The 55,000-nt window shown below is 38.4% G+C and carries 50 protein-coding genes, 1 tRNA gene, 2 rRNA genes, 1 pseudogene and 2 riboswitches (1 of these 56 running past the window's edge); of the genes and pseudogenes, 39 read left to right on the plus strand and 15 right to left on the minus strand.

Annotated features, from left to right (window positions below; genetic code table 11):
- Positions 1–2,035: ribosomal RNA gene (locus MHH33_RS02950) — 23S ribosomal RNA — on the plus strand; it begins 897 nt to the left of the window's first position.
- Positions 2,036–2,099: 64 nt separating this feature from the next.
- Positions 2,100–2,215 (plus strand): 5S ribosomal RNA (gene rrf / locus MHH33_RS02955).
- Positions 2,216–2,687: 472 nt separating this feature from the next.
- Here the strand turns inward: rrf and MHH33_RS02960 are convergent.
- Positions 2,688–4,145, minus strand: a complete 1,458-nt coding sequence (locus MHH33_RS02960) for an S-layer homology domain-containing protein (RefSeq protein ID WP_342542899.1) — start codon at positions 4,143–4,145, stop codon at positions 2,688–2,690.
- Between the two features lie 215 nt (positions 4,146–4,360).
- Here MHH33_RS02960 and MHH33_RS02965 point away from each other — a divergent pair.
- The 5 genes from MHH33_RS02965 (at position 4,361) to tsaD (ending at position 7,220) form a co-directional block, all read left to right on the plus strand.
- Positions 4,361–4,436: transfer RNA gene (locus MHH33_RS02965), tRNA-Asp, on the plus strand.
- A gap of 160 nt (positions 4,437–4,596) precedes the next feature.
- Positions 4,597–5,049, plus strand: a complete 453-nt coding sequence (tsaE, locus tag MHH33_RS02970; RefSeq protein WP_016429484.1) for a tRNA (adenosine(37)-N6)-threonylcarbamoyltransferase complex ATPase subunit type 1 TsaE — start codon at positions 4,597–4,599, stop codon at positions 5,047–5,049.
- Positions 5,046–5,756, plus strand: a complete 711-nt coding sequence (tsaB, locus tag MHH33_RS02975) for a tRNA (adenosine(37)-N6)-threonylcarbamoyltransferase complex dimerization subunit type 1 TsaB (protein ID WP_016429483.1) — start codon at positions 5,046–5,048, stop codon at positions 5,754–5,756. Before tsaE ends, tsaB begins: the two co-directional genes overlap by 4 nt.
- On the plus strand, positions 5,749–6,204 hold the full coding sequence (gene rimI, locus MHH33_RS02980) for a ribosomal protein S18-alanine N-acetyltransferase (RefSeq protein ID WP_016429482.1): 456 nt from the start codon (positions 5,749–5,751) through the stop codon (positions 6,202–6,204). The genes tsaB and rimI overlap by 8 nt, the downstream gene beginning before the upstream one ends.
- On the plus strand, positions 6,201–7,220 hold the full coding sequence (gene tsaD / locus MHH33_RS02985) for a tRNA (adenosine(37)-N6)-threonylcarbamoyltransferase complex transferase subunit TsaD (RefSeq protein ID WP_016429481.1): 1,020 nt from the start codon (positions 6,201–6,203) through the stop codon (positions 7,218–7,220). The genes rimI and tsaD overlap by 4 nt, the downstream gene beginning before the upstream one ends.
- Before the next feature lie 336 nt (positions 7,221–7,556).
- On the opposite strand, the gene MHH33_RS02990 is transcribed toward tsaD, so the two are convergent.
- Positions 7,557–9,488 (minus strand): ABC-F family ATP-binding cassette domain-containing protein, encoded by a 1,932-nt coding sequence (locus tag MHH33_RS02990; protein ID WP_342542900.1) that lies wholly within the window; start codon positions 9,486–9,488, stop codon positions 7,557–7,559.
- 124 nt (positions 9,489–9,612) lie between these two features.
- Between MHH33_RS02990 and MHH33_RS02995 the strand changes: the two genes are divergently transcribed.
- The 3 genes from MHH33_RS02995 to tatC all read left to right on the plus strand — a co-directional run bounded on the left by MHH33_RS02995 (position 9,613) and on the right by tatC (position 11,328).
- On the plus strand, positions 9,613–10,269 hold the full coding sequence (locus tag MHH33_RS02995; protein WP_342542901.1) for a redox-sensing transcriptional repressor Rex: 657 nt from the start codon (positions 9,613–9,615) through the stop codon (positions 10,267–10,269).
- Between the two features lie 63 nt (positions 10,270–10,332).
- Positions 10,333–10,527: a twin-arginine translocase TatA/TatE family subunit gene (gene tatA / locus MHH33_RS03000; protein ID WP_016429478.1), complete on the plus strand. Its 195-nt coding sequence runs from the start codon at positions 10,333–10,335 to the stop codon at positions 10,525–10,527.
- 21 nt (positions 10,528–10,548) lie between these two features.
- A complete protein-coding gene (gene tatC / locus MHH33_RS03005) occupies positions 10,549–11,328 on the plus strand; it encodes a twin-arginine translocase subunit TatC (RefSeq protein ID WP_036660160.1) in 780 nt (259 codons plus the stop codon).
- A gap of 32 nt (positions 11,329–11,360) precedes the next feature.
- Here tatC and MHH33_RS03010 read toward each other — a convergent pair whose 3' ends face one another.
- The gene (locus MHH33_RS03010; RefSeq protein WP_016429476.1) at positions 11,361–12,092 is read right to left on the minus strand and encodes a type II CAAX endopeptidase family protein; all 732 of its coding nucleotides are present in this window, start codon (positions 12,090–12,092) and stop codon (positions 11,361–11,363) included.
- 195 nt (positions 12,093–12,287) lie between these two features.
- Between MHH33_RS03010 and groES the strand changes: the two genes are divergently transcribed.
- The 6 genes and pseudogenes from groES to MHH33_RS03040 all read left to right on the plus strand — a co-directional run bounded on the left by groES (position 12,288) and on the right by MHH33_RS03040 (position 16,797).
- The gene (gene groES, locus MHH33_RS03015; protein WP_016429475.1) at positions 12,288–12,572 is read left to right on the plus strand and encodes a co-chaperone GroES; all 285 of its coding nucleotides are present in this window, start codon (positions 12,288–12,290) and stop codon (positions 12,570–12,572) included.
- Positions 12,573–12,603: 31 nt separating this feature from the next.
- Positions 12,604–14,232 carry a chaperonin GroEL gene (gene groL / locus MHH33_RS03020; RefSeq protein WP_016429474.1) on the plus strand — a complete coding sequence of 543 codons (1,629 nt, stop codon included), beginning with the start codon at positions 12,604–12,606 and terminating at the stop codon, positions 14,230–14,232.
- A gap of 346 nt (positions 14,233–14,578) precedes the next feature.
- A pseudogene (locus MHH33_RS03025) lies at positions 14,579–15,088 on the plus strand (DUF3189 family protein).
- A gap of 651 nt (positions 15,089–15,739) precedes the next feature.
- Positions 15,740–16,219, plus strand: coding sequence for a DUF2975 domain-containing protein (locus tag MHH33_RS03030; RefSeq protein WP_342542902.1), 480 nt, complete (start codon positions 15,740–15,742; stop codon positions 16,217–16,219).
- A gap of 10 nt (positions 16,220–16,229) precedes the next feature.
- On the plus strand, positions 16,230–16,451 hold the full coding sequence (locus MHH33_RS03035; RefSeq protein ID WP_016429471.1) for a helix-turn-helix transcriptional regulator: 222 nt from the start codon (positions 16,230–16,232) through the stop codon (positions 16,449–16,451).
- A 169-nt stretch (positions 16,452–16,620) separates the two neighbouring features.
- On the plus strand, positions 16,621–16,797 hold the full coding sequence (locus tag MHH33_RS03040) for a hypothetical protein (RefSeq protein ID WP_016429470.1): 177 nt from the start codon (positions 16,621–16,623) through the stop codon (positions 16,795–16,797).
- Positions 16,798–16,960: 163 nt separating this feature from the next.
- Here the strand turns inward: MHH33_RS03040 and MHH33_RS03045 are convergent, their stop codons facing one another.
- The 4 genes from MHH33_RS03045 to MHH33_RS03060 form a co-directional block, all read right to left on the minus strand.
- Positions 16,961–17,131: a hypothetical protein gene (locus MHH33_RS03045; RefSeq protein WP_016429469.1), complete on the minus strand. Its 171-nt coding sequence runs from the start codon at positions 17,129–17,131 to the stop codon at positions 16,961–16,963.
- A gap of 502 nt (positions 17,132–17,633) precedes the next feature.
- Positions 17,634–18,161, minus strand: coding sequence for a permease (locus tag MHH33_RS03050; protein ID WP_016429468.1), 528 nt, complete (start codon positions 18,159–18,161; stop codon positions 17,634–17,636).
- On the minus strand, positions 18,158–18,640 hold the full coding sequence (locus MHH33_RS03055; protein WP_016429467.1) for a hypothetical protein: 483 nt from the start codon (positions 18,638–18,640) through the stop codon (positions 18,158–18,160). The genes MHH33_RS03050 and MHH33_RS03055 overlap by 4 nt, the downstream gene beginning before the upstream one ends.
- Positions 18,633–18,974, minus strand: coding sequence for a helix-turn-helix transcriptional regulator (locus tag MHH33_RS03060; protein ID WP_016429466.1), 342 nt, complete (start codon positions 18,972–18,974; stop codon positions 18,633–18,635). The genes MHH33_RS03055 and MHH33_RS03060 overlap by 8 nt, the downstream gene beginning before the upstream one ends.
- Positions 18,975–19,397: 423 nt before the next feature.
- Between MHH33_RS03060 and MHH33_RS03065 the strand changes: the two genes are divergently transcribed.
- From MHH33_RS03065 to MHH33_RS03080, 4 genes are all read left to right on the plus strand, one after another.
- On the plus strand, positions 19,398–20,768 hold the full coding sequence (locus tag MHH33_RS03065; protein WP_342542903.1) for a DL-endopeptidase inhibitor IseA family protein: 1,371 nt from the start codon (positions 19,398–19,400) through the stop codon (positions 20,766–20,768).
- A gap of 151 nt (positions 20,769–20,919) precedes the next feature.
- Positions 20,920–21,297: a hypothetical protein gene (locus tag MHH33_RS03070; RefSeq protein WP_342542904.1), complete on the plus strand. Its 378-nt coding sequence runs from the start codon at positions 20,920–20,922 to the stop codon at positions 21,295–21,297.
- A 199-nt stretch (positions 21,298–21,496) separates the two neighbouring features.
- On the plus strand, positions 21,497–22,165 hold the full coding sequence (locus MHH33_RS03075; protein WP_342542905.1) for a VanW family protein: 669 nt from the start codon (positions 21,497–21,499) through the stop codon (positions 22,163–22,165).
- Positions 22,166–22,317: 152 nt separating this feature from the next.
- Entirely contained in the window at positions 22,318–22,524 is a 207-nt protein-coding gene (locus MHH33_RS03080; protein ID WP_342542906.1) for a hypothetical protein, read from the plus strand.
- A 135-nt stretch (positions 22,525–22,659) separates the two neighbouring features.
- Here the strand turns inward: MHH33_RS03080 and gndA are convergent, their stop codons facing one another.
- From gndA to zwf, 3 genes are read right to left on the minus strand one after another with little or no spacing between them, the layout of a single operon-like run.
- Complete coding sequence (gene gndA, locus MHH33_RS03085; protein WP_342542907.1) at positions 22,660–24,075, minus strand: NADP-dependent phosphogluconate dehydrogenase; 1,416 nt, start codon at positions 24,073–24,075, stop codon at positions 22,660–22,662.
- An 18-nt stretch (positions 24,076–24,093) separates the two neighbouring features.
- Positions 24,094–25,437, minus strand: a complete 1,344-nt coding sequence (locus MHH33_RS03090) for a glucose-6-phosphate isomerase (protein WP_342542908.1) — start codon at positions 25,435–25,437, stop codon at positions 24,094–24,096.
- 35 nt (positions 25,438–25,472) lie between these two features.
- Entirely contained in the window at positions 25,473–26,918 is a 1,446-nt protein-coding gene (gene zwf / locus MHH33_RS03095) for a glucose-6-phosphate dehydrogenase (RefSeq protein WP_342543720.1), read from the minus strand.
- Positions 26,919–27,375: 457 nt separating this feature from the next.
- Between zwf and MHH33_RS03100 the strand changes: the two genes are divergently transcribed.
- Positions 27,376–27,993, plus strand: coding sequence for a cyclase family protein (locus tag MHH33_RS03100; protein ID WP_342542909.1), 618 nt, complete (start codon positions 27,376–27,378; stop codon positions 27,991–27,993).
- Between the two features lie 249 nt (positions 27,994–28,242).
- Positions 28,243–28,755 carry a DUF1456 family protein gene (locus MHH33_RS03105; protein ID WP_016429457.1) on the plus strand — a complete coding sequence of 171 codons (513 nt, stop codon included), beginning with the start codon at positions 28,243–28,245 and terminating at the stop codon, positions 28,753–28,755.
- A gap of 287 nt (positions 28,756–29,042) precedes the next feature.
- Here MHH33_RS03105 and MHH33_RS03110 read toward each other — a convergent pair whose 3' ends face one another.
- Positions 29,043–29,273: an aldehyde dehydrogenase family protein gene (locus MHH33_RS03110; protein WP_342542910.1), complete on the minus strand. Its 231-nt coding sequence runs from the start codon at positions 29,271–29,273 to the stop codon at positions 29,043–29,045.
- 143 nt (positions 29,274–29,416) lie between these two features.
- The gene (locus tag MHH33_RS03115) at positions 29,417–29,710 is read right to left on the minus strand and encodes a hypothetical protein (RefSeq protein WP_016429455.1); all 294 of its coding nucleotides are present in this window, start codon (positions 29,708–29,710) and stop codon (positions 29,417–29,419) included.
- Positions 29,711–29,935: 225 nt separating this feature from the next.
- Between MHH33_RS03115 and MHH33_RS03120 the strand changes: the two genes are divergently transcribed.
- The 7 genes from MHH33_RS03120 (at position 29,936) to MHH33_RS03150 (ending at position 37,461) form a co-directional block, all read left to right on the plus strand.
- Complete coding sequence (locus MHH33_RS03120; protein WP_342542911.1) at positions 29,936–30,670, plus strand: EcsC family protein; 735 nt, start codon at positions 29,936–29,938, stop codon at positions 30,668–30,670.
- A complete protein-coding gene (locus tag MHH33_RS03125; RefSeq protein ID WP_342542912.1) occupies positions 30,667–31,464 on the plus strand; it encodes a DUF4097 family beta strand repeat-containing protein in 798 nt (265 codons plus the stop codon). The genes MHH33_RS03120 and MHH33_RS03125 overlap by 4 nt, the downstream gene beginning before the upstream one ends.
- 183 nt (positions 31,465–31,647) lie before the next feature.
- Entirely contained in the window at positions 31,648–32,505 is an 858-nt protein-coding gene (gene efeO, locus MHH33_RS03130; RefSeq protein ID WP_342542913.1) for an iron uptake system protein EfeO, read from the plus strand.
- Positions 32,506–32,510: 5 nt separating this feature from the next.
- A complete protein-coding gene (gene efeB / locus MHH33_RS03135; protein WP_342542914.1) occupies positions 32,511–33,785 on the plus strand; it encodes an iron uptake transporter deferrochelatase/peroxidase subunit in 1,275 nt (424 codons plus the stop codon).
- The gene (locus MHH33_RS03140) at positions 33,760–35,514 is read left to right on the plus strand and encodes an FTR1 family protein (RefSeq protein ID WP_342542915.1); all 1,755 of its coding nucleotides are present in this window, start codon (positions 33,760–33,762) and stop codon (positions 35,512–35,514) included. The genes efeB and MHH33_RS03140 overlap by 26 nt, the downstream gene beginning before the upstream one ends.
- Before the next feature lie 106 nt (positions 35,515–35,620).
- Complete coding sequence (locus tag MHH33_RS03145; protein ID WP_016429449.1) at positions 35,621–35,887, plus strand: DUF1292 domain-containing protein; 267 nt, start codon at positions 35,621–35,623, stop codon at positions 35,885–35,887.
- Between the two features lie 218 nt (positions 35,888–36,105).
- A complete protein-coding gene (locus MHH33_RS03150) occupies positions 36,106–37,461 on the plus strand; it encodes an arsenic transporter (RefSeq protein ID WP_342542916.1) in 1,356 nt (451 codons plus the stop codon).
- A 218-nt stretch (positions 37,462–37,679) separates the two neighbouring features.
- Here the strand turns inward: MHH33_RS03150 and MHH33_RS03155 are convergent, their stop codons facing one another.
- Both MHH33_RS03155 and MHH33_RS03160 read right to left on the minus strand, forming a co-directional pair.
- The gene (locus tag MHH33_RS03155) at positions 37,680–39,167 is read right to left on the minus strand and encodes a hypothetical protein (RefSeq protein ID WP_342542917.1); all 1,488 of its coding nucleotides are present in this window, start codon (positions 39,165–39,167) and stop codon (positions 37,680–37,682) included.
- 56 nt (positions 39,168–39,223) lie between these two features.
- Entirely contained in the window at positions 39,224–41,230 is a 2,007-nt protein-coding gene (locus MHH33_RS03160; RefSeq protein WP_342542918.1) for an HAD-IA family hydrolase, read from the minus strand.
- A 408-nt stretch (positions 41,231–41,638) separates the two neighbouring features.
- Here MHH33_RS03160 and MHH33_RS03165 point away from each other — a divergent pair, with 408 nt between their 5' ends.
- Positions 41,639–42,133, plus strand: coding sequence for an AarF/UbiB family protein (locus tag MHH33_RS03165; RefSeq protein WP_342543721.1), 495 nt, complete (start codon positions 41,639–41,641; stop codon positions 42,131–42,133).
- 197 nt (positions 42,134–42,330) lie between these two features.
- A complete protein-coding gene (locus MHH33_RS03170; RefSeq protein WP_016429444.1) occupies positions 42,331–43,089 on the plus strand; it encodes an exodeoxyribonuclease III in 759 nt (252 codons plus the stop codon).
- A 65-nt stretch (positions 43,090–43,154) separates the two neighbouring features.
- Here MHH33_RS03170 and MHH33_RS03175 read toward each other — a convergent pair whose 3' ends face one another.
- Positions 43,155–43,520, minus strand: a complete 366-nt coding sequence (locus MHH33_RS03175) for a hypothetical protein (protein WP_342542919.1) — start codon at positions 43,518–43,520, stop codon at positions 43,155–43,157.
- Positions 43,521–43,705: 185 nt separating this feature from the next.
- Between MHH33_RS03175 and MHH33_RS03180 the strand changes: the two genes are divergently transcribed.
- The 8 genes from MHH33_RS03180 (at position 43,706) to MHH33_RS03215 (ending at position 54,846) form a co-directional block, all read left to right on the plus strand.
- Positions 43,706–43,909 (plus strand): hypothetical protein, encoded by a 204-nt coding sequence (locus MHH33_RS03180; protein WP_342542920.1) that lies wholly within the window; start codon positions 43,706–43,708, stop codon positions 43,907–43,909.
- A gap of 113 nt (positions 43,910–44,022) precedes the next feature.
- On the plus strand, positions 44,023–45,492 hold the full coding sequence (locus tag MHH33_RS03185) for a nicotinate phosphoribosyltransferase (protein ID WP_342543722.1): 1,470 nt from the start codon (positions 44,023–44,025) through the stop codon (positions 45,490–45,492).
- Positions 45,493–45,504: 12 nt separating this feature from the next.
- Positions 45,505–46,332 carry an ammonia-dependent NAD(+) synthetase gene (nadE, locus tag MHH33_RS03190; RefSeq protein WP_342542921.1) on the plus strand — a complete coding sequence of 276 codons (828 nt, stop codon included), beginning with the start codon at positions 45,505–45,507 and terminating at the stop codon, positions 46,330–46,332.
- A gap of 149 nt (positions 46,333–46,481) precedes the next feature.
- Entirely contained in the window at positions 46,482–47,432 is a 951-nt protein-coding gene (locus MHH33_RS03195) for a MoxR family ATPase (RefSeq protein WP_342542922.1), read from the plus strand.
- Complete coding sequence (locus MHH33_RS03200) at positions 47,429–48,643, plus strand: DUF58 domain-containing protein (protein WP_016429438.1); 1,215 nt, start codon at positions 47,429–47,431, stop codon at positions 48,641–48,643. Before MHH33_RS03195 ends, MHH33_RS03200 begins: the two co-directional genes overlap by 4 nt.
- Positions 48,640–50,835 (plus strand): transglutaminase domain-containing protein, encoded by a 2,196-nt coding sequence (locus tag MHH33_RS03205; protein ID WP_342542923.1) that lies wholly within the window; start codon positions 48,640–48,642, stop codon positions 50,833–50,835. Before MHH33_RS03200 ends, MHH33_RS03205 begins: the two co-directional genes overlap by 4 nt.
- Before the next feature lie 34 nt (positions 50,836–50,869).
- Positions 50,870–50,971, plus strand: a riboswitch (purine riboswitch).
- 279 nt (positions 50,972–51,250) lie between these two features.
- Complete coding sequence (gene guaA, locus MHH33_RS03210; RefSeq protein ID WP_036660253.1) at positions 51,251–52,789, plus strand: glutamine-hydrolyzing GMP synthase; 1,539 nt, start codon at positions 51,251–51,253, stop codon at positions 52,787–52,789.
- 366 nt (positions 52,790–53,155) lie between these two features.
- Positions 53,156–53,257: riboswitch (purine riboswitch) on the plus strand.
- 248 nt (positions 53,258–53,505) lie between these two features.
- Positions 53,506–54,846: an NCS2 family permease gene (locus MHH33_RS03215; RefSeq protein WP_016429435.1), complete on the plus strand. Its 1,341-nt coding sequence runs from the start codon at positions 53,506–53,508 to the stop codon at positions 54,844–54,846.
- Positions 54,847–55,000 lie beyond the last annotated feature (154 nt).

The raw sequence follows: 55,000 nt of genomic DNA on the forward strand, positions 1-55,000 counted from the left end.
CCTGGAGGTAGAGCACTGTTTGGACTAGGGGCCCATCCCGGGTTACCGAATTCAGACAAACTCCGAATGCCAGAGATTTATAATTGGGAGTCAGACTGCGAGTGATAAGATCCGTAGTCAAGAGGGAAACAGCCCAGACCACCAGCTAAGGTCCCCAAGTAATTGTTAAGTGGAAAAGGATGTGGCGTTGCTTAGACAACCAGGATGTTGGCTTAGAAGCAGCCATCATTTAAAGAGTGCGTAATAGCTCACTGGTCGAGTGACGCTGCGCCGAAAATGTATCGGGGCTAAACAATTCACCGAAGCTGTGGATGGATTCCGTATGGAATCCGTGGTAGGAGAGCGTTCTAAGGGCGTTGAAGCTAGACCGGAAGGACTGGTGGAGCGCTTAGAAGTGAGAATGCCGGTATGAGTAGCGAAAGACGGGTGAGAATCCCGTCCACCGAATGACTAAGGTTTCCTGAGGAAGGCTCGTCCGCTCAGGGTTAGTCGGGACCTAAGCCGAGGCCGATAGGCGTAGGCGATGGACAACAGGTTGATATTCCTGTACCACCACTCCACCGTTTGAGTAATGGGGGGACGCAGAAGGATAGGGTAAGCGTACTGTTGGTTATGTACGTTCAAGCAGTAAGGCGTGGAATGAGGCAAATCCCGTTCCTATAACGTTGAGCTGTGATGACAAGGACCATTAGGTCTGAGTTCCTGATTTCACACTGCCAAGAAAAGCCTCTAACGAGGTGGAAGGTGCCCGTACCGCAAACCGACACAGGTAGTCGAGGAGAGAATCCTAAGGTGAGCGAGAGAACTCTCGTTAAGGAACTCGGCAAAATGACCCCGTAACTTCGGGAGAAGGGGTGCTCTATTAGGGTGTTAAAGCCCGAGAGAGCCGCAGTGAATAGGCCCAGGCGACTGTTTAGCAAAAACACAGGTCTCTGCAAAACCGTAAGGTGACGTATAGGGGCTGACGCCTGCCCGGTGCTGGAAGGTTAAGAGGAGTGCTTAGCGCAAGCGAAGGTGCGAATTGAAGCCCCAGTAAACGGCGGCCGTAACTATAACGGTCCTAAGGTAGCGAAATTCCTTGTCGGGTAAGTTCCGACCCGCACGAAAGGCGTAACGATCTGGGCACTGTCTCAACGAGAGACTCGGTGAAATTATAGTACCTGTGAAGATGCAGGTTACCCGCGACAGGACGGAAAGACCCCGTGGAGCTTTACTGTAGCCTGATATTGAATTTTGGTACAACTTGTACAGGATAGGTAGGAGCCTGAGATTCCGGAGCGCCAGCTTCGGAGGAGGCGTCGGTGGGATACTACCCTGGTTGTATTGAACTTCTAACCCTTGCCCCTTAGCGGGGCAGGAGACAGTGTCAGGCGGGCAGTTTGACTGGGGCGGTCGCCTCCTAAAGTGTAACGGAGGCGCCCAAAGGTTCCCTCAGAATGGTTGGAAATCATTCGTAGAGTGTAAAGGCAGAAGGGAGCTTGACTGCGAGACCTACAAGTCGAGCAGGGTCGAAAGACGGGCTTAGTGATCCGGTGGTTCCGCATGGAAGGGCCATCGCTCAACGGATAAAAGCTACCCCGGGGATAACAGGCTTATCTCCCCCAAGAGTCCACATCGACGGGGAGGTTTGGCACCTCGATGTCGGCTCATCGCATCCTGGGGCTGTAGTCGGTCCCAAGGGTTGGGCTGTTCGCCCATTAAAGCGGTACGCGAGCTGGGTTCAGAACGTCGTGAGACAGTTCGGTCCCTATCCGTCGTGGGCGTAGGAAATTTGAGAGGAGCTGTCCTTAGTACGAGAGGACCGGGATGGACACACCGCTGGTGTACCAGTTGTTCTGCCAAGAGCATCGCTGGGTAGCTATGTGTGGCCGGGATAAGTGCTGAAAGCATCTAAGCATGAAGCCCCCCTCAAGATGAGATTTCCCATTACGCAAGTAAGTAAGATCCCTCAAAGACGATGAGGTAGATAGGTTCGAGGTGGAAGCGCGGTGACGTGTGCAGCTGACGAATACTAATCGATCGAGGACTTAACCAAAATGAATTTGAATGGTTTTCAATGACCCGTTTATCCAGTTTTGAGTGAACAAACACTCAAATAGTCTAGTGATAATGGCAAAGAGGTCACACCCGTTCCCATACCGAACACGGAAGTTAAGCTCTTTAGCGCCGATGGTAGTTGGGGGTTTCCCCCTGTGAGAGTAGGACGTCGCTAGGCAAAATAAGAAACCGGTACCTTCCAAGGTATCGGTTTTTTTGTGATCTTTTTTAATGTTTGAACAGGAGCGCAGCGAAAACAAGACCATTAAGAGTTTTATGGCCAGCCATGACCCTAACCCTAACCCCTAAATGGGAGCCATTCCACTGACGTTGCATGGCTCTTTTCTGTTGGAGAGGGATTCTTTAGAGCAAGTCGATAAAAAGACGTCGATGGGTTCAGCAAGTAAACTTGCGAGTGAGACGGCTTTGAGCGATAAAGCGGTTCATATGAGCGATTAGTACCGTTATCTAAGCGATAAATATAGGAAAGCAACTTTCAAGAATAAAAACTTGTATCAAAGACCAACATAACTCTTCTTATGAGATTGTCAATCTATCATTTCGTTCACGATGACGTCTTTTTTCTCTCAGGAGAGGAAAATGAATATTACAAAAAAGCCTTGCAGATTGATCATCAGCAAGGCAAATAATTATTTAATGTATTTTGATGCAATATAGCCATAGTAAGTCTTGCCATTTTGCTCGACTTTGACTGGATACCAAGCAAAAGTATTGGTCGAATCCTTATTTTCGTCATAAACAAGACCTCCAAGGATGGTGATTTTGTCTTTAGACGTGATTTTCGTTATTTCTCTAGAGGAAGTTCCAGGAGATGGACGTAGTCGGCCATCATTAATGTACCGCACAGTATCTCCAGCTTCAAACATTTCTTTTGATAAAGTTTTGTCAGCTACAGAAACCTCATAATGCATTTTTTTGAATACGATATTCGCTGTTGAATTTTTATCGTATTGGAAATCAAGTGATGTCATGTTCATGGGAACAAGATTGATATTGGATAAATCATAAGCTTCACTCAATAAACGGTAAACACCTTCTTGATAAGCTGTAGTGTTTGTTAGACCGCTATCTTGGTAGAGTGGGCTGTTTTTAGGTTTAATCCCATTGTACGCCATTACTGCAAAGTACCAGTTTTGCAATTCTTCTCGCTTCATATCACCAATTGACGGCAAGTTTGTATTTTTGAAATTCTTATTCAACATATCTACTCCAGCAAATATGTTATAAGCAAGATCAGATTTTAATAGATCTACATCGTATCCAGCGGTTGTAGTGATTTGCATCAACCCAATCCCGCCATCAGCAGTAATGATTGGATTACCATTCGAATCGAATTGTTTCCATTGTCCACTTTCTTTTGTAGCTACTGACTTAACAATTTCCGGTGGAATACCTGCTTTGAGCGCTTCTCGCGTCAATAAACAGTTAACTGTCTGTCTGTCCTGTTTTTTGCTCTTTGGTTCATACCCGCAAGTATTGATAGATAGTCTGAACCTATCGCTCAAAGCACGTGCAAGCAATCCGGAAAATTCACTTCTTATAATTGAGCTATCAGGAAGAAATTTTCCATTAGAGTATCCTTTTGTGACACCGAAAGAATAAATCTTGCGGACTGATGAATAAGAAGATTTATCGATTGGCACATCAGAGAATGAAATCGCTTCTTCTTCAGTCAATTTAAAAGCTCTAGCAATAAAAATAGCCATTTGACCTCGTGTTACAGGTTCGTCCGGATGAAATTTCCCATCCGTATATCCTTTAATAATATTAAGTTTTAATGATGAATCAATTGCACCTGAAGCAACATTTTTTTTCGTTACATCTGGAAAATCAGTATCACGTGGAGTCGTATCCAAATCCAATGCTCTAGCAATCATCAAGGCAGCTGCTGCACGTGTAACCGTATCTTTAGGTCCAAAATTGCCATCTTTATAACCACTGATGATTTCCTCATTAAATAAATACATCATCTCTTCAAAAAATGGGTCACCAGGTTTCACATCCGTAAACCCTTCAGCATTCGCTTGTCCAACATTTCCTGTTAATATCAGAACAAACGAAAATAGTAAAATATAAATCTTCTTCACTCATATCCTCTCCTCTTATCAATAGAATAACAAAATTGGAATATAATTGGTACTCCTGTTCCTAATTGTTACTGATTTCATGCTCTTTGTTGCGTTTTCATTCTTTCGAACTCACGTATAAGTAAGCACGAAAAAAAACTTTAAAAGTTTTTTCGAAAAACTATTGTAATATTTTCATACATTGGTATAATAAATCTTGTCGTTAAATATTGTGTGGTCCCGTGGTGTAGCGGTTAACATGCCTGCCTGTCACGCAGGAGATCGCGGGTTCGATTCCCGTCGGGACCGCCATTTATATTAAATTAACAATCCGCAAAGAAAGGAAACTTTCTATGTGGATTTTTTTGTATAATTAAAAAGCCCATCGCTTTACGCTGCTCTTGTTCAAATAAAGTGAAGTATTGCGGAGGATTCGGTACACTAGAGAAAACATCAGTGAGGTATTAAATATATGACTTATATAAAACGAGTCACATCCCTTGAAGAAACGGAACAATTTGGCCAACGATTAGGGTCTCTTGTTCAAGCACAAGATGTGATTACACTAGAAGGCGATCTTGGCGCAGGCAAGACGACTTTTACAAAGAGCTTCGCAAAAGGATTAGGCGTAGAGCGTAATGTGAACAGCCCAACCTTTACGATATTAAAGCAATATGAAGGCCGCTTGCCTTTCAATCATTTGGATGTTTATCGTCTAGCTGATAGTGAAGAAGACTTAGGTTGGGATGAACTGTTTTACGGAGATGCCGTAACGGTGATTGAGTGGGCAAAGTTGATTGAATATGATTTGCCGAAAGAGCGTTTGCAAATCGAAGTTTTCTACGAAGATGAATTTGCTCGACGTTTTGAAATTACGCCTATAGGTGAACGCTATGAGCAATTATGTAAGGAGTTATTTGCATGATATGGTTAGGGATTGATACATCGAATGTGCCATTGACGATAGCGGTAGTCAAAGACAATCAGTTATTGGTTGAATGGACAAGCTCGATAAAAGTAACGCATTCTGTAGGGGCTATGCCTGCTGTAGAAGAAGCATTAAGACAAGCGGATATTAAACCGAATGAACTGGATGCTATTGCCGTAGCAGAAGGCCCAGGATCCTACACAGGAGTTCGCATCGGGGTCACAATAGCAAAAACATTGGCTTGGACGTTGAAAATTCCGGTTGTTGGGGTTTCAAGTCTTCAAACGCTTGCTGGCAACGGTTCACTTTTCAATGGGATCATTTGTCCAATTATGGATGCCAGAAGACAAAATGTGTTTTCAGCCATTTATACGAATGAGTTGGAATCTATTCTGCCAGATGGTCATTATGCGTTGGAAGCAGTGTTGGAAGAGTTGGCGACGACAGAAGAAGATATTTTGTTTGTAGGGAAAGATGTAGCGATTCACTGGGAAGCCATTCAACAAGTTTTAGGTGAACGTGCTATTCGTGCACCATTTCATCAGGACTTGCCAAAAGGTTCTGTGGTAATTGAGCAAGCAATGATGAAACCATTGACTTCAATAGAAGAAACGCATCATTTCGTACCGGATTATAAGCGGATTACAGAAGCTGAAACAAACTGGCGTGCTGAACAGCAAAAGGCTGGTCAAACGAATGAGTGAATCAGTCAGCTATAGAAAAATGACCTTTGACGATATTGACGGGGTCTTGAGAATTGAACATGAAGCCTTCAGTCAACCCTGGACACGCGATGCGTTCGTTCAGGAGATGACAACAAACTTGCATGCGTATTATTTAATCGCTGAAGATGAAGATCAACAAATTGTAGGTTTCTGTGGGATGTGGCTCGTAATGGACGAAAGCCATATCACAAACGTCGCAGTGACCGAGCATGTGAAAGGCCAAGGAATCGGGGAAGGACTTATGCGTGAAGCGATTCGAGTGGCAAAAGAGCATGGTGTAGTGCTGATGACGTTGGAAGTACGTGTTAGTAATACGATCGCTCAAAATCTGTACCGTAAATTAGATTTTCAAAATGGTGGAATCCGAAAAGGTTATTATTCAGATAACCATGAGGATGCACTGGTGATGTGGGTGGAATTCAAATGACGAAAGATCAAATTATATTAGGTATTGAAACAAGCTGTGATGAGACGGCTGCATCAATTGTGCGTAATGGAAGAGAAATCGTATCCAACGTCGTTTCATCTCAAATCGAAAGCCATAAACGCTTCGGGGGAGTAGTCCCAGAAATCGCTTCTCGACACCATGTAGAGCAAGTGACAATCGTGATTGAAGAAGCTTTGAAGCAAGCGAATATGCAGCCAAGTGATTTGGATGCTGTAGCTGTTACCGAAGGACCAGGACTTGTCGGTGCATTGCTAATCGGTATCAATGCCGCAAAAGCATTCGCATTCGCAAATCAATTGCCTCTAGTTGGGGTTCATCATATAGCAGGGCATATTTATGCCAATCAGTTAGTGGAGCCTATGCAATTTCCTTTATTGGCCCTGGTCGTATCAGGCGGGCATACGGAAATAGTATTAATGAAAGAACATGGTTCGTTTGAGCTGATTGGAGAAACGCGTGATGACGCGGCAGGGGAAGCGTATGACAAAGTAGCCAGAGTGTTGAAGCTTCCTTATCCAGGTGGTCCGCATATTGACAGGTTAGCGCATGAAAGCGAAGAAGCTATCGCATTTCCACGTATTTGGTTGGAAGAAGGATCGTATGATTTCAGCTTCAGCGGCTTGAAGTCATCGGTCATCAATTATATGCACAATGCTGAACAGCGTGGTGAAGAGATTAAACCACAAGCAGTTGCTGCAGGTTTCCAAAACAGTGTGGTTGAAGTGCTCACAGCGAAGACAATGCGTGCAGCCAAGCAATTTAACGTTAAGCAAGTAATTGCAGCTGGTGGAGTTTCTGCGAACAAAGGATTGCGAAAATCGCTGGAAGACACTTTTGCAAAAGAAGGAATTCCGTTTACAGTTCCACCTTTGTTTTTATGTACCGATAATGCGGCAATGATTGCTGCTGCTGGCTCCGTTATGTTCGAAAAAGGGATTACAAGTACACTGGCAATGAACGGCAGACCAGGTATGACATTATTCGACTGGAATTAAGAAGAATCGATTCTCTAATAAAAGAGAATCGATTCTTTTTTAGCAAAAATGAATTGTGATGTCAATAGAGAACATCTGTACTTATGCACATTTTGTGGACAACTTGTGTATAAGTGACTGGAATTCAATATATAGTGGTACGATTTACATTGAAGTATGTGTATAAAAACTTTTTCCCCTGTGGATAGTGTGCATAAGTCTGTTGATAGATTGATATATCAACCTTTTGCATGTGAATAAATTTGTGGAAAGAAAAATGTCGAAATTTGTACTTGACCCATATATATGGGTCTTTAATAGTAAGAAAATACCGCATGTTTTGACTTGCGGTAACAGTTAATATGATTCTAACTCTTCTTCTAATTCAACCCATTCTGTCATGAATGTTTCTTGTTCTTCTTTATAAGCATCCAGCTCTGTTTGAAGGGTCATTAATTGCGTATGATCTTGGAAAATGGCTGGGTCACATAATTTTTCTTCCACAGCATTAATTTGTTCCTCAATTGTTTGTAATTGAGTTTCAAGGTCTTCCAAGCGTCTTGTGATTTGTCGTTCCCGTTTCTTTGCCTCTTTATCGATGGTAGAAGTGGATTGCTTCGCCGTTGCAGCTTCTATTGCTTTAGGACCTGCTTGCTCAGCTCGAATTTCTTCTAACTCTTTTTTCTTTTCGACATAGTAATCGTAATCACCTAAATATTCAAAGGCACCATCACTTGATAACTCAATCACTTTCGTGGCAATCCGGTTAATAAAGTAGCGGTCATGTGATACGAATAGGATCGTACCGGGATAGTCGATTAAGGCATTCTCCAGTACTTCTTTGCTATCAAGATCCAAATGGTTAGTTGGCTCATCGAGAATCAAGGTGTTGGCTTTCAACATCATCAGTTTCGCCAAAGCAACACGCGCTTTTTCCCCGCCTGATAATGAAGAAATCGATTTAGTCACATCATCACCACTGAACAGGAATCGTCCTAACACATTCCGGACATCTTTCTCATTCATTAATGGCCATTCGTCCCACAATTCTCTCAGTACGGAGCGAGTTCCCGTCAATTTTGCCTGTTCCTGGTCATAGTAACCGAATTGAACATTGGTCCCGTAATGTATGGATCCAACTATCGGTGGGATATCCTTAACCACCGTTTTCAGTAAAGTGGATTTCCCGACACCGTTCGGTCCGACCAGGGCGATGCGGTCTTCACGGAATACACGGAGATTGACGTCCTGAGAGACAGGTTTCCCAGAATAACCGACTGTTACATCCTGCACTTTCAAGACGTCATTGCCACTTTGACGGTCAATAGAAAATCCGAAATTCGCAGATTTTTCATCCCCGTCCGGCGAATCCATCCAATCCGTTTTCTCCAATACTTTGCGACGCGACTGTGCCATCTTAGTCGTGGAAGCCCGTGCAAGGTTACGTTGAACAAAATCTTCAAGTTTAGCTTTTTCCTCTTGTTGCTTATCAAATGTTTTCATATCACGTTCGTACGTCTTGGCCTTTTCATCCAAGTAAGCACTATAATTACCTACAAAACGTTTCACTTTGTGACGAGAAACTTCATATACAAAGTTCACGACTTGATCAAGGAAGTAACGGTCATGCGAAACGATAAGTATCGCACCAGGATATCCTTGAAGATAACGCTCCAGCCAGCTGAGCGTATCGATGTCCAGATGATTCGTCGGCTCATCAAGAATCAGTAAATCTGGCTTCGTTAATAATAATTTAGCCAATGCCAGTCGAGTTTTTTGACCACCCGATAGCGATTGAATTGGTTTTGTGTATTCTTCAGGGAAGAATTGCATTCCGTGGAGGACGGAGCGGGTATCCGCTTCATACTGATAGCCACCGGAGTCTTTGAATGCCACTTGTTTATTGTCATAGTCAGACATGATACGCGCATAAGACTCAGCGTTTTCATATACTTCGGGATTCGCCATTTGCTGTTCCAGGGAACGCAATTCTCTTTCAGCAGCCCGGTGATGCTCAAAAATGGTCATCATTTCGTCCCAAATAGATAAGTCGGAGTCAATGCCTGCATGCTGTTCCATATAACCGACTTTTGTGCCTTTAGGAATGATGATTTCTCCAGAGTCATACGACATTTCACCTGCAATAATTTTCAGGAGTGTCGACTTTCCGGCACCGTTTCGTCCGACTAAAGCCACACGGTCACGATGGTTGATTTCAAGTTTGACACCGCTTAATATTTCATCGACGACAAACGATTTATATAATTGATTCACTTGTAAGACAATCATGAATTCCACCTCAGTTCTCACTTAGTTTAATGGATGCCAGGAACTCATGCAACGACTGAACTTTACTTCTCTCATCTACTCATGTAAGATGAAAGCGATTTCGCTTGAATGCAGGAGGAACGGCATGAAACAAGAACCGCTTAAAATTCCACAAGCTACAACTAAAAGATTACCTCTCTATTACCGATTCATCCAAAACTTCTCGAACGCAGGGAAGAAAAGGGTATCTTCACAGGAACTGAGTGAAGCGATGAAAATAGATTCAGCAACTATTCGCCGGGACTTTTCACATTTTGGTGCGTTAGGCAAAAAAGGCTACGGCTATGATGTGCCAAATCTGTTGGCATTTTTCCGTCAAACACTCGATCAGGATGAAGAAACGAATGTCGCATTAATAGGTGTAGGTAGTTTAGGGACGGCATTTCTGAAATACAACTTCCATAAAAATCATAACACCCGAATCGTATTGGCATTTGATACAAGTGCAACGGAAGATGGGATGATGCTTAGTGACATCCCGATCTTCGAGCCTAGCAAGCTAGAAGAAAAAATACAGGAATACGGAATCGAACTCGTGATTTTAACCGTACCTTCACGAGCAGCGCAGGAAGTAACGGACCGATTAACGAAAACATCCGTAAAAGGGATTTTGAACTTCACACCGATTCGTCTGACTGTCCCTGATACGATACGTGTTCATACAATTGATTTGTCCGTAGAGCTGCAAACACTGATTTACTTCATTAAACAGGATGAAGAAACGTTCACACATAATTCATAGAAGCAATTAGCAAACTAAGCAAAAATGCGTTAAAATAAATATAGACACGAGGAGGTGCCTATCATGCCTACAGGTCCATTGAGTATTTTATTGATTGTGGTAGTGGCTTTACTTGTATTTGGTCCGAAAAAGCTTCCTGAACTGGGACGAGCATTCGGCAGTTCGCTTCGCGAATTCAAAAATGCAACAAGAGGTCTAGTCGATGACGACGAAGATGACGATCATAAAAAGAAGAAAAAGATAGAAGAAGATAAGTAAGTACGTTAGGGTGTTTTTCTGATGGAAGAAAGAGACATGACTACAGTTGAGCATATTATTGAATTAAGAAAACGACTGATGATAATCGTCGTTTTCTTTGTTATAGCAGTGATCATCAGCTATTTTCTGGCTGGCCCACTGATAGAATTTTTGCAGGTAAGTGAAGAAGCACGCAACATAACATTGAATGCATTTAAAATTACGGATCCATTTAAAATATTAATTTCCGTAATGATGGTTTTGGCAATAGTCATGACATCCCCACTCATTTTATATCAAATTTGGGCATTCATTTCTCCAGGACTCTATCAAAAAGAGCGAACGGCAACTCTTAGCTACATTCCGTTTATCTTTTTGTTATTTATAGCAGGGGTTTCATTTTCCTACTATGTCGTATTCCCATTTGTCATCCATTTCATGGCTGACTTATCAGCTGATCTGAACATTGTGCAGACAATCGGGATCAATGAATACTTCGAATTCCTGTTTCAATTGACCATTCCATTCGGTTTTGTTTTCCAAATGCCGGTTATCTTGCTGTTCCTGACCCGATTAGGGATTTTGACACCGATGATGCTGACCAAGTATCGCAAGTATATTTACCTTGTGCTTGTGGTGGTTGCGGATATTTTAACGCCACCAGATATTATGTCGCACGTTTTGGTTACACTTCCGCTCATCTTGCTGTTTGAATTCAGCATTGTCATAGCCAAAATAGGCTATCGCAAATATATAAAGGCAGAAGCTCTTCAAAAAATCGAAGAAGCGAAACGCCAAAATGAAAGCCTTCCACCTCTATAATGGTGGAAGGCTTTTTGCTTTTAGTGCTTTTATTATTGTGAATTGGATAGTGATTCTAAATACTTTTGATAGCGTTCAATGTTCTCCATATTTAATTGAATCAATACAACAAACCCATTCAACAGCATATGGGAGATGATCGAAGTCAAAATTCGTCTAGTTTTATAGTATAAAAATGCGAATATAAATCCTGACACGGCATAGAGTAAAAGGTGTGTGAAATCAAAATGGATAATCGCAAATACGATGGCACTCACTGCACCTGCAATGAAGAAATTTGTTTTTTGGACAAGGTTACCGAAAATGACCCGTCTGAAAATCAGTTCTTCAAGAATAGGGGCAAACAAGGCAATCGCAAAAATCGCCATTGGCACTGCTTCGGCAATTTGTATTAGTGAAGCGGTATTTTCGGATCCCTGCTCGATGCCAAAGGATTGTTCAATAAGCGATGCAATGGCTTGTCCGAAGAGAACCATAAAGAAACCGGCAATTCCCCAAAGAATCGAAGCGGGGACAGAACTCTTTTTACCCTTTAAGTGATTTAAAAAAGCACCATCTTTACGGATGATTAGTAAAACAATAAGTGTGGCCACTGCCATGCTCAGGAACACCCACCAGCCACTTGCTAATAACTTGGCTTGCTCGATTTCCATGCCTTCCTGACCTTTCAAATAGCTGAAAATGAGGGGAGCAAATAAGGCGCCAGACAGTTGCATTACGATGTAAGTCAATATGAGATAAAACGCTGTTTTGTTATTTTTCACAGATAGTTTCCTTTCATCAAAAGAAGTTCTCTTCCTATTGTATTGTTTTTCGTGAGTCCTCGCAAAGAATACAAAAAATCTGTATGTTCCCACTTGCAAAAATGTGAGTGATTCATTATGATAGGAATTGTGTTAGCACTCAAGAAGAGAGAGTGCTAATAAAATAATTACTACCATTCAAGGAGGTTGTTTCACTTGTTAAAACCATTAGGCGATCGTATTGTAATCGAATTAATCGAAGCTGAGGAAAAAACTGCATTCGGTATCGTACTTCCAGACTCTGCTAAAGAGAAGCCGCAGGAAGGCAAAGTAGTTGCTGTAGGAACTGGTCGTGTACTGGATAACGGCACACGTGTTGAGTTGGATGTAAAAGAAGGCGACAAAATCATCTTCTCTAAATACGCAGGTACTGAAGTGAAATTTGAAGGTAATGAATTCTTGATTTTACGTGAAAATGATATTTTAGCAATTGTAGGCTAATACTTAAACATATTTTAGGAGGGTTTACAAAATGGCAAAAGAAATTAAATTCAGTGAAGACGCACGCAGTTTGATGCTTCGTGGTGTAGATAAATTGGCGGATGCTGTAAAAGTAACGCTTGGACCAAAAGGACGTAACGTCGTTCTTGAGAAAAAATTCGGTTCACCACTTATTACTAACGATGGTGTAACGATTGCAAAAGAGATCGAACTTGAAGATCCATTTGAAAACATGGGCGCTAAGCTTGTAGCTGAGGTAGCTTCTAAAACAAATGAAATCGCGGGTGACGGTACAACTACGGCAACAGTTCTTGCACAAGCGATGATTCGCGAAGGCTTGAAAAACGTAACAGCTGGCGCTAACCCAGTCGGTATCCGTAAAGGTATCGAAAAAGCGGTTGCTGCTGCAGTTACTGAGTTAAAAGAAATCTCTAAAGAAATCGAAGGCAAAGAATCGATTGCTCAAGTAGCATCTATTTCTGCTGCTGACGAAGAAGTTGGTCAATTGATTGCGGAAGCAATGGAACGCGTTGGAAACGATGGCGTTATCACAATTGAAGAATCTAAAGGATTCACAACAGAGCTTGATGTAGTGGAAGGTATGCAGTTTGATCGCGGTTACGCATCTCCATACATGGTTACGGATTCAGAGAAAATGGAAGCTATTTTAGAAAATCCATATATCTTGATCACTGACAAAAAAATTACAAGCATTCAAGAGATTCTTCCAGTATTAGAACAAGTGGTTCAACAAGGTAAACCATTGATCTTGATTGCTGAAGACGTTGAAGGCGAAGCTTTAGCTACATTAGTAGTGAACAAATTACGTGGCACATTCAATGCAGTTGCTGTAAAAGCACCTGGATTCGGCGACCGTCGTAAAGCTATGTTGGAAGACATCGCGGTTCTTACAGGTGGCGAAGTAATCACTGAGGAACTTGGTTTAGACTTGAAGTCTGCTAACATCACTCAATTAGGTCGCGCAGCGAAAGTTGTGGTAACGAAAGAAAACACAACAATCGTTGAAGGTGCTGGCCAACCAGAAAAAATTTCGGGTCGCGTAAGCCAAATCCGTTCACAATTAGAAGATACTACTTCTGAATTCGATAAAGAAAAATTACAAGAACGTTTAGCAAAACTTTCAGGTGGTGTTGCCGTGATTAAAGTCGGTGCAGCAACTGAAACAGAACTAAAAGAGCGTAAACTTCGCATTGAAGATGCACTGAACTCTACACGTGCGGCTGTTGAAGAAGGTATCGTTTCTGGTGGTGGTACTGCACTAGTTAACGTCTACAACAAAGTTGTGGAAGTAACTTCAGATGCAACAGGTGACGTTGCAACTGGTGTGAAAATTGTTCTTCGTGCTCTTGAAGAGCCAGTTCGTCAAATCGCAAACAACGCAGGTCTTGAAGGTTCAATCATTGTGGATCGTTTGAAACGTGAAGAAATCGGTATTGGTTTCAACGCAGCAAACGGCGAATGGGTGAACATGATGGAAGCGGGTATCGTGGATCCAACTAAAGTTACTCGTTCTGCACTTCAAAACGCAGCATCTGTAGCAGCCATGTTCCTAACTACTGAAGCTGTAGTAGCGGAAATCCCAGACAAAAATGCAGGCGGCGGTATGCCTGACATGGGCGGAATGGGCGGCATGATGTAATATAGTCTCGAAAATGTTGATATATCAATGCTTTTAAGACTTGAAAGTTTTTGGTGCCGGAATGGTGCCGTGATTTTAATTTGTAGTTGATTTTGAGAGGCTTTTCATGAGTTCACTGAACTTTTGAGAAGCCTCTTTTTTTTCTATCCTTAGTTATGTGTAGAAATTAAAAGGAACTTCTACCCGGACGTTCCTTTTATTTCGCTCTCAGAATATTAAACGCAGCATAAGCTAGCGTTGCTTTTTATGTAAATTTATTAATTGTTAATCAATAGAATTGAGTTTAGATTTAGATTTAGATTTAATGCCCATAATAATCTAAGAAAACAATTCAAAGGATGATATTGTGATTTATATATAAAATGACTATGGTGGAACTCATACTACAGCTCTGGCAGCTGCATATCATTTAAAAGAAATTATCCAATCAGAACGAGAACTGACAAAAGAAGAAATATTAAGTGTAAACTATTTCAATAAGTTAACTAAAAAGGATTTTGGAAACATCATTTTCCATGGGATAGATGAAAATGGAGACTCAGTGTATACAATAGGTCGAAAATCTTCTAAACTCGTTGTTCCAGCAATGAAAAATTTAATTTCATTGATTCAAAGTAAACATCAATTTCATGAACAAATAATCTTCTCCAATACATCACCCACTGTACCATTAGCGATGTCGATTGGGGGTTTTTTTTCTAGAGGATTAAAAATTGATTTTATTGGTGTGCCATTATTAGTTATTGGTGCAAAACAATGTTGTGATAATATTTTTCGGCTGGTAGAAAATACAAAACAAATAGCCCAAAACAATAAGGATCAAGTGATTATTTTAGAAAATAACGAATATAAGTAATACTTTTTAATTTTATTTATTTCTGTTATAAAAAAATTCTTTAGCATGTAAGAGATTGTTTGTTTACAGTTGGAACATTATGCGCAACATCGTTAACACTAGTTGAGGTGTATTTTTTAAGCTCATTATTAAAAGGAATCTAATACCTCAAGGTTGAATTTATACTTAAGTAATTAAATCGAGATGTTTATATTGAGTGATGAAAGCTTTATGGCATAAGTTAAAAATGGTTATTACAGCTACAAGCGTAACTTTTATATTAGGCTTAAATATAGATAAGTATGTAAACTATATTGCTCTGTTCTTAAGTTCTATTCTTACAGTATTGACTACAAAGGATCAGTTTCAACAATTCACCACTAGACATCTTAAGTTAGGTAGAAGAGCAGCGGATATTGTAATGTAATTTTGCTAACATAGTATATATGATTAGAGGCTTCACATAAATTGTTCAAGTTTATGTGATGCCTCTTTTTTATTTCTTTAGCTCGAATACTGATGTCATTCAAAGGGGAATGCTTTTTCATTGTCTGAAATTAAAGGAATATTTATATAACAGCAAGAATAGAATTGGAAAGGATAATAATTTATTGTGAAACGATAAATATCCTGTTAAAATCAAATTGAAGATAAATAGGAGAGGTGCTTTATATGAAACGAGAAACACTCTTTTTAAAGGTAGTTATTTTTCTTATGGGAATTCCGATTCTTGCTTTATGTATATTTGTGTTGCCTGAGTTCGCTGACCTTTACACAGAATTCGAAAATGGGCTGGCTTATTTGCAATATCCTGTTTTAATCTGTATGTATGCAACGGCGATTCCGTTTTTCTTCGCTCTGTATCAGGCTTTAAGACTTTTAAGCTATATTGACAAGAACGAAGCTTTCTCGGAATTATCTGTAAAGGCTTTAAAGAATATAAAATACTGTGCAATCACAATCAGTATCTTATATGTGGCAGTATTGCCAGCCATATTTCTCGTAGCAGATTCAGACGATGCCCCTGGACTCGTAGTAATCGGAATGGTCATTATTTTTGCTTCAATTGTGATTGCAGTCTTTGCTGCTGTTCTTCAAAAGATATTAATAAATGCCATAAATATAAAATCAGAAAATGATTTAACGGTCTGAGGTGAGTAAAATGGCGATTATAATCAATATTGATGTGATGTTGGCTAAAAGAAAAATGAGCGTAACAGAACTTTCGGAGAGGGTTGGAATCACAATGGCTAACCTTTCTATATTGAAAAATGGAAAGGCAAAAGCAATTCGATTATCAACTTTAGAAGCTATTTGTAAGGCTTTGGACTGTCAGCCTGGGGATATTTTAGAATACAAAAGTGACATAGACACACTAGGATAATAAGATTAGAAAACAATTTAATCAACTAACGAGATGCGTTGATCCAAGAAGGATTAACGCTTTTTTGTTGAACTTATTCAACTAACGGGGCAGTTTACTTCAATAAGCAAGAATGAACTTTATAGTGAACGGTAACGTCATTTTATTAAGTTAAACGAGGGGGGAGATTATGGGCTTTTGGTATTTCTTAATATTATTTGTAGGATTATTTTTAGTAGTTAAGGGGCTACTTGGGAATAAAAAATTTAGCTTGGTATTTGTAGGACTATTATTTATTTCATTCTCATTATTTATGTTTTCTCCAGGAAGTGCTGAAATTATTTCGGAATTATTCAATTTGAACTAAAGTGTACAATAGATTTTAGACTGACCACTTATAGGTATTTTTACTAACGGATGTAACGGATGCTTTACTTCAAGAAGAAGTAAAGCATTTTTCTTATTGAACTAACGGGGAAGGTTAGTTGAAGAAGCGGAGTATGGTTGAACTGCGAACTAATTAAATACTGTTATAAGTCAAATAAAATAAATGCTACCGCCAAACCATACGCCATTGTGTGAATAGATGCCCAAAGAGCATCGTGATGAACCCCTTTAACTTGGTTTTTTGAAGGTTTGGCAATCCGAATTGTATCTATATAAGAAACAATCAATAACGAAACAACTAAGAATTTCAACAAATTCAACCCCCCCTTTCTTATTCGCATTTTATGTCAATAATCCGATTCTTGTTCAGCACAACTCTTACACCAAACGCCTTCTTCCGAATCTAAATAATATCCCGTACTTTCCCGTTGCACATTACACAATTGTCTTTATGACTTTCATTACGATGTCTCCTCCTAATTCTTCTGTATATGTCAACACTTCAATAAGTCTTGTTCAACTAACGGATGCTTTAGTTGAATAAGAAAAAAGAAAAAAGCTAACGTCTGAGAAAAGACATTAGCTTTCAGTATTTACAGGTATGCTCCGCATGTACCGTTTTAACGCAAATAACCCACCATTCCTATAATGCCAAAAACCCTTGATATATAAGGGTTTTTGGCGTTTTTTGTTTAGGTGTTAAGGTTATAGAAAGAAGGATTAACGTATTTTTTGTTGAACTTATTGAACTAAAGGGGCTCCTGTGTGTAGCAAAAGAATCTGGAATTGAGGGATTAAAGACTTATTGATCTAAATCTAAACTTCTTTAGTTATATCATACTTTAACAATTGTCGATGGTCATAAAATTTCTCGAAAATAATACCCATTAAATAGAAAAATAATAAACCAAAACATATGTGAATGAGTGTAAATTTAACTCCAAATGAAGCAAATTCATATATAATAACTGGTAATTTTGCGGTTGTCCAAACTCCTAAAAAAAATACAATGTACCGTATGCCTGCCCCTTTTTTTAATAAAAGTGCCGCAATTGGAAAAGCTACGTAGAGGGGACCAGCTGCAATTACTCCTAATAATAGGGAGAACAAAATGCCATAGATGCCGGATTTTTCTCCCATATATCTAATTAGTGTTTCTTTCTCCACCCATTTGTCAAGCAAGCCTACGAATATTAAGACAGGAGGGAGTAGAATCAGCATATCTAAAATGCTTTTTCCTGTTAATTGAAATGCATTCCATCCCACGGATTGGTTTATAAAAGTAAGGATAATTAGCCCAAATAATAAAATCAAAAAGAAACGATATCTTTTTAATATATTCATACCATCACCAGCCAAATAATATATGAAAATATTAGAGACATTAACAATGCAGATGCGTTGCGAGAATAGGCAAAGCTACGTCCGAATATCTTTTGCTCCATAGGTAAAGTTGTGATTCCTACGGACATTAATGTAGACATTAATACAGCTACTTGAGGGAGTCCTGCACCATTTTGGACTAACGTATGTCCAAGAGGAAATACAACAAAGCTAGGAACTAGTGCAATAGATCCGAGTAATGTCGAATAAATAATACCTATCAATCCAGATTTTTCTCCAATGATTGAAGAAATTAAGGATGGAGTTAAAATAGATAGTGATAGGCCAACAAAAAGCATAATTGATAACATGTCAGGTATAATATTACGAAAGCTTTTCCATGACTTTAATAGAGCATCTTTTGTTTTATTTCGATCTTTTATAAAAGAAATACTGATAAGAATAATAGCTATACCGTAAAGGATAGCACCATTAATCATGATTAGACTCCCTCCATTTTTTGTATTTATTTAAGAAAAATGATAAATTCTTAATTTTTTCTTCGATATCTATTTGAAAATCTTCTAATTTTCTTTTTCCAACTGTAGTAATTTTGTACATTTTCATCGGCTTATCTTGATTAGATGTGTCCAAATAAGACTCAACAGCACCTTCTTTCTCTAATGTTTTTAATGTGCGATATAAGATGGCACTATCTATTGGATTGAGGGGAAGCTCTTCTTCACATTTCTGCAGAAGTCTCCCGCCATAGCTATCACCCTCTGTTAAAAACAGCAAAAGAAATGCACCTGTATGTCTCCCTGTATGTTTCATGAAATTATAACCTCCTAAAATAAATGTGAAATTTTTCCCAGCGAATATTACTGTTAATGACAGTATACTGTCATCAACAGTAATATGTTACCGAAAGTACGTTCTTTTTTAAAAAAAATTTAGAGGTCTTCCACGAGTTTTCTAACTTAATGGTGGCCTCTTTTTTCATGTCTTTCGTAACGTACAAATAGACAATTTTCGTTGCGTCTTCAGCTTTGTGACATGGCCATTTTCCATAAAAAGCTTTCGTTACCGTCGAGATCTGTTCCTATCTCAGTCATTATTTCCAGAGCTAGAACGTTTGAAATGAGATCGGAAAATTAGAAATATCAAAATTTTTTTTATTTAGTGAAACTGTATGCCAGCATTTTTCGTCTAAGAAAATGTTGGTAATAAAAACAAAAAATGGGGGTAAAATTAAAGATGAAAAAAGGGAAAACAATGTTATGTCTCGGATTAACAGCTGCATTGACCATCGTCCCATTGTTTCAAAATAATGTTGCATCAGCCACTGAATACTCAAAAATCATACAGCCAGTTCACAATAAGAAGATTGATTTCACAACAAACCAAGCAGTAAGTCTTGCAGTGGAATGGAGCAAAACTTCGGCGTATGTACAGCGTGGTGGGGATTATAAAAACGGCGAGTACAAAACATTCAAGCAAAATGGAAAGACGTACCGTTATCTGTCCTCTTCAATTGATACGAAAAAAGAGCTGCTCGCCCTGCTTGGGAAATCACTTGAACCAGCTGCAGCAGAACAATTCATCAAAAACCAAGGGATTATTTCATACAATGGAAAACTTGCGCAAGTCGAGGCTGATGGTGGTTCTTTGCTTAACTGGACAAAAGCCAAAGCTCAACTAATCAAATCCGAAAGCAAGTCAAAAGTATTTCGTTTGACGGTTCCTGTTGGGGATTCAAAGACCACGCAAAGCTATATCGTGGAGTATAAATACACCAAAAAAATCGGATGGCGGATTAGCAAGGAACCTATACTTGATATCAACAATGTCATGAACGATGCACTAGCTTTGGACCTGGCAACGAAATATGGTAAAGCGGAAAGTTATATCCAAAAGGGCGGTGCTTACCGTGAAGGCGAATACAAAACATTCAGCCACGACGGTAAAACTTACCGTTATCTATCCAGCGACATAGACACGAAATATGAACTGATAGCTTACTTGAAACAATCCATGACGCCTGCCCTTGCAGAGCAATTCTTCAAAGAGCGTGGAATCATCGAATACAAAGGCAAACTCGCGCAATTGGAAGCGGACGGAGGTTCGATGGCTCAATGGGCAAAATCAAAAGTCGAATTCATAAAAACCGTGAAAGACACGAAGTTCTATCGCGTAACTGTGCCATTTGGCGAATCAGGTGATGTGCTTATGTACATCGTCGAATACCAGTTCGAAGACAAGGCGGGGTGGAGAGTAAGCAAAGCGCCATACTGTGATCTCGACATTCCTGGCAATGTGAATCCTGCTTTCATCTTCTTCAATTATCTGCTGGTTGATGCCAAAGTAGTAAAAGAACAATTCCTGGCCTCTTCCACATTCAATGTGGAAGAATTCAGAAAAGGCATCAAAAAAGTCGAATTCCAAAAAATGACTGAAGTAAACCGCAGCGACAACCAAGTGGAATTCCTGGTTAAATTCACTGCCCAACTTGCCCCAGGCTATAAAGGCCCACTTGTAAACGGTGAAAACTTGATGTATTTCTATATCCAGCCGACGGGTTCTATGCAATTCAAGATTGACCGCATCGGCACGGTCAGCTGGCAATAATTTTTAACCATGTTCCGGAACAGGCATCCCTCGCTACCTGTTCCGGATTATTTTTTTGTGGGGAGCGCAGAATCAACCCGGCGACGGTTAGTATAAAGAAAATTTTGTAACTTTGTTATAAAATTACTGTCTAATTAAAGGGGGGAGAATTATGAAAAAAATACTTATATTATTTGCCATAATTGGTTTTGCATTATTCGGTTGTTCTCAAGAATCAAAGAATGAAATAAGTGGAGTAGCGGCTGAAAGTAATTCTGGTGCAAACTCTGACATTAAGAAGAGACATTTAGAACTAAAAGGTGCAGAAGAAATAGGAATTTTTGAAAGAGCAGTAAACAATTCAAAAAAGGTACCTGGTATTGCTAATATGGCAAATCCAATGTATAGCTTTAGTTTTGATGAAGAGTTTTACTCACTTTGGATAACGGAAGAAGCAGGAACGATTATGAATAGAAAAGACACGACCACTATTTACACACTAACCAGTAGTTCAGCTGAAGAAGTCTATAGGTTTGTCAATAAGGAATGATTTCTTCAACTAACTGGTGCTTTCGTTGAATAACAGAGAATAGAATATTAAAAAATTCATCTTTAAGGACCAGAGGTGGGGGAACATGAGAATATCGGAAATACATCCTATATTTTATCGTCTCAGAATAAGCCAAAAGCGGCTTTTCCGATATGTTCGAAATATAAAGGATAAAAGGAGATTTGCTAAAAATTATGGAATGGATACTTATCCATTTACTTGTAAGAAACACCAATCACTCTTAAGAAGAAAATTAGGAAATAGTGATCCACAGCTCCAAGAAAATAAAATCACTAATCTAAAACTGGCAGCTAGTAAAATTGACGGCATCATAATAAATCCTGGAGAAGTTTTTTCTTTTTGGGAATTAGTCGGAAAAACAACTAAGAGAAAAGGATATATTGAGGGGATGCAACTTTCAATGGGTGAAGTTAAAACAGGTGTCGGAGGTGGAATTTGTCAACTAGCAAATCTTCTTTATTGGATGGTTCTTCATACCCCCTTAGAAGTAACAGAACGACACCATCATAGCTTTGACCCCTTTCCTGACGAGGGAAGAGTTCTTCCTTTTGGAAGTGGTGCAAGTGTGTTTTACAATTACATAGATTTAAGATTTAGAAATCCAACTAATCAATCTTTCCAAATTAGAATTTGGGTAACAAGTAATCATTTAAAAGGGACAATTTCTACTAATAAAGAATGGAGATTTTCTTATCATATTCAGGAGAGAAACCATAGATTTCTAAAAATTAGCGGCAAAAATTTTCGGGAAAATGAAATTTGGAGAAAAGTTGTTGATAAGAGAACAGGGAATCATATAGATGAATCCCTACTTATTAAAAACTTTTCAGAGGTGAAATATCTTTAATGATGCTCTATTATGTTAAACCATAAAAAATGGAAAAAGTGTTGAAATCACACGACTTAGAGGACGTCCACCTGGGCGTTTTCTTTGTTTACCTAAATAAAATCGATATCCTTACGTAGAATAATAGTAAAACGGGAGGGGGGGAGAAAAAGGTGAAGGTGATTCTTAAATTTAAGAATGGTGATCAAATTGCTCTCCCTGTTGCAATCACAGGATATTGGGATATAGTCGTTTGGGATGTAGTCATTCATTTAAAAGAAGTTAATGAAAAAGATTCACCATTCGAAGTTGTTTTGGGGAATGGAGAAATCTACGAAAGTAGTGGTAAAGAGCGGATTTCAGTTGAATTGACATTCTAATAAAATATTTTAAAACTCAGAATGTCTTTACGGGCATTTTTTTGTTTTCGCATAAAACGTACAATCGACATGAAAAAGCATCAGCTGCCGAAACGATTCTGAGTTGTTTCGGCAACAGATGCTTTTTGTTTATCATTATTTAGCTGACCATTCAGTATGGAATACGCCATCTTTGTCTGTACGTTGGTAGGTATGTGCACCAAAGTAATCGCGCTGTGCTTGGATAAGATTGGCTGGCAATGTCTCAGTACGATAGCTATCATAGTAAGCTAATGCACTTGAGAAAGCAGGCGTTGGAATGCCTTGTTGAATTGTTAAGCCTAGTACTTCGCGAAGGGAACTCTGATATTCTCCTACGATTTCTTGGAAGTACGGATCAACTAATAGGTTAGGCAAGTCGCTGTTCTTGTCAAAAGCTTCTTTAATCTTTTGTAAGAACTGTGCACGAATGATACAACCTCCGCGGAAAATCATAGCTACATCCCCATAAGGAATGTTCCAACCATACTCCTCGGATGCTGCACGCATTTGGGCAAATCCTTGTGCATATGAACAAATTTTGCTCATATACAAAGCTTTACGAATCGCTTCAATCAATTCTTTTGAATCCCCTGCATACTTTTTCGACTCAGGGCCTTTAAGAATTTTGCTTGCTGCAACGCGCTCTTCCTTAACAGAAGAAATAAATCGTGCAAATACGGACTCTGTAACGATTGGGAGAGAAACACCCAAATCCAGAGCATTTTGACTTGTCCATTTTCCTGTCCCTTTTTGGCCGGCAACATCTAAAATCTGATCAACGAGTGGATTTCCGCTTTCTTCATCGATCTTAGTGAAAATGTCCGCAGTGATTTCGATAAGATAGCTATCAAGCTCGCCTTTGTTCCACTCGGCAAATATTTCATGCAATTCCTGAGTTGAAAGACCAAGAGCATGTTTCATGATGAAATAAGCTTCAGAGATCAGTTGCATATCTCCATACTCAATTCCGTTATGAACCATCTTCACATAATGTCCTGCCCCATCAGGTCCCATGTAGGTACTGCAAGGAGTACCATCTACTTTAGCAGAAATGGCATTAAGAATTGGTTCAACCTGTTCATAAGCTTCTTTCGATCCGCCTGGCATAATAGAAGGGCCGTTACGAGCTCCTTCTTCTCCACCCGAAACTCCGGCACCAATGAAATGTAGACCTACTTCTTTTAAGTTAGCTGTACGTCTATTCGTATCTTCAAAGAATGAATTTCCGCCGTCCATAATAATATCGCCTTGTTGAAGGTGAGGGATAAGAGACTCAATGACCGTATCCGTTGTATCTCCAGCTTTAACCATCAATAATATTTTGCGTGGTGCTTCTAAAGAAGCGACGAAATCTTCTATGCTGTAAGTACCGTGAATATTTTTATCTTTCGCTTCTTTGTTGGATAATTCTTCTGTTCTATCTGTCCAGTAATCATAGACAGATACCGAAAAGCCTTTACTTTCCATATTGAGCGCAAGATTCAATCCCATCACGCCTAAACCAATAACACCGATTTGTTGTTTCATCATATCCTTACCTCATTCCTTTTAACCTAATATGGATAGGCGGTTCTCTAGTTCTTCTTTTTCTTTTTCGAAACCATCTTTGCCAAGTAACGCAAACATATTATTTTTGTAAGCTTCAACTCCTGGCTGGTCAAATGGATTTACACCGAGTAAAGTTCCACTTATTGCACAAGCTTTTTCGAAGAAATAGACCATTTCCCCAAAGGTGAATTCATTGAGTTCGTCTAGCTCTATTAACAAATTTGGAACACCTCCATCGATGTGAGCGAGGGTAGTTCCGAGTGCTGCCTTTTTGTTCACTTCATCCATTGTTTTTCCAGTTAAGAAATTCAGACCGTCCATATTGTCGACGTCCTCTTGAATGATACGTTCGATTGAAGAATTTTTAACCTGTAGAACTGTTTCTATGAAAAGACGACGCCCTTCTTGAACATACTGGCCCATCGAATGTAAATCCGTTGAGAAGTTAACTGAAGCTGGGAAGAGACCTTTTTCATCTTTCCCTTCACTTTCTCCGAAAAGCTGTTTCCACCATTCCGCTACAAAGTGCAGACGAGGCTCATAGCTTACAAACAATTCTATTGATTTTCCTTTATTATAGAAAATATTTCTTACTGCGGCATATTGGTAACTTTCATTTGTAGCAAGAACGGGATCATTATATTTGTGGTATGCAGCTTTTGCTCCATCCATCACTTGGTCAATATTAAGACCAGCTACTGCGATTGGCAGTAAACCAACAGGAGTCAGAACTGAGTAACGTCCCCCTATGTTGTCCGGAATAACAAATGTTTCGTAACCTTCTTCGACCGCAAGCTTCCGAAGAGCACCCTTGCTCTCATCGGTAGTCACATAAATTCGATTCTTTGCCTCTTCTTTCCCATACTTCTTCTCCATAAACGTGCGGAAAATACGGAATGCTAACGCAGGCTCTGTAGTTGTCCCTGATTTGGAAATAATATTAATAGAAATGTCTTTTCCCTCTAACACTTGTAGTAAATGTTCGATGTAGGTCGAGCTAATATTATGTCCAGCAAAATATATTTGTGTATTCTCTTTGACTTGATTATGAAACGTATGTGCTAAAGCCTCTATGGCTGCCTTAGACCCTAGATAAGAACCACCAATACCAATAACTATGAGCGCGTCTGACTGTTGTTGAATTCGTTTAGCAGCATGCTTCACTCTGGCAAATTCCTCTTTATTGTAGGTAAGTGGCCAGTTAACCCACCCTAAGTAGTCAGAACCTGGTCCTGTTTGTTGGTGAATTTGATTATGCGATTGTTTTACAAATTCACTTAGATTTTCAAGTTCACTGTTTTTCATGAACGATAAAACATTGGTGAAATCAAATGAAACTGTCATATTTCTTCACTCCTTTTGATTTTGACTGTTTTTTTCTACCACCACTTAATTTCATCGGACAGCAATAGTTGGTTTGCCTCATCTGGACCTGTTGAGCCTGCAGGATAAGAATATAAAGGCAACAGATCCTCCTGAAATGCTTCCAATAACGGTTGGATCCACTTCCATGATAATTCAACTTCTTTCCAATGGGAGAAGAAGGTTGCATTACCGAGCATTGCATCAAATAGAAGAAGTTCATATGCTTCCGGCTGACTTTCCGAATTAGTCGAGAAGTTAATCCATGCAGGTTCAAAACGATTACTAGAAGGATCTTTCATGTTCACCCGTAAAGAAATACTTTCGTTTGGACTAATCTCGAGGATTAATAAATTCGGAGTGATTCCTTGTAGCACATCTGAATCTTTCATCTTGTTCTTAAACTCAATGACAATCCGTGTAGACTTCTCATTCATTCTTTTCCCCGTGCGTATATAAAAAGGTATTCCACTCCAAGATGGATTATCAATATATAAGCGAGCCGCGAAATAAGTATCATTCTTTGAGGAACCATCAACACCAGGCTCTTCTTTATAGCCATAAACTGGAGTACCTTGAATCTCTCCAAATTCGTACTGACCGCGGACAACATCCTGGTATGCATTTTCTTTTAGGATTGGTCGAAGAGATTCAATAATTTCCATCTTTTTCACTCGAATTTCTTCTGCCGTTATTTTCTCTGGAAGGTAAATGGCTGTCATCATAACTAACTGAAGAAGATGGTTCTGAACCATATCACGAATGGCTCCTGCCCGATCGTAATAATCAGCCCGAGTTTCAACCCCAACAGTTTCACTTGCTGTAATTTGGACATTCGAAATTTGTTTACGATCTAGTAATGATTTCAGTGCTGGGTTGGCCAAAACTAAGGTTTCAAGATTTTGGACCATTGGTTTTCCTAAATAGTGATCAATTCTGTAGATTTCATCTTCACTGAAAGTCTTGCTCAAGTTATTATTTAATTGTCTGGCCGTCTCTAGATCACTTCCAAATGGTTTTTCCACTATGAGACGCTTCCATCCTTTGTTTTGGCATATTCCACTTGAATTAAGATTTGACGTAATAACATCAACCAGACTTGGGGCAACAGACAAATAGAATAGTCGGTTTTGTGGAATACCTAACTCATTTTCTCTGTTTTCGATGAGCTCGTGCAAATGTTGATAGGAATCTTTGTCTGTCGCATCAAATGAACAGTACCGAAATTTGGTTAAAAAATCTTGCAAACCAGATGGTTGTACAGCTCTTCTAGAATATGCTTGAAGCGCTTTTTTCACTTTGGACTGAAACTCTTCGTTTGAAAAATAGTTTCTGCCTAAAGCAACTATAGAAATGGTATCGGGTAATTTACCATCAAGGTGTAAATTATATAAAGCAGGAAATAATTTTCGTTGTGCTAAGTCTCCTGTTGCTCCAAATAAAACAAAGGTAATGTCTTGCATAAACCATTCTTCTTGGAAATCAAGTAAACGATCTTTCAGGTCAAATCCTTCTTCGAGATTATCGTTCCTCATATTCAATTACCTCCAACTTTTACAATCAGTATTTTGTTTAAACCATTACTGATAATCAGTTCTCAGTATACTAACTTCATCCGAATTATGTAAGTACGCACATTAAAAACAAATAGTGTATAAAAGTATACTTTAGTTTGCTCATAAAGGGAGGAATTAAGATACATAAGCGAAATTGAGTGAACAAAGAAACCTTCGAATTAACATCGTCCTCACTGCGTGGTCTTCCCAGTTCAGTTACGAATAACAACATCATTTAATAGATCCTATAGTTAAGCCATGTTTATAGAGAACAAAGCAGTTTCACTAGACAATTTCACAAATGACATGCGAGGATAGCTTTATAACTAGAAAATATATTGGATAGTGGAAGGGTTGATTAAATATGAAAATGCATGATGTAACAGGTGCAATTTATGAAGGAATGACCGTGTACAAGAACAAACCGGAAAAACAACCAAAATTAAATACAATAACTAATGGATATGTGACTGAAACACGGCTTGATTTCGACGTACATACAGGAACACATATCGATGCCCCACTACACATGGTCACTAATGGTGATACGTTTGAAACGATTCCATTAGACAATCTTGTAGGACAGTGTAAAGTATTCGATTTAACTGAAGTGGAAAATGGAGTTTCAAAAGCGGACTTAGAAGGGTTTGACATTCAAAAGGGCGATTTTGTTTTATTAAAAACGAAAAATTCATTTGAGGAAACATTTAATTTTGATTTTATTTTCCTCGCACAAGATGGTGCAGAATATCTTTCTGAGGTAGGTATTCGAGGGATTGGAATTGATGCACTTGGAATCGAAAGAAGCCAAGAAGGGCATCCAACGCATAAAACGTTATTTGCAAATAACATCATTATAATAGAAGGACTTCGCTTAAAGGAAATTGAGCAAGGGCAATATTTTATGGTGGCAGCACCATTAAAATTAATGGGTACAGACGCTTCACCTGCAAGAGTGTTGCTATTTGAAGGGCTAAGCTAAACTTCTCTGTTTTTAACCATTTTGAAATTTATTATTAAGTCTAGATTCGATGTATGAATGTAGTAAAGATTATAAAAGGCTTTTCACCAGTTTACTGAACTAGTGGATGGCCTTTTCTTCCGTGGTGAAACTATATAAGGGAGTGAAGCATAGGGATATTTGAATTAAAGTTAATTTTTTGTGCTATCATAAGGGTGAAATAGAATGCGTGTAGCCGTATAAACAGGCAATGTGACAGGAGGTTTATTGATGGATAATAATGATATTTTAATCAGACTAAGATATGCTCTGGACATAAAAAATAAAGATATGGTTGAGATATTTAAACTAGGTGGCATGGAATTTACAAAAGAAGAAGTGTTGCTGATTCTCACAAAATCTAAAGACGATTATTATGATGAAATTGATTATGATGATGACGAGAATGAAGAAAATATTAAATGTGATAATGTGATGATGGAGTCATTTTTAAATGGATTTGTTACGTTTAAAAGAGGAAAACAAGAGCCGAAACCAGGGCAACCTGAAAGACCTGCAATAACCAATGAAAGAGTGAATAACCTTCTTCTGAAGAAGTTGAAAATCGCACTTGAATTAACAAGTGAGGATATGCTCGACATATTAGAAAGCGCAGGCGTCACTGTAACAAAAGGCGAGTTAGGCGCTTTATTGAGAAAAGAAGGACACAAGAATTATAAAGAGTGCGGGGATAAATACGCCCGTAATTTCTTAAAAGGACTAGCTATTAAATATAGAGTGTAGGAATGGTAATAACCGAAAACGTTTATTTAGTGGATTCGAGGAAAAATCCACCTGAATATCGATCGTCTTTTTTGTTCTGCTCGGTTTCGACTTTATAAAATAGAATGATGTCTCAATAAATTAAATCAAATTGAAAAAATGGCTCTTGGACAATCCAAGGCCATTTTTTTGTATTTTTTATTCAGGAATATAAGGAAGCTCACCTGATTTAGGAACAGTCAGTACGTGTTCTTCTACATAAGCCTTGAAGGAGCCAGAACCGAACTCCCGGCCCATACCTGACTGTTTCACGCCGGCGGATATCGAAGCCGGGCAACACGAATCGCATGCTCTTCTTCGCCCCAAACGGATGACGTTTGGACATAGCTGCTGTCATTCGCTTCGGCAATGACTTGCTCCTCGGAATCATACGGCAAGACCGGCACGACTGGACCGTACTGCTTCTCTACAACGACTGGATCCTTATAACCTGCTTCTAGAACGAGCATCGGCTGCATAAGTGTTTTATATCCTTTCAATAATCATAGAATCAACACAACTTACAGAAAACAGCAGCTGAAAATGCAATTTCAGCTGTTCTTGAACTACGATATAACGTTATTTATTTCTCATATTCGGATATTCTTCAGACACCGGAAAAACATCAAGCTGCTTTCATTGATTAACCAGGGTATGAAGAAAGGAATTTTTCGTGACTGATGGAAAAGATACTTTGATAATTTTTAATCGCATTAATTCTGTCTACTATACTTGGATCTTCATCTAAATACATTTTCATTTGATGGATTTCTTCTTTATTTTTTTGATAATGATCGTTAATTTTATATTTCGCATTCTCAAATAACGTAATTATTTCTTCATTATTTTTATTAACAGGAATGAACACGTAGTATGTGTATTCTTCTCTAATTCCTAAATATTCGCCCGAAGAATCCTTAAAATATTTATATATCATTTTAAATCTCCTATTTTTTTGACATACATATAGTATGTGTTTTTGGGGTGTATTTATTCATTGGAGGGGAGGGGGGTTCTAAAACTGTTGTTTGATGTTTTTCAGCCGCTACTAAGCCTCAAGACGTAGAAGTAAACACTCCCTAGGTTCATTTTGAACACTTGATGAAAAGGCTAAACTTAATGGAATGATATAAATGATTGTGAGTAGAGAAGGGATGAACAATTGGTGGATTATACGATAAAGGTTGAACAAGAACTGATAATTTGGAAGCGGAAAATGACAAGACAATCCGGTCTCATAAGCCGAGTATCCAAGAATGCACAGACGAGAATCAATGGCCTTCTTCCAGAAAAATTTCATAAAGTGATGACTGAAAGCATAAAAAACATGGTGAAAGCAACGCTCGCAGGATCGAACATTACGACGAAAAAACGGTTATCAACGGAATTAAGTCTTTATGAGCGAGACGAACTATTTAAGCAAAAGCTTTCCACATTTAGAAAAACGGCGACGATTGAAGGAGCGGGAACAGGTGCTGGGGGAATACTTCTGGGAATTGCCGACTTTCCACTGCTGTTATCCATTAAAATGAAGTTTTTGTTTGAAGCTGCATCTGTGTATGGATTTGATACAACTAAACCAGAGGAACGTCTCTTTATCCTGCATATTTTTCTGTTGGCCTTTTCAAGCGAAGAAAAACGAAAAAAAACATTGAGTATTATTGAAAACTGGGAGGAACAGAAATCTTTAGTCGCAGACTTGGACTGGCGAGAATTTCAACAGGAATACCGTGATTACATCGATTTAGTGAAAATGTTTCAAATGCTGCCTGGTATAGGAGCGGTTGTTGGTGCATTTGCAAATTACAATCTGCTCGATCAACTCGGAGAATGCGCAATGAATTCATACAGATTACGTTTAATGCAAGATAAAGAAAAGGGAGCGGACACACGATGATTTTCAAAAATAAACTCGTCATTTCATTAATCCTATTGATTGTGATGGCAGGTGGCATGACGTTCATGTTCAATACAATGAGAGTGATTGCCGGGAGCGACAATAAGACAGTTCAAGAAGATTCATCATTTACAAACATTGAAGTTACAACAAACAATGCGGAAGTGATTATTGTACCGACCAAAAGCTCAGAAGCCACTGTTGAATATACAGGTGCTAATAAAAAGAAGAAATACATTTTTAATGTAGATGTAAAAGGGGATACACTTACCGTTCAACTAAAACAGAAACGTCGATTTTTATCTTTGTTCAATTTTCATACAGGTGACTTGAAACTCACTGTCAATGTGCCGGAAAAACAATATAAAGACCTCCAAGTAAAGAGTGACAATGGACGTATCATGGTAGAAAATTTACAGGTCGAGAAGGTATTGCTTGAGACAGACAATGGCCAGATACAAGTTAAGGAAGTTGAAGCCAAAACAGTTAACGTTGAAAGCGATAATGGCAAAATTATTTTGGACCATGTCCAAGGGGAAATTAATGGCTCTACGGATAACGGGAAAATCTCCTTGATTACAAATAAGATAGAATGGCCGATTGATTTAGAAACAGACAACGGTAGCATTGAGGTTAAAACTGAATCTGAACCGAAAAATACAAGGATTGACGCTAAAACGGATAATGGATTAGTGAACATCTTTGGTGATAAAGACAACTATGTGACGTACGGCAATGGGAAATCTTTGATTAAGTTGAGAACAGATAATGGTCCAATAACTGTAACGAAATAAGAAGGGGTATAGTACGCCCAAGATTGCAGAGAACACGAAGATCCTCAGGGATTTTCGTGTTTTATATGTCAAATATGTATTATGCAACGTTTCCTTCAAGATATCCCATAAACTTCCCTTGACTTCTCATTGATAATGATTATCATTGTTAAAGTAGATAAACAAAAAGAAAGAAGGATTATCATGAAAAAAATTGTGACGTTTTTATCATTCGTGCTACTTAGCACTTCTTTAGTAGGCTGCACAGAAAAAGAAGAAGCTACGAAGCCAGAAGCGGCTTCAGAAACTGCTTCAGAAACTGTAGACTTACAAAATGAAGTTGATACATATAAAGAATTTGCGATTGAGCAAATGGATCAATTTGTCATAGAGACAGAAAAATTTGTTGAGGCAGTAAAAGCAGGAGACATTGAAGAAGCAAAAGCACTTTACCCGCTTGCCCGTATGTACTTTGAGCGCTCGGAACCAATTGCTGAAAGCTTCGGAGATTTAGATCCTCGTATCGATGCTCGCCTGGCAGACCTTGAAGAAGAAGGTAAAGGCAAAGAAGATTGGACTGGTTACCATAAAATCGAATACGGCCTTTGGGTAGAAAACACAACAGAAGGTTACGCAGAAACAGCTGATCAATTATTAGCAGACGCAAAAGAATTGCGTGCACGTGTTGAGACAGTAGAAGTAACACCAGACTTGATGATGACCGGGGCAGTGGATCTTTTAAATGAAGTATCGACTTCTAAAATTACAGGGGAAGAAGAAATTTTCTCTCACACCGATTTATATGATTTCAAAGCAAACATTGAAGGTGCGGAAGAAATTTTCCACATCCTAGAGTCAAAAATCGAAGCAAAAGATGAAAAATTAGCGACGAACTTGCAAGCAAAATTTGATGCAGTAAATGAACTATTGGCAAATTACGAAACAGGCGACAATGGGTTTGTTTCATATGAAGAGTTGACTTCAGAGGATACAAAATTGTTATCAGACGCTGTTAACCAACTAGGCGAACCGCTTAGTCAAATGGGCATAATAATGGAGTGAGTAAAATGACCTCAAACGATGAAAAGTGGTTGGAGAAGAAAATTTCAAGACGTGATATGTTGAAAATTGCAGGGGCAAGTGCAGCTGGAGCGGCTGTCTTTGCTTCTGGAATGGGGAACGTGGCGAAAGCACTCGGCTTTGAAATATTTGAAGACGACTCGACCGCGACAAATAAGATTTCATTTTACGGGAAGCATCAGTCGGGTATTACGACAGATGCACCATCCCACGTTTACTTTGCTTCGTTGAATGTGCTTGTTCAATCACAAAGCGAATTGCAGGAATTGTTTAAGATGTGGACTCCATTAGCAGTACGTTTAATGAACGGGGAGCAGCTCGAGGAGCTTTCTAAAGGTGGATTTACGCCACCTAAAGATACCGGAGAGTCAAAAGGATTGGATGCTTCTAATCTGACATTAACGTTCGGAGTAGGGCCATCATTATTCAATAACCAGAAGCTAGGTCTAGGTTTGAAACGTCCGGCTGAACTGAAAGAATTGCCACATTTCCCTAAAGATCAAATCGATGAAAAATACGCAGGTGGAGACATATGTATTCAGGCTTGTGCCGATGACCCACAAGTGGCTTTCCATGCAGTTCGTAATTTAGTGCGTGCAGCGTCAGGAAGAGTCTCGTTGCAATGGACGCAAACTGGATTCACTTCAACGCCTAAGCGAAAAAACAAAAAAGAAACGCCTCGAAATTTATTTGCATTTAAAGACGGCACGGTTAACCCAAGCCCGAAAAGTGCTTCTGACATGAAGGAAGTCGTTTGGGTTCAGCCGAATGAATCGAAAAGCTGGATGACAAATGGAACCTATTTAGTCGTGCGGAAAATCCAAATGCATTTAGAGACATGGGATCGAACTTCTCTTCAAGGACAAGAGGCAACTTTTGGCAGACATCGCGATAGTGGTGCACCACTCGGGAGCAAGAAGGAATTTGATGAAGTGGATTTAAATGCAAAGGATGAAAAAGGAAATCCTCACATTCCCGCTAATTCACATATGGCGCTTGCTCGTAAAGTGAAGGATCGAATTATGAGAAGAGGTTTCTCCTACTCAAGTGGCTTGATTGATGAAACAGGAGCGTATGACGCGGGCTTGTTATTCATTTCATTCCAAAAAAATCCTAAACAGTTTATTAACATTCAAAGCGCATTGGGACGTGATGATATGCTAAACGAATATATTACCCATCGAGGTAGCGGTGTCTTTGCTTGCTTCCCAGGTATACAAAAAGGGAGCTATATCGGTGAGCAACTTTTTAACATTCTTTAAGATACTTAGTCTAGTAACTATGTTGCTCGTTGTTCCTTCTCAAAACAACGTCTCTGCTGCACAGTCTTTTGGCCATTTATATATCGCTATTACTGATGCCATTATGAGCACAAAAAATGACGATGACGCAAAAGCTACTGAAGCGATTGAGACTTTTCAAACGGATTGGAAGCAACTGAACATTACAGAAGGGGAAGAATCCGCGGATGTAAATGAAGCGCTAGAAAAAGCTTCGAGTGCAACAACCAGCGAGAAACGATTGTCCGCATTGACGGATTTATCAAAAGCCCTGACAGCTTATGAGAAATCTGAAAATCCAGTAGATGAAAAAGCCAATCGTGAGGCCTTTCTGAAGGCAGTAGAGCCTTCTCTTAACGATTTGAAAACAGCAATCGATTCTAGCGATAAAGATGAAATCCAAGAGGCTTATTCCATCTTCCTGAAAAAATGGACGAAAAACGAGCGGGTTGTTCGCGAACAGAATATCGCAGCATACGGACAAATTGAAACACAAATGTCATTCATGCGAATTTCTTTAGCTGGTGACGAGCTCGATGTCACTAAGTTAAAGGAACAAGTTGAATCGTTGAATCAAACGATTCAGGACTTTGTTGCAGGAAAAGTGAAGAATGCGGAAGTCTCGGGAAACTATTCGCTGACGACGCTGACAGGTTTGTTGGATGAGAGTAAAGCATCTATTGAAGAAGGAAACTACAATCAGGCAGCCGAATCGTTGAAAAAATTCATCACAATTTGGCCAGGTGTTGAAGGAGAAATCCGTACGAAAAATGCCAGGTTGTATAGCGAAATTGAATCTGGTATACCTCTTCTTGTGAGTGATTTATTGCGTGACGATGTGGAAGCATCTGCAATTACGGGTAAATTAGATTCCTTTAAGCAGCAAATAGATTTCATTCAACAAGACACGACGTATAGTTTTTGGGACTCAGCCCTAATTTTGCTTCGTGAAGGATTGGAAGCATTATTGATTATTTCGGCACTCATAGCTTTCTTGAAAAAAGCAGGTCAACAAGATATGCAGCGTTATATTTATGTTGGAGCGGGCACTGGAATCAGTGTGAGTGTTATCGCAGCTATATTGATGTCCACGTTGTTTCAGTCGGGAACAATTGGAACAAGCCGTGAAGTAATGGAAGGCTATGTCGGGATAGCGGCTGCAGTTATGATGCTGGGAGTTGGCATTTGGCTGCATAGCAAATCTACCGTCACATCATGGAACCGTTACATTTCAAAACAAATGACACACGCATTGTCGATGCAAAGTGTATGGTCGATGACATTTTTAAGTTTCCTGACGGTATTCAGAGAAGGTGCTGAAACTGTTGTGTTTTATATGGGAATTGCCCCGAAAATGTCGACGTTTGATTTCATATTGGGGATTGTCCTTGCGATTTTGATTTTAGTTGCGACAGCATTCTTTTTTGCGAGAGCCAGCAAAAAGATTCCTCTGCATTTGTTCTTTGGTGTAGCTACTGTATTCATTTACCTATTGGCCTTTAAAATTATCGGTGCAAGTTTACACACGTTGCAATTGACGAATGTCTTACCGACACATATTATTTCTAATTTACCAGTTATAAATTTCATCGGCTTCTATCCATCAGTTGAAACGTTGACTGGTCAGGTAATTTTGCTGATTCTAATCGCAGGCACGATTATATATAAGAAAATGGCATCAACTGTAAGCAATACAAGTTTACAGAGTTAGCCAGAAAACACGAAATCCTATCAAGGGTTTCGTGTGTTTTTTTGGCGAAAATGGGTATACAATTAGAATGAGAAAATATTCAACTTAATTAGGAGGAGAATGAACAATGGAAAAAATTGAAGTTGGCGATATTTTCACCTTAATGGATGAAAACGATCAAGAGCAAGAAATTGAAGTATTAGGAACTTTAACTTTAGATGATGTGGAATATGCTGCAGTTGCTTTTGCCGATGAAATCGATGAAGATTCTGAAGGGGATATTGATGTTTTCTTTTTAAGAGTGGAAGATGATGAGCAATTGTCCCTGATTGAAAGTGATGAAGAATTTGATCGTGTGTCCGCTGCGTTCAAAGATTATGAAGAAGAAGAGTAAAAAGAAAATCGGTTAGACTTGTGATAGAAATAATATAATTTGTGAATTACAAAAGACCTTCCGTATGTTCAAAAACTTACAGAAGGTCTTTTTCTAATTTCTTAGTTAAATCATGAAATTAATGCCCTAATATCCTGTTCCTTCTTAATAGAATTGAATATATATATGAAAACGGACATTCAAGTAAAATACTTTTGAAGAAAGGTTAATGTTAATGTATGAGTTTGGAAATTGTAATGACGGTTTTTGTGTTTCTAATGACCATGTTAGTCATATTCTGGAGACCTAATGGAATGAATGAAGCTTGGCCTGCATCGGTTGGGGCCGCAATTATATTACTACTCGGCATCGTATCACGTGAAGATATCTTGGATATTATTAGTAAAATCGGTGGAGCCTCAATTACCATAATGGCAACGATTGTCATGGCAGTCATATTGGAAAGTTTCGGTTTTTTCCACTGGTCAGCTGCAAGACTTGTCAGTTTATCAAAAGGATCAGGTCCTCGTTTATATTGGAATATTCAATTGTTATGCTTTTTAATGACCCTCTTATTTAATAATGATGGAAGCATCTTAATAACAACCCCTATTTTAATTCTCCTGCTAAAAAATCTTAGGCTTAAACCTCATCAACAAATACCATATCTATTAAGTGGAGCTCTCATTGCAACTGCATCCAGTGCTCCCATTGGTGTAAGTAATATTGTGAACTTGATCGCCTTAAAGATCGTTCATATGAGCCTTTATATGCACACAGCCATGATGTTTGTCCCGGCGACGTTGGGATTATTGTTTATGTCATGTTTGATGTATTTGGTTGTTAGAAATAAATTGCCAAAAAAATTACCTCACTCTGCAAATGAAATAGAGGAAAGTTTTTTTACTAAACAATTTCATCCATTAAAAACAGGTGTTAATGTAGAAACAAAGCGACAACGTACTAAATTTATGCTGAAAATATTACTTTTTGTTTTTGTCATACGTTGTCTGTTATTTGTAGCATCTTATGTTTCTGTTCCGATTGAACTAGTTGCAGTACTCGGCTCGCTTGTATTGCTGATTTGGAGATGGTATCACTTACGAACAAATCCTATTGATATCTTGAAAAAAACCCCCTGGCATATTCTCATCTTCGCTTTTTCTATGTATGTAATTATTTATGGTTTGCACAATATAGGTTTAACTGAGTTGCTCGTTCAAATTTGCGAACCTATTGTAAACCAAGGACTATTTCAAGCGAGCTTTATTATGGGAGGATTAGTTTCTATTCTTTCTAACGTTTTTAATAATCATCCTGCATTAATGATTGGTACCATAACACTAACTGAAATGGGACTTGAACCCATTACTCTTAAGACTATTTATCTCGCAAACATTATTGGAAGTGATATGGGATCATTGTTATTACCTATAGGAACACTTGCCTCTCTTATATGGATGAATATTCTCAGAGCAAATAAGTTAAATGTAACATGGAAGGACTATTTAAGTTTATCTTTGATGGTTGTGCCACCAACAACGATTGTCACTTTATTATTATTATTCTACTGGGTACAATTGGTATTTGCATAAAATACGATGTAGCCCCTAATAAAGTGACCCAGGAACAATTCCGAGGTCACTTATTAGCTGTCTAGGTAGCAGGACCTTTCATAAAACTGTTCAGTTTATGGATGTATTCTTTTTTATTTCTTGAATTTGCAATTCAGAATTGGATCAATAAAGTAATTTAGAAAATTAACCAAGGGTAATAGGGGGATTTTAGATGTGGAAGAATTGAATGGAACATTTTATTTGGGTCGAGTATTCAACTTTTCTCTCAGTTCTGATTCCAGTTTAATATAGTGCTCCAATCTCTTTTCTGTTGCTTCTAATATCCCTTCTAATATCTTTATTCTTAACTGATCTTCTGATAAAGCTTTTACTTTAATTAATTCGTTTGAATTTCTCAGCGATTTTTCAAATTCCTGTTGATTAATCATAGTCCTTGTATCCTTCCTTTTTGAATAAACAAAAAATATTTCTGAGTATTGTTCAATTTCATTAATTGTACTGTTGTGATTAATTTCAACTGGTACCATACTCTCAAATACTTCTTTGTCAGGAAAATCATAGAACAGATACTCCTTATTGGAATTAATGAAGATGATAATAGACTCGTGATCAATTGATTTAATAAAATTACTTATTTCTCTAGATTCCTGAAAAGTATTACGGTTAAAATCATCAATTATAACAATACTTTTATGAGGAATTTGACTCGAATTATTAACACTAATAACACTGCTGCACAATTGATTTCCAGAACAATTCAATAAATTTTCCAGAAGCAGTTTATCTGTATTCATTTCATAAATTTCATAATCTGCCGCTAACTCATTGATTAACTTCACAACACAATAATAACGATGTGTAATATTAAAATACCTTTCAAAATCAATGGAAAAATTTATACAATTTTCGAAATGACCCATTATGTTATTTATGCGAGGGGGAGTTATAGTCATTACTGTTTTCGGTTTTTCATTAAAAATAAAAGGAATTAACTCAGATGGAAACTCCTTTTTTATTACAGTTGCCTGCTGAAATATCCCATTATAGAACATAAGATCATCAGGATGGGGGTATATCACTAACCTGGTTTCCGGTTCCGGTACGAAGTAATCAACCATTAGTTGATATATTTTTTTTTGTTCTTCGTAAGTTATAAAATTAGAGAGAAGTTCTGTTAATAAGATTGTTGAATCTTTATTAATTTGAATCTTTTGATTGATACCAAAAAATACAAGAACTTTATCAAGAAAACTACGACCCATTCTACCCATACTTTCAATCAAATCAAAATGTTCTAGGTTAGGTTCATCGAATTCTATGATTCTTTTGTTGAAGTTTCCTATTTTCTTGGTGATTATCTGATTCTTTCTATCGTATCCGCTGCCATCTTCCAAGGAAGTGAAATTAATTTCTTTTTCAATCAAATAAATTCCAAAAATACTATCCGGGCTCTCTACAATTATTTCAGTAAATTCGTGGGGATTAATCTTATTTTCCACGAGATATTTTTCAATTACATAATTATTTTTTTCGGTATCTAATTCGTGGGTATTTAAAAAAAAGATTTTATCAAAAAAGAGACCTTCCATTTCCTTAAACTGTGGGAATTTTTCTTTAATTGAATCTGATAATAGAATGTAACAAACCTGTTCTTTATGAAAAAGTTCTTTATATATGATGCAGTGTAACAATTGATGAATTGTAACTACATGGTACAAAATCATGATGTTCACTCCGAATCTAAATTGTAAAAAAACATATTTCAGCTTAATTAGTAGACTTATAGATTAGCCTGATCCATTATGTCATTTAATGTCTCGAAAGATTGATTTTCAGTATCCGCAATTACTCCTCTGGAAAAACTCAAGTCACCAAAATTTTCCCTTATAAATCGAAGGTCTCTTATGATCATTCTGAATGGTAAATACGCATCGTACCCAGATATGTTAAAGAGATACTCATAATTCGAAAACGTCTTCTTATATAACTTTACAAAATCATAAATACCTTGATGAATTTGTTCAATAATCTTATAGTTTTCAACTTCTGGGACATCAAATAGTAATTTATATCCGTCTTCAGTTCTCTTAAAGCCGGAGAATGAAGGATAGCAAGCCTGCGTAAATAACTCGAAAAATACATTATTATGTTTAGTACTTGTGTGTGTATCGTATAAATTTCTGTTAAGCATTCTAGAAAAAATGTAAACTCCTATTTCTTTCTTCATGATCTGGCTTAGATTACCTGTGTGGTTCGAGTGTCTACAAGCGGCTACTAAACTGTGAACTTCACAATTTAACTTCCATTTTTGTTCAATCAAATATTTAATCCCTGCCCCCCCAGATCCAACCCAGCCAACATCAACTACCGCAACTTTTTTATTTCCTTGAATTATATTCATAAAATACTCTTTTACAATTGCATGATCTTCAGTTAGTTTTTTCACAACAGTTTCCCAATTTTTTACTAAAAAAGATTGAATTAATTTTACATTTCCTTTATGAATGATATCGTCTTCTTTTAGGTCATGCTGAGTCAACAAACTAAATAATTCTTCTAACTCCAAAGACTCAAACAGACCTTTGATTGTAATTCCTAATGCACTTTTTGCTTTGTGTTGAACCATTCGTTTCAAGAAATCATATCGGTTTTTTTCTATTGTATATTTCGCATTAGCAATTCGAGACCAGTAAACATATTCAGTATCCATATCAGTGAAAAGAAAATTAAATACTTTCCTATAAATGTCTCCGTCTCTTGAAAGAAACAATATTTTATCTATATTATTTTGTTTTGCATAATCATAAATCCATTTGCAGTAGCCCAATATATACAAACCACCATAAATGAAACCATATTCATAATGAGGAGTATATTGCTTAATACCATTATGCAAATGAGTATTAACAATTCCACTGTATGTGGAAGCAATTAGTTCGGACATATCGTCTGGGCGGTATTGATTTCCAGTCTCATGAACGTTATTGTAATATCTTGCCTCTATGCCTAGTTCTTGAGCGCTTTTTATATCTGATTCATAATTCGTCCCGACGTGTACCATACTCAAATCCTTGCCTAATTTTGTTAAAGCTATATTGAATAATTGTTTATCGCGTTTACTGCAATGGTTCTCACAGGAAACAAAAACGTCAAAAAAACCACTAAAACCTGAGTTCTCCAATAATTGTTCAATCATTGACTTTGTTAAATACATATCAGAAATAGCAATTATTTTTTTATTTTGGGACTTAAGTATTTCAAAAACATCTTTCATATAGGGATTAGCAAAGCAAAACTCTAATTCTGTTTGTAACTCTATCTGCACGCCATATTGTTTATCAATTCCTGTTCTTAACTCAACTTGTTCGTAAATATCATATATTGTTACTTCGCTAATTCCTTTTTTTCCTTTTGCTTGATTACGCGCTTCCTTTTCCGCTTCCCTTCGTATAGCCATAAAATTCACACAGCTATGTTTTTCCCCTAATATCATGAAAAGATGATGAGGTTGGGCAAACGGTCTTAATAACAAAGTGTCAAATACATCAAACGAAATAACCTCGTATTCTAACATATTTCTTGCAAAATCAAGTGCTTTTGGTCGGCTTATTATTTTCGACTCCGAGCCATCTAAATATGGCAACTTTAGTTTCTCTTTTGGATTAAATGGTAATGCATCTATAAATATTCCTCCTTTTACACATTGGAATTTCTTGAGCAGGAATAACCCAACGGTTGCCCGTGGCACATTTAAGCAAATAACAGTCGTATAAATACCGTCTTCCATTTATGACACTATTATCTTATTCTGTTTGTTCAATTGAAGTGAAGGTGAGCCGGGAGGTTTAGACAAAAAAGCATCTTCAGTAGTATATGCATTGATAAAATTTTTGAGGAAACATGCCGTGATTTTTTATGACCTGGTAATCCAAAGGGACTGTCTTATAAAAATGAAAAGGACTTGAAGTATTATTGAAAGACTAAAAATGAGGAAGAACGGAAACGTCATTGAGGTCAATGGTTCGGTCCTGCTAAGCTCCAGCCAAAAGACAATTGCCGTGACGTAAGAATCTATCGCAATAATTTAGAAAAAAGGAATGAAAATGTGGACGACTTTCACAAAATCACTATAAAAAAAACAAATAAAGGCTTGAAAATTAAAAACCCGACCAATTACGAATTGATCGGTAAAGGAATGCAGGGAGCTGTTTTCAAACTTTCTGATGACCGATGCTTAAAGATATATGCAAAAAAACGACACTGTCTGAGAGAGAGCAAAACACTGTATGCAGGGAAGGTCTCCTCAATTGTTCCCAAGGTTTTCGAAGTCGGCTCGAATTATATTGTTATGGAATACATCAAGGGTCAACCTTTGGAGGATTATCTGAATTCGCACCTCAGCATCTCGGAACCAATCGCCAAACAACTGGTTTATATATTCAAGGAAATGAAAAGGATCGGTTTTACCAGAATCGATGCCAGTATACGCCATTTATTCGTAACCGATGTTGGAGAAATCAAAGTGGTAGACCATGTGAATTCATTGAAAATACAACAAGAGTGGCCAATTCGTTTCTTTTGTGCCCTCAAAAAATTAAAGCTGCTGGACACGTTCCTGTATCAGTTAAAGGAAATGGATCCGGAATTATATGGGGAGTGGAAAAAATTGATGGATGAAAGCAAGGAGTAATAACGTAACCCTATTTACTATAGAAATAATAAGTAACCATAGAAAGGTGATGCAGGAGTTCGATAACATTTCCGCATCACCTTTTTATTGTGGTTTTCGGAAGGTTTTTTCTTTATAAGTCTGTCTTTTTGGTGATAGCTAAAGTGTTTGATATAGTTATTCATAGATTTAGTGCCATCAAAAAGGAGTAATAAAGGATGAAAATAGTTTCGTGGAACGTAAATGGCATTCGAGCTTGTGTGAAAAAAGGATTTCTCGAGTATTTTCAACAAGTAAATGCTGATATATTTTGTCTGCAGGAGACAAAGTTGCAGGCTGGTCAAATAGAATTGCATCTAGAAGGATACGAACAATACTGGAATTATGCAGTGAAAAAAGGCTACTCTGGTACCGCCGTATTTACTAAGAAAAAGCCGCTATCCGTCAGATACGGAGTAGGGGACCTGAGTGAAGAAGCGGAGGGGAGAATTCTCACCTTGGAATATGAACAGTTTTATTTAGTGAACGTCTATACGCCGAATGCCAAGCGGGATTTAACAAGACTTCCCTATCGCTTGGAGTGGGAAGATGAAATGCGTACCTACTTACAGCAACTCGACCAAATCAAACCCGTGATTATGTGTGGGGATTTAAATGTGGCACACGAAGATATTGATCTCAAAAATCCCAAAACAAATAGAGGGAATTCTGGCTTTACAGTGGAAGAACGTGGCAAGATGACCGCACTGCTTCAAGAAGGGTTCACCGATACATTCCGCTACTTTTATCCTGATACAGAAGGGGCCTATACGTGGTGGTCATACATGAGTAAAGTGAGAGAACGTAATATTGGATGGCGCATTGATTACTTCATAGCATCCAATAGACTTGAAAACAGACTCCAAGATTCGTATATTCATCCTCAAATACTTGGTAGCGATCATTGCCCAATCATATTGGAAGTAGCAGACATGTAAAAAGCCTTTCATGAGTTCATTGAACTTGTGATAGGCTTTAATATTTGTTATGCAGGAATATGTTATCAGGTACGTTTGAACAAGCTATTGTTTGTTTGTAAGATCGAACCGATGTAGCCTGCAAGATAGGCAATAAGCATAACAAAGATGACGGTTAAATCAATTGAAAAATGTCGGCTGTAAAATTCACTTAATATGATGAAGAGAGCTCCACAAATACCACCGATGTGTGGAGATGAATTAATATAATAGCGCATCGCCACTAACCCGCCACTAAGCGCGATAACGAAAAAATTGATTTTCACGAGTAATTCGTATGACATGGCGTGCAATAGCTTAATTTCTATGAATAGTAAAAATTGCAGAATGAAAAATTGAGCAACTAAAGAAAGCAAGATAACAGGCAGCCAATCAAATTTTTTACCTTTCAAAATGAACAACCTCCTTGTATCAAATTGTATGCATACCAGGCATCAAAAAGAATAAGTGAGGGTTCATTGTCTTAATATGATGGAAATAATGAAAATGACGATAGAAAATTTCCAGTATTGGCCGTATTTCGAGTATAATGAAGAGAAGCAAAGACCAATTATATCTCTCCGAAGGAGGAAATTACATGACAGAAAACAACGAAAACAACCAGCAAGAAGCACCGAAGAAAAAAATGAGTCTAAAAGAAGCGATGCAAAAGCAGTTGGAAGCGAAGAAAAACCAATCGAATGAAAACAATGCCAAAGGAAATTCAACGCAATCAGCGAAAAAAATGCAAAGTCAACAAACCAAAAAAGTGAGCAATACACGTAGAAAAATGGGTACATAATTTATCAACGCAAACCAATTTCACAATTGGTTTGCGTTTTTGTTAGAGAAGATAAGATTTCGGGTAAATGGTGTATACTAAGGACTATTATGATCGTGGAAGAAGGTTTAATGATGACTTCAAGATATGCTGATGATGGACTTGCATTACATACAGACTTATATCAAATCAATATGGCGGAGGCCTACTGGGCTGACGGAATACATAACAGAAAAGCGGTTTTTGAGTTGTTTTTCCGCAAGCTTCCATTTGGCAATGGTTATGCCATTTTTGCGGGACTAGAGCGAGTACTGGATTTTCTCCGGGAGTTTCATTTCTCCGATAGTGATTTAGCGTATTTGCAGGATGAGCTGGGGTACAAGGAAGATTTTATCAGTTATTTACGCGAGGTCCGTTTTACAGGTAACGTTTATTCAATGGTGGAAGGTGAACTTGTTTTTGCCAATGAGCCAATCATTCGTATAGAGGCTCCACTCGTGGAAGCGCAATTGATTGAAACTGCACTCCTGAACATCGTCAATTACCAAACGCTGATTGCGACGAAAGCCAGTCGAATTAAACAAATTGTAAAAACTGATACCGTGATGGAATTTGGTACACGTCGGGCACAGGAAATGGATGCGGCAATTTGGGGCGCACGTGCTGCCGTCATCGGTGGACTAGAAGCGACGAGTAATGTGCGGGCTGGTAAAAAGTTCGGCATTCCAGTTGCAGGAACCCATGCACATTCTCTAGTACAAGCATACAAAAGCGAATATGAGGCTTTTCATGCTTATGCAAAACGCCATAATGATTGTGTGTTCCTCGTAGATACATACAATACATTGAAAATTGGTGTACCAACGGCTATTCAAGTGGCGAAAGAGCTTGGGGATAAAATCAATTTCATTGGCATTCGTCTGGATAGCGGTGACATTGCTTTCCTTTCTAAAGAGGCGCGCAAAATGCTCGACGAAGCCGGATTTACAGAAGCGAAAATTGTTGTATCAAACGATTTAGATGAATATACAATCTTAAACTTAAAAGCACAGGGCGCAAAAGTAGATATGTGGGGAATTGGCACAAAGTTAATTACAGCTTATGACCAACCAGCCCTTGGAGCAGTATACAAAATTGTATCAATCGAGAGTGATAATGATGTGATGGAAGATACAATTAAAATTTCTTCTACAACTGAAAAGGTCACGACACCTGGTCGGAAAAAATTGTATCGAATTATTGATCGTGAAAATGGAAAAGCAGAAGGCGATTACATCACAATGTTTGATGAAGATCCAACCCATGAAAAGCGCTTGAAAATGTTTCACCCAGTTCATACATTTGTATCTAAATTCGTGACTAACTTTGAAGCTAAAGATCTTCATACAAAAGTTATTGAAAATGGACAAATCATCTATTCAAATCCAACTTTGTTTGAAATGCGTGATTATGCATCGACGAACTTGGAACTGCTTTGGGATGAGTATAAACGTTCATTAAATCCAGAAGAATATCCAGTGGATTTAAGTCAAAAATGTTGGGATAACAAGATGCGGAATATCCAGGAAGTTCAAGAAATGGTCGACCGCATGCATTATGCTTGAGGAGGTGCTATCATGACAAACTTACAGCAGACAATTATAGAAGAATTGAAAGTTAAACCATCGATTGACCCCCAGGAAGAAATTCGGACGTCGATTGATTTTATGAAAAGCTATTTAACAAAGCATCCATTCCTTAAAGGAATGGTGCTTGGGATTTCAGGCGGACAGGATTCTACACTTACAGGTAAACTGGCACAAATGGCCGTGAATGAATTAAATGAAGAAGCGGGAACTGAAGCCTACTCATTCATTGCAGTACGGCTGCCATATGGCGTCCAGTTTGATGAAGACGATTGTCAAGATGCACTGGATTTCATTCAACCATCAAAAATTTATACGGTAAATATTAAGGAAGCGGTCGATGCCAGCAAACGTACACTTGATGCATCTGGAATCACTCTTTCCGATTTTGCCAAAGGCAATGAAAAAGCACGTGAGAGAATGAAAGTTCAATATTCAATAGCAGCGATGCACAGTGCGGTCGTTCTCGGAACGGATCATGGTGCTGAAGCCATCACAGGATTTTATACAAAATTTGGGGATGGTGGCGCAGATTTAGTCCCGTTATTCAGATTAAATAAACGTCAAGGCAAGCAAATGTTAAAAGCTTTGGGCAGTCCTGAACATTTGTATACGAAGATTCCAACTGCTGATTTGGAGGAAGATCGACCGGCATTACCGGATGAGATTGCACTTGGTATAACTTATGATCAAATTGATGATTATTTAGAAGGCCGAGAAATTCTTTCTGAACCACGAGAAAAATTGGAAAATTATTATTTACGCTCTCAACATAAAAGACATTTACCAATAACCGTCTTTGACGACTTTTGGAAATAAGCCAAAGCACACATGGAAATCATCCGTGTGTGCTTTTCTTATATAATAATAAGTTGTAAAAAAGGGTAATTTTAGTTAAACTTACGTTATAATATGTTAATTTTCTAAAAAATATAATAATTAAGTAGGACAATTGGGGGAGTAATGAGATGAGAAACCAAGAGAAAATACATGCAATTGTTGATAATATTGAACGAGTAATGATTGGGAAACGTGAAGTTGCCGAGTTAAGTATAGTTGCGTTAATCGCTCAAGGCCATGTATTGCTTGAAGATGTGCCGGGCGTTGGAAAGACCATGATGGTACGTGCTTTAGCAAAATCTGTTGGTGCTCAATTCAAACGAATTCAATTCACGCCGGATTTATTGCCATCGGATGTAATTGGTGTATCGATTTACAATCCTAAAGAAATGGAATTCCAATTCAGACCAGGTCCGATAATGGGAAATATCGTATTGGCGGATGAGATCAATCGGACTTCCCCTAAAACTCAGTCAGCACTTTTGGAAGGTATGGAAGAAGCAACCGTGACAATTGATGGTGAAACCATGACGATTCCTAAACCGTTTTTCGTAATGGCCACTCAAAACCCGATAGAATACGAGGGGACATATCCGCTTCCAGAAGCGCAATTGGACCGATTCCTTTTAAAACTTCGCATGGGATACCCGTCACACACACAAGAAATTGAAGTATTGAAGCGTGCAGAGAAGTCAGTTCCAATAGAAAACTTGAATTCTGTCATTTCTTTGGAGGATCTGATTCTTATGCAAAAAGAAGTAAAAGACATCGTGGTCGACGATACAATTAAAAACTACATCGTCGATTTAGCAAACCGTACAAGAAAAGATTCATATATTTACTTAGGTGTCAGTCCTCGTGGGTCACTGGCATTGATGAAGGCATCGCAGGCGTTTGCGATGTTGAAGGGAAGAGACTTTGTAACACCTGACGATATTCAATATTTAGCACCATTTGTTTTCAGCCACCGCATGATTTTACGTTCAGAAGCCCGCTATGATGGCATAACACCAGAGGAAATTGTGGAACGTATCTTAGCCAAAACGAATGTTCCAATTAAAAGGTTAGTTAAACAATGAAGAAAGCTAACTTGACATGGGCAATTGGAGGACGACTCCTTTTTGTCCTCTTTCTAGTCATTTTTTCGTTTGCATTTGCCATGTTTCAGGGTGGTTTCGTCAGTTGGTTCATTTTTTACTCAATAGTTCCGTTTGCCTTATATTCCATTGCATTCTTCTTCAGTCCCATTTCGAAAATAGAAATTGAGCGCTATATTCAAACTGCTCAAATCCGCAAAGGTGGGAAATTGATTGTGACGGTGAAATTAAAAAGACCGTCACGTTTTCCAATGCTTTATCTTGTCGTAAAGGAAGTCACTCAAAGTGCATCCCTTATCAGACATGCAAATAAACAATTGAAAACTGTGAAAATGGTAGGGTTTCAACGAAACATCGAGTGGACCTATGAAATCGATCAGATGCCACGTGGCGAACATTCTTTGGATGGTATTGAAATTTCCGTAAGTGATTTTTTTGGCTGGGTGAAAAAAACACATGTACTTCCATTAAAACAGACCGTCATCGTTTACCCAAACATAGCGGAAATGATTTATATGCCGATTGAAACTCGATACGATCAAGGCGCCGCCGCCTCACCATTTACAATTGTTAAGGATACTACGATGGCAACAGGGGTTCGGGACTATCAACCGGGTGACCGGGTTTCTTGGATTCATTGGAAATCATTTGCCCGCACTCAAACCTTACGTACGAAAGAATTTGAAGATCGACAGTCACAGGATTTGTTCATTATGGTTGACCGAAAACCGTCGGAAAATTTTGAAGAACAAATTGAATTGACAGCATCAGTGTTACAAGCAGTTGTTCGAAACCAAGCAAGTGCGGCATTCTTGTCATTAGGTGCCTCTCGCTTTTATTTCCCTGCTGTTCAAAGTGAGGAACAGCTGCAACGAACGATGTTTCATTTAGCTAAAGTTGAAGCTGATTTGACGCAGCCAATCGAAAAATTATTGCTGAAAGATCCAGCCATGTCGAGCGCAACATCCATTTTGCTAATTACTGGTGAATTAACCACAGCATTAATTGAATCAATTCCACGAGCTGCCAAAAACTTACGTCAATGTACTGTTTTTGTTGTTGTGAAAAAAGGCGAAAAGTTATCGAAACAAGCAATGACATTGCATCAACTTGCTCGTTCGAGAGGAATGATCACGCACGTGCTTTCTCAAGATCATTTCGCAAATGCCTTTACGGAGGTAGGTCGCAAATGAAAATTGGACTTCAAAATAAATGGCTACAAGCCTTATTTTATTTACTGGTGTTCTTTCTATTCCGTGAATGGTTATTACCAGTATTAGAGTTAACCGAAACCAACTATTTATCTATATTCCTAGCTTTCATCGTCTTGTGCTTTGTATTCAGTTTCTTATCGGCTCCATGGTGGCTTACGGTTCCTGGAAAACTGGTTTATATTGCCTGGGTCATTGTATTTGTTTATACGGACGAAGTATTTTTCACAAGCGAAGCAGTTTCATTTTTGTTTGGGGAATTAATGATAAATGTAGGTGCACTTTTCAGTCGTGACTGGTCACTAGTGACTGATTCTTTCCGTACAGTGCTGTTTTTCTCATTAATATGGATGACAGCATATTTAATACATCACTGGATCAGTATCCGTTTTAACATTTTCTTATTCTTCTTCATGACTGTTGTTTTTATTGCGGCACTGGATACATTCAGTGCGTATAAAGGTGATGGGGCGATTCTTCGTATCATGATTCTGGGGTTATTATTATCGGGGCTATTAAAAGTAGCGAAAATAATGGAACAAAATCAAGTAACCATGACCAGGGAGAAATATGTTTTTCTTGTTATTCCTCTTGTAATGCTAGTTGCATTCAGTGGTTCAATCGGCTATTTACTTCCTAAAGCCGGACCGATATGGGAAGATCCTGTCCCGTTTATTCAATCGTTTGCTGAAGGAGCAGGTACAGGACCCGGAGGAGCAGTTGGCATCGGGAAAATTGGCTATGGTGAAGATGACTCCAATTTAGGCGGTGCTTTCAGGTCAGATAATACTGTTGTGTTTGAAGCGATTGTGCAAACACCGCAATATTGGAAGATTGAAACGAAGGATACTTACACATCAAAAGGATGGGAACAATCCGTTTCTTCCAATGAAATTCGTAATTATACAGTAGGCGATACGCTGGATACAGGAATTCCAACAGGTCTTGAAGAGGATAAAGATGTTGCCAAGTATAATTTCAGCTTGGAATATCCATTCTTAATGTATCCGTATGGTTCCGTGACAGTGGACGCACCTGAAGGTACAACATTCTCAATATCAAACAATACACAAAAAATCGAGACTTATCGGGAGAACGAAGAAGTCCAATTAAAGGCTTATAGTATAGCTTTCAGTGAACCAACTTACAGTTTAAAGGCATTACGTGCAACGACTCACGAAGGTTTGTCTATACTATCTCAAGACTTTTCACGTTATTTACAGTTGCCTGAAGAATTACCTGAACGCGTTCGGGAATTGGCTCGAACTATTACTAAAGATGAAACCAATCTATATGATAAAGCTCGGGCAATTGAACGCTATTTTCCACAAAACGCCTTTGTTTACGATCAACATAATGTTTCCGTTCCAAAAAAAGATGAGGACTATGTAGATCAATTTCTATTTGAAACAAAACGTGGGTATTGTGATAATTTCTCTACATCCATGATTATTATGCTCCGTTCTTTAGATATCCCAGCACGGTGGGTTAAAGGATTCGCTGAAGGGCAAGAGCTTCGGACTGAAGATGGGGAAAGAATGTACCAAGTTACAAATAATAACGCCCATTCTTGGGTCGAAGCTTATTTGCCAGGAATCGGCTGGATGCCATTCGAACCGACCATTGGTTTTAGTGGAACTGGAAATATTGATTTCGATTTGGAGTTAAACTCGACTGATACGCCTGAAAAACCAGTTGTCCCAGCGCAACCGGAAAAACCTGAAACGACAGGCAAAGGAGAAACTAAACCATTTTCAGAACGATTCACGGATATGATTCAGAACTTTACTGACTGGATGTCGGACAATAAAGGACAAATCATTTTCTGGAGCATCATCGCACTTTTACTCTCATATATGTTGTTCCGGATTCGAAAAAAATGGATGCCGAAAATCTTGGTTCCTTATTACCGTTTACGTAAAGATAACTGGCAGTCATTTGAGCATAGCTACCATAGTTTGTTAAAACAGCTTGAGTTGTATGGGATTCAACGGAATGAAGGGCAAACATTGCAAACTTATGCAAAATATGTGGATTCATTCTTCGGCTCAAAAGATATGAAAGTATTGACGACAGCTTATGAAAAAGGCTTTTATGGGAAAAATATCGAGTCTCACGAATGGCTTCAACTGAGAGAAAGTTGGGAAAATTTAATCAATCGCACCAGTGGTTGATTTTAAGGCGGACAACCTGTAGAATTGAGAAAAATTATACAGACCGGTTTGCCCTCATATATGTCCGATAATAAGGTTCGGATGTTTCTACCAAGTCGCCGGAAATGACTTGACTATGAAGGCGAATGCACCCATGTCTATTTATGGACATTTATTTGCATTCGCCTTTTTAACGAGAAGAGACTTAAATGTCTAGTAGCAAGCGTCAGTCTGCACCTAACCTTGAGATATTCAACTGGAACGGTTTTTCCGTTTCATTTCTTTCAGGGTAGGTCCCAGACTTCAGTGACGTTTCAGCTTTTCTTGTGTAGAGCAAAAGAGCGCGTAGAAAGGTTTTCTTTCATACGCGTTTTTTCTATATTAAAGGGAGTCCGAAAATCAAAGTGAAGAGGTGGCCATATTGTCAGCAACTCCTATGTTGAAAGAACAAGAAAAAATCGTCGTACTTGACTTTGGTAGTCAATACAATCAGTTAATCACTCGCCGTATCCGTGAGTTCGGTGTTTACAGTGAATTACATCCGCATACAGTAACCGCTGAAGATATTAAATCTATGAATGCTACAGGTATCATTTTCTCAGGTGGTCCAAATTCGGTTTATGATGCAAATGCTTTCCATATTGACCAAGCAATTTTCGATTTAAACATTCCGATTTTAGGAATTTGCTATGGTATGCAATTAATGTCTCAACATTTTGGTGGGAAAGTTGAAAAAGCTTCTCATCGCGAATACGGTAAAGCTGAAATTTCAGTTGTTAAAGAAAGTACATTATTCCATGACTTACCGAAGGAACAAATTGTTTGGATGAGTCACGGAGACCACGTGACGGTTGCCCCAGAAGGTTTTGAAGTAATTGCTACAAGCCCATCATGTGCGGTAGCAGCTATCGCTGATGAATCACGCGGGTTATATGCGGTTCAATTCCACCCTGAAGTACGTCACTCGGTTTACGGTATTGAATTGATTCGTCAATTCGTATTTGGTGTTTGTAAAGCTAAAGGTGATTGGTCAATGGAAAGCTTCATTGAGCTTGAAATTGAAAAAATCCGTCAAGAAGTCGGCGATAAAAAAGTATTGTGTGCATTAAGCGGCGGAGTGGATTCCTCTGTTGTTGCAGTATTGATTCACAAAGCAATCGGCGATCAATTAACGTGTATGTTTGTCGACCATGGTTTACTTCGTAAAGGCGAAGCTGAGAGTGTAATGAAGACTTTCGCTGATGGCTTCCATATGAATGTCATTAAAATTGATGCACGTGAGCGGTTCATGAACAAACTGGCTGGCGTTTCAGATCCTGAAACAAAACGTAAAATTATCGGCAATGAATTCATATATGTATTCGACGATGAAGCAGCAAAACTTGAAGGGATGGACTTCCTAGCTCAAGGTACGCTTTATACGGATATTATCGAGAGTGGCACAGCTACTGCACAGACTATCAAGTCTCACCACAATGTTGGCGGGCTTCCTGAAGATATGCAGTTCAAATTAATTGAACCATTAAACACGCTATTTAAAGATGAAGTTCGTGCACTTGGAACAGAGCTTGGAATGCCAGATGAAATTGTATGGCGTCAACCATTCCCAGGTCCAGGTCTTGGAATTCGCGTTTTAGGAGCAATTACAGAAGAAAAACTTGAAATCGTTCGTGAATCTGATGCGATTTTACGTGAAGAAGTAGCTAAAGCTGGTCTTGAACGAGATATCTGGCAGTACTTCACGGTGTTACCTGACATTCGAAGTGTCGGTGTAATGGGTGATGCACGTACTTACGATTATGCTATCGGCATTCGTGCAGTAACTTCAATCGATGGGATGACATCTGACTGGGCTCGTGTGCCTTGGGATGTATTGGAGAAAATCAGTGTCCGCATCGTCAATGAAGTGCCAAACATCAACCGTGTACTGTATGACATCACGAGCAAGCCACCTGCAACAATTGAGTGGGAATAGTAGGTTGTAAAGAACTTTTTTGAAACGTCTCAAACCTTGATATATCAGTGTTTATAGATGTTTTATTGAAAGTGACTTATACCACCAGCAACAATTGACTATTAACAAATACTCTCTTTTATTTGCGATATTTTGCAAATAGAAGGGAGTTTTTTTATGGTTAAAATTGTTGAGTTACTGGATGATTTTCAATGAATCAAAAAATCGAAGGCAAAATACCACATCACGAGCAAGCCACCAGCAACAATTGAGTGGGAATAAAGAGTTCAGTTGGAAATGAATGTTTATTTCCGAACTATGGAGACATTTTTTTAATTATTGTTCGGAAAAATGATTGAAACCTCTACAAATAGATGTTATAGTACTATTGTAATTAAATACTGTCGTCGTATAAAGTCGGGAATATGGCCCGAAAGTTTCTACCGAGTTACCGTAAATGACTCGACTACGATTTAGAAAGGCGGACCGTTCCGTCTTTCTTACTTCTTATTAACATCGTTAATGGAAGAAATCGGAGGCATGCGACTTTTTGTTGCATGCCTTTTTGTTTTTTATAATAGAAAGCATTTAGCGCAAGTCGAATTCAATTCGGTGGTTAACATCTCTATTAAACTGGGTATCTGTTTTATAGACTGAGAGTTGAGTTAAGATCTGACGCTGAAACTTAATTATTATAGAGGAAACAAATGTGTACACGACAACACGGAGGAAAAAACATGAAAAAGTATTTTCAATTTGAAGAACTCGGAACGAATTATCGTCGCGAGATTATTGGTGGACTAACTACGTTCTTATCGATGGCCTACATTTTGATCGTCAATCCATTAACTTTGTCACTAAATTCGGTGCCTGATTTACCTGACGCAATGCGCATGAATCCAGGTGCAGTATTTGTAGCAACTGCTTTAGCGGCAGCTGTCGGTTCTCTCTTTATGGGATTGATAGCCAAGTATCCCATAGCCCTTGCCCCGGGAATGGGATTAAATGCATTCTTTGCTTATACAGTTGTTCTAACTTACGGAATTCCTTGGCAAACAGCTTTAACAGGTGTTCTATTTTCGGGACTAATTTTTATTGTACTTTCATTATCGGGAATTCGTGAAACCATCATCAATGCCATTCCTGCTGAATTAAAATATGCTGTTGGAGCAGGTATCGGTTTGTTCATCACCTTTATCGGCTTACGAAACGCAGGGATAATCGTCAATAACGAAGCTACACTAGTTGGATTAGGAGATTTATCTGCAGGAAATACGTTGCTAGCCATCTTTGGATTAGTGTTAACTGTTATCTTTATGGTAAGAGGCGTTAAAGGTGGTATCTTTTACGGGATGCTATTAACGGCAGTAGCGGGGATGATTTTCAATTTAGTAGATGTTCCTTCTTCTATAGTAAGTAAAGTTCCAAGTGTGGCTCCAACTTTCGGGGTGGCGTTCGAACCTTTACTGAATGATCCAGGATCATTAATGACCATCCAATTCTTAATTGTAGTACTGACATTCTTATTCGTAGATTTCTTTGATACTGCAGGTACTCTTGTTGCCGTTGCCAACCAAGCCGGCTTAATGAAAGACAATAAACTTCCGCGTGCGGGTAAAGCATTGCTAGCAGATTCACTTGCAACTGTAACGGGAGCGATTTTCGGTACTTCAACGACGACTTCTTATATTGAATCAAGTGCAGGAGTTGCCGCAGGTGCAAGAACGGGATTTGCAGCAATTGTTACGGGTGTCTTATTCTTATTGGCATTATTCTTCTCACCAGTATTATCCGTAATGACTTCTGCAGTAACAGCACCAGCCTTAATCATTGTCGGTGTCCTGATGGTTTCATCTTTGAATAAAATTGAATGGAATCGATTTGAAATTGCGGTACCGGCATTTTTAACTATTATTACGATGCCCCTTACGTATAGCATCGCTACAGGAATCGCTATGGGATTTGTATTTTATCCGATTACAATGATCTTGAGCGGGAATATTAAAAAGGTTCATCCTATCATGTACGGCATGTTCGTTATTTTTATTCTATACTTTGTGTTTGTAGAAGGGCACTAATCAATAAAAAAGAAGGACAATACTTTCATTAGTATTGTCCTTCTTTTTTATTGGTAGAGAAGCAACGTTTTACTTTATACGATTGTAATAAATTGGTGGTTGAAAAGCTCCTAATATTCTGATAATATAAACCCATAACAAATCTATAAAATAG

Source organism: Paenisporosarcina sp. FSL H8-0542 (genome assembly GCF_038632915.1).
Classification (GTDB): Bacteria; Bacillota; Bacilli; order Bacillales_A; family Planococcaceae; genus Paenisporosarcina.

Excerpts from the sequence above, each read along its gene's own strand:
- tsaE (WP_016429484.1), top strand. The coding sequence starts at position 4,597 with ATGACTTATATAAAACGAGTCACATCCCTTGAAGAAACGGAACAATTT.
- tsaB (WP_016429483.1), top strand. The coding sequence starts at position 5,046 with ATGATATGGTTAGGGATTGATACATCGAATGTGCCATTGACGATAGCG.
- rimI (WP_016429482.1), top strand. The coding sequence starts at position 5,749 with ATGAGTGAATCAGTCAGCTATAGAAAAATGACCTTTGACGATATTGAC.
- tsaD (WP_016429481.1), top strand. The coding sequence starts at position 6,201 with ATGACGAAAGATCAAATTATATTAGGTATTGAAACAAGCTGTGATGAG.
- MHH33_RS02990 (WP_342542900.1), bottom strand. The coding sequence starts at position 9,488 with ATGATTGTCTTACAAGTGAATCAATTATATAAATCGTTTGTCGTCGAT.
- MHH33_RS02995 (WP_342542901.1), top strand. The coding sequence starts at position 9,613 with ATGAAACAAGAACCGCTTAAAATTCCACAAGCTACAACTAAAAGATTA.
- tatA (WP_016429478.1), top strand. The coding sequence starts at position 10,333 with ATGCCTACAGGTCCATTGAGTATTTTATTGATTGTGGTAGTGGCTTTA.
- tatC (WP_036660160.1), top strand. The coding sequence starts at position 10,549 with ATGGAAGAAAGAGACATGACTACAGTTGAGCATATTATTGAATTAAGA.
- groL (WP_016429474.1), top strand. The coding sequence starts at position 12,604 with ATGGCAAAAGAAATTAAATTCAGTGAAGACGCACGCAGTTTGATGCTT.
- MHH33_RS03030 (WP_342542902.1), top strand. The coding sequence starts at position 15,740 with ATGAAACGAGAAACACTCTTTTTAAAGGTAGTTATTTTTCTTATGGGA.
- MHH33_RS03035 (WP_016429471.1), top strand. The coding sequence starts at position 16,230 with ATGGCGATTATAATCAATATTGATGTGATGTTGGCTAAAAGAAAAATG.
- MHH33_RS03040 (WP_016429470.1), top strand. The coding sequence starts at position 16,621 with ATGGGCTTTTGGTATTTCTTAATATTATTTGTAGGATTATTTTTAGTA.
- MHH33_RS03050 (WP_016429468.1), bottom strand. The coding sequence starts at position 18,161 with ATGAATATATTAAAAAGATATCGTTTCTTTTTGATTTTATTATTTGGG.
- MHH33_RS03055 (WP_016429467.1), bottom strand. The coding sequence starts at position 18,640 with ATGATTAATGGTGCTATCCTTTACGGTATAGCTATTATTCTTATCAGT.
- MHH33_RS03060 (WP_016429466.1), bottom strand. The coding sequence starts at position 18,974 with ATGAAACATACAGGGAGACATACAGGTGCATTTCTTTTGCTGTTTTTA.
- MHH33_RS03065 (WP_342542903.1), top strand. The coding sequence starts at position 19,398 with ATGAAAAAAGGGAAAACAATGTTATGTCTCGGATTAACAGCTGCATTG.
- MHH33_RS03070 (WP_342542904.1), top strand. The coding sequence starts at position 20,920 with ATGAAAAAAATACTTATATTATTTGCCATAATTGGTTTTGCATTATTC.
- MHH33_RS03075 (WP_342542905.1), top strand. The coding sequence starts at position 21,497 with ATGGATACTTATCCATTTACTTGTAAGAAACACCAATCACTCTTAAGA.
- gndA (WP_342542907.1), bottom strand. The coding sequence starts at position 24,075 with ATGATGAAACAACAAATCGGTGTTATTGGTTTAGGCGTGATGGGATTG.
- MHH33_RS03090 (WP_342542908.1), bottom strand. The coding sequence starts at position 25,437 with ATGACAGTTTCATTTGATTTCACCAATGTTTTATCGTTCATGAAAAAC.
- zwf (WP_342543720.1), bottom strand. The coding sequence starts at position 26,918 with ATGCAAGACATTACCTTTGTTTTATTTGGAGCAACAGGAGACTTAGCA.
- MHH33_RS03100 (WP_342542909.1), top strand. The coding sequence starts at position 27,376 with ATGAAAATGCATGATGTAACAGGTGCAATTTATGAAGGAATGACCGTG.
- MHH33_RS03105 (WP_016429457.1), top strand. The coding sequence starts at position 28,243 with ATGGATAATAATGATATTTTAATCAGACTAAGATATGCTCTGGACATA.
- MHH33_RS03115 (WP_016429455.1), bottom strand. The coding sequence starts at position 29,710 with ATGATATATAAATATTTTAAGGATTCTTCGGGCGAATATTTAGGAATT.
- MHH33_RS03125 (WP_342542912.1), top strand. The coding sequence starts at position 30,667 with ATGATTTTCAAAAATAAACTCGTCATTTCATTAATCCTATTGATTGTG.
- efeO (WP_342542913.1), top strand. The coding sequence starts at position 31,648 with ATGAAAAAAATTGTGACGTTTTTATCATTCGTGCTACTTAGCACTTCT.
- efeB (WP_342542914.1), top strand. The coding sequence starts at position 32,511 with ATGACCTCAAACGATGAAAAGTGGTTGGAGAAGAAAATTTCAAGACGT.
- MHH33_RS03145 (WP_016429449.1), top strand. The coding sequence starts at position 35,621 with ATGGAAAAAATTGAAGTTGGCGATATTTTCACCTTAATGGATGAAAAC.
- MHH33_RS03150 (WP_342542916.1), top strand. The coding sequence starts at position 36,106 with ATGAGTTTGGAAATTGTAATGACGGTTTTTGTGTTTCTAATGACCATG.
- MHH33_RS03155 (WP_342542917.1), bottom strand. The coding sequence starts at position 39,167 with ATGATTTTGTACCATGTAGTTACAATTCATCAATTGTTACACTGCATC.
- MHH33_RS03160 (WP_342542918.1), bottom strand. The coding sequence starts at position 41,230 with ATGGAAGACGGTATTTATACGACTGTTATTTGCTTAAATGTGCCACGG.
- MHH33_RS03165 (WP_342543721.1), top strand. The coding sequence starts at position 41,639 with ATGCAGGGAGCTGTTTTCAAACTTTCTGATGACCGATGCTTAAAGATA.
- MHH33_RS03170 (WP_016429444.1), top strand. The coding sequence starts at position 42,331 with ATGAAAATAGTTTCGTGGAACGTAAATGGCATTCGAGCTTGTGTGAAA.
- MHH33_RS03180 (WP_342542920.1), top strand. The coding sequence starts at position 43,706 with ATGACAGAAAACAACGAAAACAACCAGCAAGAAGCACCGAAGAAAAAA.
- MHH33_RS03185 (WP_342543722.1), top strand. The coding sequence starts at position 44,023 with ATGACTTCAAGATATGCTGATGATGGACTTGCATTACATACAGACTTA.
- nadE (WP_342542921.1), top strand. The coding sequence starts at position 45,505 with ATGACAAACTTACAGCAGACAATTATAGAAGAATTGAAAGTTAAACCA.
- MHH33_RS03195 (WP_342542922.1), top strand. The coding sequence starts at position 46,482 with ATGAGAAACCAAGAGAAAATACATGCAATTGTTGATAATATTGAACGA.
- MHH33_RS03200 (WP_016429438.1), top strand. The coding sequence starts at position 47,429 with ATGAAGAAAGCTAACTTGACATGGGCAATTGGAGGACGACTCCTTTTT.
- MHH33_RS03205 (WP_342542923.1), top strand. The coding sequence starts at position 48,640 with ATGAAAATTGGACTTCAAAATAAATGGCTACAAGCCTTATTTTATTTA.
- guaA (WP_036660253.1), top strand. The coding sequence starts at position 51,251 with ATGTTGAAAGAACAAGAAAAAATCGTCGTACTTGACTTTGGTAGTCAA.
- MHH33_RS03215 (WP_016429435.1), top strand. The coding sequence starts at position 53,506 with ATGAAAAAGTATTTTCAATTTGAAGAACTCGGAACGAATTATCGTCGC.